The following is a 57,671-nucleotide window of genomic DNA, read 5'->3' as shown; positions in this document are numbered from 1 at the left end:
AGGTGGAGCATCCCCCAGGCGCCCAGCGCAAGGGCGAGAACCACCAGCGCCTGGAACCCCACGGTCTGGTGGAACCGCGGCCGGAGGTAGAAGGAGAAGGCCGCCCCCGCCTGGTTCCACACCCCGTCGTTGTTGCAGGCGATGACCCGGAAGGTGTACCGGCCCGGCGGCAGGTTGGTGTAGTAGGCGTCCCGGCGGGCCCCCGGGTCGACCCACCCGGCGTCGTACCCCTCGAGGCGGTACTTGAAGCGCACCTGGTGAGGCCACAGCAGGCTCAGGGCGGTGTAGTGGAACTCGAGGGACCCCACGCCGGGGGGGTACTCCGGCGTGCCCTCCGCCGGGTGGTGCTCCCCGTCCACGGTGACGGTCTCGATGGAGACGGGCGGCGGCACCGGGTTGCGCTTCATGAAGCGCTCGTCCACGATCACCACGCCCGAAACCGAGGGGAACCAGAGCCGGCCCAGGCGGTACCGGCAGGCCGGGGGGTGGGACAGGCCGTTGCACTCGCGGTTACGCATCCCGTCCGCGGGGCCGAAGACCCGGCAGGGGAGTCGGGAGAGCAGCCCCGCGTCGAGGGCGTCGAGGTCTTTCCGCAGCACCGCATGAATCCCGTTGAAGGTGGACACCCAGAGCGTATCCCCCGCCGCGTTGTCGATGATGGCCGTGACCGGGTCCTCGGTGAAGCCCTGGGCGGCGCCGTAGACGCGCGCCTGGCCGTCGCGGATGCCCACCAGGCCGTACTGGTTCGTCCCGGCCCACAGGGTGCCCTCCCGGTCGAGGAAGAGGCTCCGCAGGTGCAGTTTCCAGGGTTCCTGACCGACCGGTCGGACCTGGCCGTCGGCCAAGCGGTCGAACCCGTCGTCGGTGGCGACCCAGAGGGTCCCGTCCCGGTCCTCCGCCACCGCCAGGACATCGTTGGAGGAGAGGCCGTTTCGGGTCGTCCAGGCCTGTATGACCCCGTCCCGCAGGCGCTTGAGTCCCCCGCCGCGCGTGCCGATCCATAGGGAGCCGTCCCGGGAGGGCACGATGCACGAGAGGATCTCGCCGGAGGACAGGCCGGGAAGCACCACCGGGGTGATTCTCCCCCCCGTTTCCATCCGGTTGAGCCCACCGCTCCAGGTGCCGATCCAGAGTGTCCTGGCGGGGTCCTCGTACAGGCAGTGGACGCTGTTGTTGGACAGGCCCCGCGAAAGGTCGAAGGTCTCGCACCGGCTGCCGTCGAACCGGGTGAGCCCGCCCTCGGAGCCGACCCAGAGGTGACCGGAACGGCTTTCCAGGGCGCACCAGGTCATTTCGTCCGGCAGCCCCTCCGGGCGGCCCAGGACCGAGAGCTTCCCGTCCTTGAGGCGGGTCAGGCCCCCGCCGTGGGTCCCGATCCAGAGGCTCCCCTCCCGGTCCTCGTACAGGCAGCGAATGAAGTTGTCGTTGAGCCCCTCCTGCCCGGTCAGGCGGGCCAGGGCCCCCCCGTGGATCCGCCGGATCCCGTCCCGGGCCGTGCCCACCCAGAGGTTGGCGTCCCGGTCCTCCACCACGGCGCTGATGAAGGAGCCGGGCGACAGGCCCTCGCCGCCGGGGCGGACCACGGGCTCGAAACCGCCCCTGGCGACCCGGTGCCAGTTGCCGCCGCCCGACACCATCCAGAGGGTCCCCGACCGGTCGCGGAAGGCCATGCGCACCGGAGTCGTCTCGAAGCCGGGTTCCGGCCGGAACCGCCCGCCCTCCAGGCGGAAAAGCCCCGTGTTGGTGCCCGCGAAGAGCACTCCCCCGTCGTTCTCGAAAAGGACGTTGACCGCCTGCCGCTGGTGGAGGGAGGTCGACGTCAACCGCATGGGGACGGGGAAGGCCTGGGCCGACAGCGAGCGGAGACGGTAGACCGCGTGCCGCCCCACCGCCCACAGGGTGCCCGTCGCGTCCTCGAAAAAGGACGTGACGGGCTTGTCCCGGAGCTGCACCGTGGCGGGCGTGTCGAAAAAACGCCCCGCGGCGTAACAGCAGGCGCCGCCGTCGTTGCCGACCCACAAGGTCCCCTTGCGGTCCTCGTACAGGCCCTGGATGCTGTTGCGGCTCAGGGCGGGCGTGTTGGCCCGGTTGAAGAGCCTGAACTCGATCCCGTCGAAGCGGACCAGCCCGCTCTCGGTGCCGATCCAGAGGAAGCCGTCCCGGGTCTGCAGGATCCGGTGCACGGTGTTCTGGGGCAGGCCGTTCTCGCTGGTCCAGGTCTCCAGGATGTACTGGGTGACCGCCCGGTGGGGGTCGAGGGCGAGGAGGGCGCAGGGCCCCGCCAGGGTCGACAACAGGCAGAGTACGGCCATCCTCAACATATTCAGGGTGCAAGGCGGGCGCCCCGGCTTTTTCATGTGTCTCCCCGACAGGGTCGCTTTCGGGCCGGCGGACGACGTACGATGGAGCCAAACACCGCCTTACAATACCCGACGGGAAGGGGCAATTCAAGAGAAAAGCCCGGCGGGAGTCGGTCCTCGCCCGCCTCCCCGCCCTCAACCACGCCCGCGCCGCCGCCCACGGACAAAGACCTTCGACGGACGCGTAAAAAATTAACAGAGCGCCGTCATCCCTGCCGGCAACCCCTTTGGGTTCAATGGACAAATTCCGGCAGGATGCCGGCGTCCCCGCTCTCAACCGCCCGCTGCGCAAGCCCCGGAAACATATATCCGCAACAGGAAGATAACATGAGAACGATTTATCCTTGACAGAAGGACAAATAATAGGTATTTTATCTTCAGGTAAAGGATAAATGCGCAACATCGTCCGACAAAAGATCATCGATTTCCAGGAGGCGCCTTTCCCGGGGATCACCCGACGGGACGTCCATCTCCCGGTCGTCCCGGGCAAGGCGATCGCGGTCATCGGAATGCGGCGCACGGGAAAGACCTGCTTTCTCTGGCAAGTCATCGCCGATCGCGCCCGGCAGGGCGCCGGCCGGGAGCGGACACTCCTCTTCAACTTCGAGGACGACCGCCTGGCGGGGATGACGGCCGACGATCTCCACTGGGTGGCGGATGAATTCTTCCGGTTGTATCCCGAGGGAAGGGACCGGGACCGGACCCTCTTCTGTCTCGACGAGGTCCAGGCGGTGCCGGGCTGGGAGACCTTCGTCCGTCGGCTCCTGGACACCGAGAACATCGAACTGTTCCTCTCCGGCTCCTCGGCGCGCCTCCTCAGTCGCGAGGTGGCGACGAGCATGCGGGGGCGGTCCATGGAGGCCCTCGTTCACCCCTTCAGCTTCCGCGAGTACCTGCGCCATCACGGGAAAGAGCCCGAGGCCGGGACGGAACGTCTGTCCAAGGCCGTGCTGTCGTCGCTGAACCACAAGCTTCCGGCCTATCTCGCTTCGGGAGGGTTCCCCGAAGCGCAGGGCCTGACGGGGCGGGACCGTTTCGAGCTCCTCCGGGGGTACGTGGACGTGGCCCTGTTCCGGGACGTGGTGGAGCGCCACGCCGTTTCACAACCCACCGCGCTTCGCTGGTTGACGCGGCAACTCCTGGGCAACGCCGCGGGACTTTTCAGCATCAACAAGTACGCCAACGACATGCGTTCGCAGGGCATCTCCGTTGGGAAAGACACGCTGCACGCGTTTTTAGCCCATTTGGAGGACGCCTTCCTGGTCCGGACGATCGGCATCGCCTCCACGTCCGAACGCCAGCGCAGGGTGAACCCGCGCAAGGTGTATCCCATCGACCCGGGGCTCATCCCTGTTTTCGACCGGTCCGGACGCGCGAACATCGGGCACGCCCTCGAGACGGCCGTACTGTTGTCGCTCGATCGACGAGGCGCCGAACTGGCGTACGCCAAATCGCCCGAAGGGTACGAAGTCGATTTCCTGGCCCGGTTTCCCGACGGACGCCAGGAACTGATCCAGGTCTGCGCCGACCCGGACGACCCCGGGACGGTTGACAGAGAGCTGCGGGCCCTTTCGGCCGGTGCGCGGGAATTGCCCGCTGCCGGTCTCCGCCTCGTGACCCTCTTTCCCGAAGCGGTGAAGGAGACCCCGGCCGGGGTGAAGGTCCATTCCGCCGTCGACTGGCTCCTGTCGGAATGACGGGAACCGGGGCGTCGGGTGTCGGGGTCGCCTTCGTTGGTTTTCTCTGGCCAACAGGCAGCGGATTCAGGTACAACAGGCCGCGAGTCCCGGAGAAGCCGGGACCCGGCGGAGGAACCCATGCACTGCCCGATCTGCCGGTCGGAGATGGAGCGGCGGGAGATGGCGCCCTGCTTCGTCTGCGGCCATGCGCCGCGCGAGCTGGACGAGTTCCGCCAGGGTGCGCACACCTACGCCGAGTACGAGGTTTTCCCCGGCGAGCGGATGGTGCTCTGCGACTTCTGTGACGCCGACTTTGGCTCTTTCTTCCCGGATTACTGGGGATTTCCGCCCTCCCGGGAGATGGATCTCACCGAGGAGCAGCTGATCGGGCCAGCCGAAAATCCCACCCTCGCGCTCGACTGGTTCTGCCCGGTCTGTCGTTACCGCCTGAAGTTCCTGGCCGTTCGAAAACGAGTGCTGCAACGGAACGGGGTCCCGGGCGAAGCGCCTGCCCCGCCGCCTCTCTCGCCCCCGGCCCCCCCCCTGCCCGGGCTCGCACCGCCGCCGGCGGGCGGCATCCCCGAACCGCCCTCCGGCGGGACGGCCGCTCAATCCCGGCCGGTCCGAGCGGGCCGGCGGCGGCGTTCCCGGATGCTTGCCGACCCCACCGTTCAATTGCTCGGGGTTCTGATCCTCGCGCCGCTCTGCGCAATTTTCGGCATGTCCCTGAGCAGCGGCGCCCGTGGGAAAACCCCCGCCCTCCTGGGGTGGCTGGCCACCTTCGTGCTGTGGTCCCTGGCCGCCTGGCGCAGCGTCCGGCACCAGTGGCAGGCCCTTCCCCGCCTTCCCGGCCGTCGCGTTCCGGTCCTCCCGCACTCCCTCACCCGCTTGCGGCTCCTCACCGGCGTCACCTTCTTCGCCCTGATCTCCACGCTGTGCACCCTCGTCCTCCTCGCCGTGCTCGTGACGAAGGCGTTCCGTGCTTAGACCCCGGGCGCTTCGGGGTCGAAAAACCGCCGCTGGATCGCCTCCACCTCGGGGAGGCACGAGCAGAGGGCTTCCACGCAGTCCGTGTCCAGGCGGTTCGGGGTGGCCCGCTGTCTGGGGGGACCGGACCGCGCCGCTCCGGCAGCCTGCGCGGCGCGTTCAAAGCGGCGCTCCGGCAGCCTGCGCGCCGCACTCCGCAGAGGAAAAAAGGGTTCACGTCGCGTTCTTCGGGAAAGAGGGGGAGGGAATATGAGCGGCTCAGTAAAAAACCGTTGCTTTCAAGGTGCCGAGCGGGTAGAATCCGGCGTTCTTGGGCCGATGGTTCTTTCGATTTTTCCCGGAGAGGTGTCCGAGCGGTTTAAGGAGCACGCTTGGAAAGCGTGTGTAGGGGCAACTCTACCGCGGGTTCGAATCCCGCCCTCTCCGCCACCCCGGGCCGGCGCCGCGTGCGCCGGCCCCGTTTTTTAGGGGGCCTCGAAGAGGGCGGCCGTGAAAAAAGTCTGTTTACACCCGCGAATCTTCGCGAATCGGAATATCACAAGTCCTTTCATTTAGTTGTATTCGTTATTCGCGTCAATTGGCGTTTTTCGCGGGAAATATCCAGTTGGCGACTGATTGCGGGAGCATCAAACGTGAGCAGCACCTGGAACCGTATCGCCCGCAAAACCGGCCTGCGCTTCCTGTCGAAAGCGGACCTCCGCCTCCTGGACACCCTCCGGTCCGAACTGATCCCCCCCGGGTTCCGGGAGGAGGACGGCCTGGCCCCCCGGTACCGGTCGGGCGACGAGGGCCTCCTCCTCGACGCGGAGAAGATGGCGGCCTTTCTCGGCCCGCTCGGGGACGACGACTGCCGCCGCCTCTTCGCGCGGCTGCGGGGCGACCCCGGCATCAACCCCGGCTTCCGGGGGGTCGACTACGCCGCCCGCGGCCTGATTCACAACGGGTTCTACCCCACCCCCGACGCCGAGCTCTACGCTGCCATGATCCGGTGGTTCCGGCCGACGGCCGTCACCGAGGTGGGGTCGGGCTACAGCACCGCCGTCGCCCGGGCGGCCGTTGACCACCTGGGGCTCCCGTCGAAGATCCGGGTCATCGACCCCGCCCCCCGTCGCGCCGTCGAAAACCTCGCCCACGCCGTCGAGTACCGGCGGGTGGAGGACAGCTCGCTCCTGGCCGACCTCCCTGGCCCGGGGACCCTGCTGTTCATCGACTCCAGCCACGTCTGCCGCCGGGGCGGGGACCTGCCTTTCCTCTACTGCCGGGTCCTCCCGTCCCTTCCCCCCGGCGTGCTGGTGCACGTTCACGACGTGTTCATCCCCTTCGACTACCCCGACGTCTACGTGCGGATGTTCTACACCGAGCAGTACCTCCTCCACGCCTTCCTGGCCGGCAACCCGCGGTGCGAGGTGGTCTTCGCCACCCACTTCATGTCGCGCACCCGCGCGGCCGCCATGCAGGCGGTCTTCGGGGAGGCCGTCGGGAGGGAGCCGATCTTCAACGGGGCTTCTTTCTGGTTTCAGACGCGTTAATCAACGATGACGCGGTCGCAAAAAGTCGGGAAACGAAGAGGAAAGTGTATGTAAAGCCTTATCTTTCTTTGTGTTCTCTGCGTTCTTTGCGGCTGGGTGGAGTCGAACGCTTGAGCGTCGGGGGAAAGGGTTTGCCGGCCGGGCATGACCCCGGGGGCGGAGATTCCCCCGCTCCCGCAGCCGCCGGTTTCGACCCGGGTCAGGCCGGCGGCTTGCCGAAGACCCAGGCGGCCCACTCCCCCTCCTGGGCGCGCTCCCGCAACACCCAGCCAAGCTCCATGACGGGCGGCAGGAAACCGGGCTCCTCGGAAGCCAGCACCCCGGTGAGCAGGATCCGCCCGCCCGGCTTCAGGAGGGTGTCCAGCTGCTTCCGGTTGGCCAGGATCACCCCGGAGAGGATGTTGGCGAAAACCCAGTCGAAGGGGGGCGCCGAGAAGTGCTCCAGGTCGCAGAGCCGGATGTCGGCGGGGACCTCCACCCCGTTCAGGGCGAGGTTCTTCCGGCTGACCTCCACGCTGGGCTCCTCGATGTCGATGCCGGCGAAGAAGTACTCGCCCGGCCGGCCCGCCCGCCCATCGGCCCGGAGCTTTTCCAGCCACCGGGCGGCGGCGATGAGCAGGATCCCGCTCCCGCAGCCGGCGTCCAGCACGCGCCGGAAGCCGCCGTCGAAGTGCTTTTCCAGGAGGGTGAGGCAGAGGCGGGTGGTCTCGTGCGAGCCCGTGCCGAACGCCTCCCCCGGATCGACCTGGATGGGGAGGCGCCCCCGGAGGTCGTCCGGCCGGTTCCACGAGGCGTGAATCAGGAAGTGCTCCCCCGCGGGGATGGGCACGAAGTTGTGCCGGGTCTCGGCCACCCAGTCGTGACGGGGCACCCGGGACCACCGGGGTGAGAAGGAGGCGCCGGGGATGTACGCCGACAGTCGGGAAACCGCTTCGGCCACCAGCGGTTGGGGTTCGAGGGCGGCGTCGAACCAGGCCTGCAGGACCGTGCCGCCGCTCGGCCCCGCCAGGGGTTGGACCCCCCGGGTGCCCAGGTCGAGGAACACGCAGGACGCGAGGTCCTCGGCGTCGGCCGGGACGGTGACTTCCAACAGCAGGTCTTCCGCGGGCAGGTCCGCCATGCCGTCCCCCCGCCCCTCAGTTGCCTTTCCGGGGCCGCTGGACGCTGTCCCGGATCCGGCCGAGGAACTGCTTCTGGCTCGACTGCATCTCCTTGTCCGAGACTGCGGCGAAATCCTCGAGTATCTTCCGCTGTTCCCGCGAGAGCTTTCGTGGGACGTCCACCTTGACCCGGACGTAGAGATCGCCCCGGCGGCCACCGCCGATCTCGGGCATCCCCCGCCCTTTCAAAGTGATGACCGCGTCGGGCTGGGTGCCGGCGGGGACTTTCAGCCGCTCGTCCCCGTAGAGGGTGGGGACCGTCAGGTCGGTGCCGAGGGCCGCCTGGGCCAGAGAGACGGGCATCTCCAGCAGGAGGTCGGACCCTTCGCGGTTGAAGAAGGGGTGCTCCTCCACGTAGACGAGAATGTAGAGGTCGCCGGGGGGGCCCCCGTGCACCCCGGCCTCACCCTGGCCCTGGAGCCGGAGGCGGGTGTCGGTGGAGATCCCGGGGGGAATCTTCGCCTCGATGGTCTTCTCCTTCCGGACACGGGTCTTGCCGTGGCACTCGGGACAGGGGTTGCGGATGATCTTGCCCGCCCCGTTGCAGTGGGAACAGGTGCGCGCGATGGTGAAGAAACCCTGCTGGTAGCGGACCTGGCCGCCGCCGTTGCAGGTGGGGCAGGTGACCGGCCCCGTCCCCTTGGCGGCCCCCGAGCCGCCGCACTCCGCGCAGGTCTCCATCACCGGGATTCGCAGCTTGGTTTCGGTGCCGAAGGCGCTGTCGAGGAAGGAGATCTTGATCTCGTACTGGAGGTCGTTCCCGCGCTGGGCCCGGGTGCGGCCGCGGGACGAACCGCGGCCGAAGAGGTCGCCGAAGCCGAAGACGCTCTCGAAGATGTCCGAGAAGTCGCCGAAGACGGACGGGTCGAAATTGCCGTTGAACCCCCCGCCCGAGACGCCGGCGTGGCCGAAACGGTCGTACTGGGCCCGCTTGTCGGGATTCCCCAGGATACTGTAGGCCTCGGCGGCTTCCTTGAACTTCTCCTCGGCCTCCTTGTTCCCCGGGTTCTTGTCCGGGTGGTACTGGAGGGCCATCTGTCGGTAAGCTTTCTTGATCTCGTCCGCCGAGGCGCCTTTCGACACCCCGAGGACCTCGTAGTAGTCTCGCTTGCTCAACCTTCGCCTCCTGCGGGGCTCACGTCCCCCGGGACTTGCCGCCGGGGTGACGGCACCCCGCGCGCAAACGGTGGATTTTCCTCTCGGGACCGGGTGAAGTCAAGCCTTTCGTGATGCCTTGCCCCGAGAGAGCGGGGAGACAAACGACGGATGAATGCATCCGTGTCCATCCGTGTCCATCCGTGGTTAAAGGTGGAGTTCCACCACGTCGCCGTCTTCCAGGACGTAGTCCCGGTTGACGCGCTGGCCCTCGTACTTGTGGGTCCCCCAGATGCGGGCGAAGGAGAGCTTCTCCGAAAAATCCTTGTGGACCATGGCGCAAAGGTCCATCAGGTCGCTCCCCCGCCGAAGGGCGTAGGGCTTTTCCTTCACGAAGGGCTTCCCGGGGATCTTCGTGTAGACCCGGACGATGTTCAGCTCCCGGACGATGGCCGCCCGGAGTTCCCCCACGCCGTCTCCGCCTTCGGCGGACACCGCAAGGACGGGGTACCGGTCCCCGAAGAACTCGCCCACCACCTGGGCGCTCTCGGGGCCGGCCAGGTCGATCTTGTTGACCACCAGGAGGGCCCTCACCACGATGCCGCCCCGGGGGAGTTCCCCATCGCACCGGCTCAACCAGACCTTGTGCTCCCGGAGGATCGTCTCCACTTCCTCGATCTCCTCCAGGACGCCGGGGCTGGACGGGTCGGCCACCAGGAGGGCCAGGTCGCCGGTCCGGATGACGGCGGGGACCCAGTTCTCCATGAATTCCCGACTGACGGCCGGCAGGTCGAGCACCTGGACCTGGATGTCCTCCCACGGCGCCATCCCCTGCTCGGGCAAGCGGGTGGTGAAGGCGTAGGGCGCCACCTCGGGCTCCGCCGAACTCAGGGCCCGCAGCAGGGCGCTCTTTCCCGCGTTGGGCGGGCCGACCAGCACCACGCGCCCCGCCCCCTCCCGGGGGATCGCGGTGGGGTCGTGCCGCTGGGGCCCCTTGGCGCTCTCCTGGTCCTTCTTGAGCTGGGAGAGCTTCTTCTTGATCTCCGCCTGGAGTTTCTCCGTCCCCTTGTGCTTGGGCAGGAGGGCGTACATCTCCTCGAGGGCCGCCCGTTTTTCCTCGGCGGTGGCGGCCCGCTTGTACTGTTCCTCGGCGTCCAGGTACTGGGGGGTCAGGTTGGCGGGCATGCATCGCTCCCGAAAAGATTGACGGATGGAAATATAGCCTAAACCGTCGATCAAGACAACGAGAATGGTGCCAGATGCTACCTAAATCCTACTCTATCAACAAGACATAGCGAGCAAAAACACATCTCTTTTCTTTTCAGTGAGACATAGCTACGATCATTTCGCCTGGCGCCTTGACAGGTGAAGATACACCCATTCCGGGCGCCGCTGGATAGGATCGGTGTGAAAGGCCTCACGCAAAGGCGCAGGCCGGCTGATTCCACTCGTGCGCGGCCCGGAGCGCCGCGCTGCGTCCCCTGTACCATCGCCCTCCGGGCGATGGACGATCTCGCCGCGGCGGGACCGTGCGCGGGACGGAGCCCCGCGCTACGTCACCGTCGCAGGCCGGAGGGCCGCACTACTGGAGGGTCTTGCGGAAGCGGAGCACAGCGGCGCCCAGGGTGGCGAAACCCATCCCGGCCAGGACGGCGATGTAAGGCCAGAGGAGGTCCGCACCGACCCCCTTCAGGAAGATGAAACGCACGATCACCAGGTAGTAGCGCATGGGGTTGGCGTAGGTGATCCACTGGACGGCCTCCGGCATGTTGGCGATGGGGAACATGAAACCACTCAACATGATGGCGGGCAGGAAGAAGAAGAAGGTGCTCATGAGGGCCTGCTGCTGGGTCCCGCTGATGGTGGAGATGAAGAGGCCGATCCCCAGGGTGGAGAGGAGGTAGATCACCGTGGCCCCGGCGAGGAGGAGAAGATTTCCGCGGATCGGGACGCCGAACCACGCGACGCCCACGACGGTCACCAGGATGATGTCCACGAAACCGATGACGGCGAAGGGGACCGTCTTTCCGATGATGATCTCCTTGGGCCGGATAGGGGTCACCATGAGCTGTTCCATGGTCCCCGCCTCCTTCTCCCGGACCACGGCCAGGCTGGTGAGGATCAGGGTCACCAGGGTGATCATGAGGGCGATCACGCCGGGGATGAAGAAGTTGCGGCTGTCCAGGTTCTCGTTGAAGAAAGCCCGCGCGCGTAACTCCACCCCGCCGGCGGGCGCTTCGCCGGTCAGGCGGCGGATGCGGAGTTTCAGTTGCTCGGAGTTGTAGACGCCGAGAATCCCGATGGCGTACTGCTGGATGATGCCCGAGGTGTTGGAGTCCGACCCGTCGAGCAGGAACTGGACTTCCGCCGTGCGTCCGCCCTCCAGTTCGGCGCCGAACCCGCGGGGGATGTCCAGCGTGGCCTGGACCCAGCCGTGGTCCATGGCGTGCTGGATGTCCCGCTCGTCGGCGGCATCGAAGACCCGGTCGAAGTAGCCCGAACCGGTGAATCGCGTGACGAGGGCTCGACTGGCGGCGGTCCCGTCGGCGTCCCGCACCGCCAGGGCGATGTGGGTCACGTCCGTGTTCACGGCGTAGCTGAAGACCAGGAGCTGGACGATGGGGAGGACGAAGATGACGCCTCGCGTGCGCGGGTCCCGAAGGACCTGGATGAACTCCTTGCGGATCATGTGCCGGATGCGCTCCCACACGGGTCACCTCACGCGATGCGCTTGCGGAAGCGCAGGATGCAAAGCAGGACCATGGCCGTCGCGAACACGAGGAGCAAAACCACCTCGCCCCCCATCTCCTCGAGTCCGAGCCCCTTCAGATAGATCCCCTTGATCACCGACATGAAATAACGGGCAGGGAAGAGGTAGGTGAGGTACTGGACGAACGCCGGCATGTTCTTGATGGCGAAGACGAGGCCCGACAGCAGGATGGCGGGAAGGTACGTCACCATCATGGAGAGCTGGCTGGCCAGGAGCTGGGACTTCAGGAGGATGCTGATGAGCATCCCCATGGCCAGGGCCCCCACGAGGAAGACGAAGGCCAGGGCCAGGAGGAGGAGGGCGTTCCCCCGCATGGTGACCTCGAAAACATAGCGCGTGGCGAGCATGGCGATCCCCACGTCCGCCAGGCCGATGATCACGTAAGGGAGGAGTTTCCCCATCACGAGTTCCGCTCCCGTGACGGGCGTCGAGACCAGTTGTTCCATCGTCCCGTTCTCCCATTCCCGGGCGAAGGTGAGGGAGGTGAGCAGGGAGGCCAGCACCACCATGATGACGGCGATCTGCCCGGGAATAATCAGGTTTCGCGATTCCAGGTCAGGGTTGTACCAGACCCGGGGGCGCGGCTCCAGGGGGGGGCGCGGCGGCTGGGGGGCCTTGCGGCGGGCCTCCTTCACCATGACGCTTTCCGACTGGGACGACACGACGGACTCCGCGTAGCCCAGGGCCAGCGACCCGGTGTTGGCATCGCTCCCGTCCAGGAGGAACTGGACCGTGGCGCTCCGCCGGTTCACGAGGTTCCGGGCGTAATCCCGGGGGATGATCAGGGCGCACAGGGCCTGGCCCGTGTCCAGGTCGTGCTCGATCTCCTTGTAGCGGTCCACCTGCTTCGTCAGGGTGAAATAGCGCGACCCCGCGAAGCGGGCCACGAGTTCCCGGCTCGCGGCCGTGTGGGATTGGTCCCACACGACGATGGGGACGTGGTCCACGTCCAGGGTGAGCGCAAACCCGAAGAGAATCAGAAGGAGCATGGGGATCAGGAAGGCGAAACCCAGACTCCGGGGGTCGCGGAGCACGTGGAGAGCTTCCTTGCGGGCCACGGCGACCAGGCGGCGGAGGTTCACGATCTCACCTCCCCCAGCGGGCGTTCCCGCCGGTCCCGGCTCTCGATGAGGGATACGAAGACATCCTCCATGGAGGGGATGATGCGCCGGACGCACTTGGTCTCCAGGCCGGCGGTCGACAGCACCGCCGGGATGGACGCGAGCGCCTCCTCCACGTCGGAGGCCACCGCGTGCAGCCCGCGGCCGAAGAGGGCCGCCTCCCGCACCCCCGGCGCGCGCTCCACGAGGTCCAGCGCGTCCTGGGGCCGGTCGCACTCCACTTCCACCACGGCGTCGGACATGATGTCGGTTTTGAGGCCCCCCGGCGTGCCCAGGGCGATGATCTCGCCCCGGTAGATCAGGGCGACCCGGTCGCAGTACTCCGCCTCGTCCATGTAGTGCGTGGTGACGAAGACGGTGACGCCCTGCAGGGCCAGTTCGTGGATGAGGTCCCAGAACTTCCGGCGGCTGTTGGGGTCCACGCCCGAGGTGGGCTCGTCGAGGAAGAGGATGGGCGGCTCGTGCATCACGGCGCACCCCAGGGCCAGGCGCTGCTTCCACCCCCCGGACAGGGTGTAGGTCCGCCGGTTCCGGTGCTCCAGGAGATCGGACATGGCGAGCGCCCACTCCTTCCGCTCCCGCCGTTTGCTGCGCGGGATCCGGTAGATCCCGGCGAAGAAGTCGAGGTTCTCCTCCACGGTGAGGTCGTCGTAGAGGGAGAACTTCTGGCTCATGTACCCGATGCGGGTCTTGATGCGCTCGGTTTCCGTGCGGATGTCGAACCCGGCCACACACCCCTCGCCGGCGGAGGGGACCAGGAGGCCGCAGAGCATCCGGATGGTGGTGGACTTCCCGGCGCCGTTGGGCCCGAGAAAGCCGAAGATCTCCCCCGCGGGGACCTCCAGGTCGATCCGGTTGACGGCGACGAAATCGCCGAAACGCTTCTCGAGGCCGCGGACCGAGACGGCGATGGCAGCCGGGTTCATTTGGGCCTCCCGTCGGCCTCTCCGGGTGCCGGGGCGCCGGTGGAAAGGCCCTCCCGCGCGAGGACCGAGACGAAAACGTCCTCGAGGGAGGGGGCTACCGCGGTGATCTCGACATTGCCCGGCCGGGCGCCCAGGGCCCGTCGGATGGCACGCTCGCCCTCCGCGGCGTCGTCGGCCGTCACGTGCAGCCGGTCACCGAAGACGTTGACGCTGCCGGGCGGAAGGGCCGCGCGAAGCGATTCCGCCGCCTGCCGGGGCGCGTCCAGGCGCACTTCCAGGATGGAACCCCGCACCAGGCCCTTCACCTCGTCCGGCGAACCGTGACCCACCCGGCGTCCCTTGTGGAGCAGTACCAGGCGGGAACAGCGCTCGGCCTCGTCGAGGTAGGCGGTGGAGACGAACACCGTGACCCCCTCCCGGAGGAGCTGGTAGAGAATGCGCCAGAAGTCCCGCCGGGAGACGGGGTCCACGCCGTTGGTGGGCTCGTCCAGGAGGAGCACTTCCGGCGAGTGGATCAGGGAACAGACCAGCGCCAGTTTCTGCTTCATCCCCCCCGAGAGGTTCCCTGCGCGGCGGCGCTTGAAAGGCTCCATCCCGGCCATGGTCAGGAGGCGGTCCGTCCGCTCCCCGCGCCCTTTCCGGGAGACGCCGTAAAGATCGCCGTAGAAGGCGATGTTCTCGGCCACGGTGAGGTCCACGTAGAGCCCGAACCGCTGGGCCATGTAGGCGATCCTCCCCTTGACCCCCTCCGGGTCCCGGACGATGTCGTGGCCCGCCACTTTGGCCGTGCCGGAGGTGGGGCGCAGGATCCCCGCCAGCATGCGCATGGTGGTGGTCTTCCCGGCGCCGTCGGGCCCGACCAGGCCGAACAGCTCCCCCTTCTCCACGGAAAGGTCCAGCCCGTCCACCGCGGTGACATCGCGGAACCGCCGCGTCAGCCCTTCACACCGGATCATCTCACCCACCTTCCAACCGCAGGAAAGCGAAGAAAAAGGAACAAGAGATTAACCACGAAATACACGAAATACACGAACGAATCAGGTGCATGGAATCAATTCTCGGAAAAGACGAAGAAGAGGCATGCGTCTTGTCGACTACTTCGGCCTCTGTAATTCGATAAGGCAAGCCAGCAGGGTGTGAAGGGTTTTCCCGATCAGGTCTCTCAGGTTTTGTGTATTCCGTGAATTTCGTGGTTGAAAATCCGTCCTTCATTTTTTCGGCTCGTCCGTGGTGATTTCCGCGTCCACCGGCATGCCGGGCTTGAGCTCCAGGGCGGGGTTGTCGATGTCCACCTTGATCCGGTAGACCAGCTTCACCCGCTCCTTTTTCGTCTGGACGCTCTTGGGCGTGAACTCGGCCTCGCCCGAGATGAAGACGACCTTCCCGGCGTAGACTTTCCCCGGGTAGCTGTCGCAGGTCACGCGGACCGACTGCCCCAGCTTGACCCGGCCCAGGTCGGTCTCCTCCACGTAGGCACGAACCCACGGGTGGGCGAGGTCGCCCACGGTCACCACGGGCGTCCCGGCGGAAACGAACTCCCCCGGTTCGACATTCTTGGACAGGACCAACCCCGCCATCGGGCTCGAGAGGATGGCGTAGGAGAGTTTCGTCTCCGAGAGGGCCAGGGCCTCCTTCGCCTGCTGCAGCCGTGCGCGGCCCTGCTCGATCTCCTCCACCCGCGGGCCCTTCTTCACCAGGGTGTAGTTGGCCTCCGCCTGCTGGAGGGCCTGCCGGGCCTGCTCCACCTGGTCCTTCCGGTAGCCTTCCTCGGCGATCGCCAGCTTCTCCCGCGCGTCCTTGAGTCTCGCCCGGGCCATCTCGTCCGCCGTCCGGGCAACGTCGAAATCGTTCCGGGAAACCACGTTGCTCTTCTCGTAAAGGTCCTTCATCCGGCTGAAGTCGAGGGCCGCCTTCTCCGCGTCCGCTTCCGCGCTTTTCACGACGGCGCGGGCGGACTCGATCTCCTGGGGGCGGGGGCCGGCGCTCAGGTCGGCGACGGCCGAGCGGGCCTGGGCGGCCGCGGCGGCGGCCTGGGCGATCTCCTCGGGGCGCGAGCCCGCCTCCAGCTCCGCCAGGGCCGCGGCGGCCAGGGCCACGTCGGCCTTCTTGGCCGCCACCTCGCGCTCGATGTCGGCGCTCTCCAGACGGGCGATCAACTGCCCCGCCTTCACGAGTTCGCCCTCGTCCACGGGCCGTTCCAGGACCCGCCCCGCAAGCTTGAAGCCGAGTTCGGCGTCGGTGATCTCGATGTTCCCCGAGACCCGGATCGCCCCCGTGCGGCCCCCGTCGGAAAAGAGCCCGCACCCCGCCGCCGGGAGCAGCAGGAGAGCTGCCCAGGCCCCGATCACATGTCGTTTACTTGGCTTGACTGCCATGATTACCCTCACCTCGCGCAAGAAGTGAAATCAAACTCACATCGTTTAAAGGACAAAAGGACCAAAACGACCAAAGGGACCAAAAGGACGGCAGGCCCCTTGCCGGAACGACCGACACCTCTGCCGGGTAGAACCGCTCCCGTACCCGCGCGAGGCATAGCAGCCTCGGGGATGCCGGCATGTCCGCAACTCCCGCCTTCTTTCATCGCAGATTCGCCTCTCCCATATTCCCATACGTCCTTTGAGTCGTTTAGGTCTTTTAAGTCCTTTAGATCATTTGTCTTTTGTCGTTGCCTGCCTCGCCGCCCGGCGGTTCCAGGGCGGCGGTGAAGACCCGCCACGACTGCTCGGTCTGCCGAACCACGTCAAATTCGCCGCCGCTCAGGTGCCACAGGAACATCGACGGCTGGAAAAGCCCCAGGAACATCACCGCCAGGCTGCCGGCCGGGAGGTCGGCGCGGATTTCCCCCCGGGCCTGCCCCTCCTCGAAGATGGCCCGCAGGGCGTCGAGCAGACCGCTCACCAGGCGGTGGAGCTGGTCCTTCCGCTCGGGGTTCCCGCTGTAGACGTCCTCCGAGAACAGGATCCGGGGGATGGCCTGGAACTCCATCACCAACCCCATGTGCTTCCGGAGAAGGCGCCGGAGGGCCTCCAGGACCGAGGGTGACGCTTTCCTCGCCTCGTGGACGTTGGCGGCAAACCGTGCCTCCACCAGTTCCAGGACGGCCTTGAGGATGTCGTCCTTGCCGCGGAAGTGGCGGTAGATGGCCGAGGGGACCAGCCCCACGAGGCCGGCCAGCCGGTCCAGCGTCAGGGCGCGCATGCCCTGGCTTGCCACGAGCCGCAGCGCCGCCGTGGCGATCTGTTCCTTCCGGACCTCCGTCTTTCGCTTTTCCGCCCGCACGCTTAGCCTTCCTGAAAGTGAACAAACAATCACATTATTGGGCATCCCCTCCGTCCTGTCAAGCAAAATCCCCCTCCGGCTTTCGAAAAACCGGGCCATCGCGACAGGGGCCGGAAGACATGAATCACCTTTCCCGGGAAGGCCTCTCCGATGTATCATGGGGGGAATTCCGAAGGGCGTGCGGCCGGCTTCCATGGCCGGGAGGAGGTCTCGTGAGAATCTTGATGTCGTGGGTGCTTGCGGTTCTGTTGTGTGCGGGGTGCTCCGGTCCCGCCGGGGAGGCGGAGAAGGCTTCGGGGAAACCGGCGGGAGCGGCGCCGGGCGCGCCCGCGGCTTCCGCCCCGGCGGGCGAAAATCGCTTCGGCGTGGCGGTCTACCCCGGGGCGACGTACGACGCCGAGGCTTCAAAGGCCTTCAGCAGGACCTTCGGCGGGGAGTTCCACTGCTACCGCACCGGGGACGGCCTGGGCAAAGTGACCGAGTTCTTCAAGGCGAACACCAGCCTGACCCCGGACGGGATCGGCGACAAGGACGCCCGGTTTTTGCACCGGACCGACCCCTTCGTCCGGGTCATGGTGCGCAGCCCCTGGCAGGACACGTCCGGGGGGAAGCACGACGACACCCTGGTCCAGATCTGCCGCGAGGGCCCGGAGGAGGGGATGTGAGCGTCATCTCGTTGTAATGCAAGAAGGAAGGAGGTGGCCGACATGAGTGTAACTGTGGTTCGAACCGGGCGTTCGGTTCTTGTGTTCATCCTGTTCTCCGGCCTGATGCCCTGTCTCCGGGCGGGGGAAGGTCTCAAGTTCGACCGCCGGATGTCCGATTGCGAAAACCGATGGGTTGTGATGAAACCCGACGCGGGGGAATCGACTTTCCACTTCGGGTTTGTCTATATCGATCCCCAGGCGGGTTTCACCTTCAACTATGAAGGGTGCCTTGCCCTGGGCCCCGAAGGCCGGGTTATCCGGGTCAAAAGCCCTCTCGAGAAAGAGAAAGTATCGTTCAAGCTCCGGCTCGACGCGCAACACAACGGAGTTGTGGCGCTGCTGCCCGACGAGGCGATCGCAACCCTTGGCCTGGAGAAAGTCCCTTCTTGGCTGGACATTTACAAAGACGGTTCCGACCCGGTCACCCACAAGGTACGCTGGGGCTTTCAATACAACCACATGGGGGCCTCCGACCGGGCCCTGGAATACCTGGAGAGCGCCTGGAAGGCAAAGCCTGACGCCAAGGGGCTGGCCTTTGAGTTGGCGTTCGCCTACAACGCCACCAAGAGGTACGACCAGGCCCTCGGCGTTCTCCAGGCTGCCGGCAAGCAGGTTGAGAACGACCTTCTCCTCCAGAAGGAACTGGCGTACGCCTACATGTGCAGCGGCCGGCACGCGGAAGCGGTCAAGGTGTACCAGCGCTGCCTGACCGCTCTGGACACCAATGACGACGAGGTCCGGACCGAACTGGCCATGAACATCTCCCAACTTTACGGGGCGATGGGGGATGAGGAGCAACGGAAGCAGTGGTGGGAAAAGGCGCGTTCCTGGGTCCCCAAGGATTCACCCCTGGCGAAATATTTCAAGGAAAAGCAATAAGGCCGACGTCCCGGGCACGGTCTCCCGCGGATGATTTCATGCTCCCGGCAGAGCACTTCGTGGTAGAAAGAGATTGTCCGCGGACATGCCCCTGTCGCCGCGGAGACCGATTTTCCCGGATGAGGAGTTTCCATGAAGACCAAGCGGCTGTTTGTTGGCATTGTTCTTCTGTGTGCCGGTCTGTCGGCCCCGGCGGCGGCCGGGGAGACGGCGCCCGACGACCCTGCCGGCGTGGAAGCGGTCCTCAAGACGGACTACGGCGACCTCGTCGTGCGCTTTCACGCCGCGGAGGCGCCGGCGCACGCGGCCCACTTCCTGAAGCTGGCCCGGGAGGGCTCCTACGACGGCACCACCTTCTTCCGGCTCTACAAGAACGGGGTCATCATGGGCGGCGACCCGAACACCAAGGACCCGGCGAAGGCCGAGACCTACGGGGAAGGGGGCTTCGGGGACCTCAAGGCCGAAATCGGCGCGCTCCGGTGCATCCGCGGGTCGGTGGTGGCCATGACCCTACCCGACCAGCCCGACACCGGCGGCAGCCAGTTCTTCATCTGCCTGGGCCCCCAGCCCCAGATGGACGGCAAGTACACCGTCTTCGGCCAGGTGGCGGCGGGGATGCGCGTCGCGGACCGGATCGGCGCCGCCCCGGTGGACGAGCGCAAGCGGGCCACGGAGCGGATCGTCCTTCGGAAGATCGAGGTCCGGCCCGTCAGCCGGCCGGCCTTCGCGAAAGCCGCCGTGGAGGAGATGAAGTCCTGGCACGCCGTGGTGGAGACCTCCCTGGGCGATTTCGAGATCGCGTTCTGGCCCGACAAGGCCCCCGAGCACGTGCGGGCCCTCCTCAGCTACATGAAGGCGGGGCTTTACGACGGGTGCGACTTCCACCGGGTCGTGCCGGGCTTCTGCGTCCAGGGCGGGCTGCTGCCCCGGCGCTCCACCCCGCCCGACGAGATCGCCGAGAGCTGGGTCCACCCGCTCAAGCGGGAGTTCAACGACACCGTTCACGAAAAGGGGATCGTCTCCATGGCCCGCACGCCGGACCCCGACAGCGCCCTGACCTCCTTCTTCGTCTGCCTGGGCCCTCAGCCGCACCTGGACGGCCAGTACACCGCCTTCGGCAGGGTGGTGTCCGGCATGGAGACAGTGGAGAAGATCGCCGCCGTGGCGTGCGAAGGCTCCGAGCCCAAAACCCGCGTCGAGATCAAGTCCATCAAGCTGAAGAAAGTCCCCGAAGACGGCAAATAATTGATGACCTCGTAAAAAGTCCTGGTTGTGATCTCACAGAGGCACGGAGAAGAATCATAAGGATTGTTGATTCTATTAAATACGATTTGCATTTCTCTGTGCCTCCGTGCCTCTGTGAGAGAAAAGGGCTTTTTGCGAGGGTATCAAATGTCAGGGACATTGGGCTGAAGCCGCCGCCACTTCGGGGGCAGCGCGTCAAAAGTGCTTGGCGGCCCGGCGGCTTTGTGGTGAAATAGGCCGCACGTCTGCGCTTCCTTTCGAGGCACACGGAGGTCATTCATGAAGTTCATACGAGTGCGGTGGATACTGGCGCTTTCCATCCTTTTCCTTGCCCTCGCGCCGCTGGCGGCGCAGGAGGCCGCGCCCGCCGCGAAGCCGCGCCCCGCCGCACGGCCCGCGGTGACGGTCCTAACCGCCGCCCACGTGGTAACCCTGGACGGCCAGTGCCGGATCTTCGAGCCCGGCGCCGTGGTGGTGAAGGGCGACACCCTCATCGAGGTCGGCCCCGCGGCCGAGGTCCTCCGGCGGTACCCGCGGAACCGCCCGGTCCGCCTCGGGGAGCGCTGGGTCCTGCCGGGCCTGGTCAACGCCCACACCCACCTCGCCATGAACCCCATGCGGGGCATGGGCGACGACCTGGAGTTGATGGACTGGCTCCAGAAGTACATCTTCCCCCTGGAAGCGGCGGTGGTGAACCCCGAGTACGTCTACGAGGCCACCCTCACGGCCTGCGCCGAGAACATCCGGCGCGGGGTGACCACGGTGGTGGACATGTACTACTTCGAGGACGACGTGGCCCGGGCCGTCAAGGAAGCGGGCCTGCGCGGCTGGCTCGGCGAGACCATCCTGGACTTCCCGGCCCCCGACCACAAGACCCCCGAGGAGGCCCTGGCCTACACCGAGCGCTGCCTGGCCAAGTGGAAGGACGACCCCATGGTGAGGGTGATCCCGGCCCCCCACTCCCTCTACACCTGCTCGGGCAAGCACGTCCAGGCCGCGAAGGCGCTGGCGGACAAGTACGGCGTCCTCATGACGATGCACCTTTCGGAGAGCGAGGGGGAGGTCAAGACCGTCAGGGAGAAGTACGACAAGTCGCCGGTGAAGGCCGCCGAGGAGCTGGGGGTCCTGGGGCCCACCGTCCTGGCGGCCCACTGCGTCAAGCTGTCCGACAAGGACCTGGACATCCTGGCCCGCACCAACACCGCCGTGGCCCACAACCCCGACAGCAACCTCAAGCTGGCCTCCGGGATCGCCCGGGTCCCCGCCATGCTGGAGCACAGGATCCGCGTGTCCCTCGGCACCGACAGCTCCGTCAGCAACAACCGCCAGGACCTCTTCCACGCCATGGACCTGGCGGCCAAGATGCACAAGGCCGAACGGAACGACGCCACCGTGCTCAAGGCCTTCGAGGTGGTGCGCATGGCCACCCTGGGCGGGGCCGAGGCCATCGGCGCCGCGGACCGGATCGGCTCCCTCGAGGCCGGGAAAAAGGCGGACCTGATCGTCGTGGACCTGAGCCGCCCGGAGTATGCGCCCGTCTACAACGTGTTCTCGCACCTGGTGTACGTGGCCCACGGCGAGGCAGTGGAGTCGGTCATGGCGGGGGGAAAGTGGCTCATGCGCGACCACCGGCTCCTGACGCTCCCCGAGGAGCGGATTCGGGCTCTCAACGAAAAGTGGCGGGGCATCCTCGCCCGGAAGTTATCTTCACGCTGAAGGGAGACAGGACATGTCGCAGAAAAGCATCGACCTGGTGGGACAGATCAAGACCCTCATCAACGAGGAGGACCTCCTGGCCTACTACGATTTCCACTTCCTTCTGCCGGGCGGCCGGGACATCACGGGCCTCTGCAAGATCTCCGCCCAGGAGCGGCGGGGGATGCGCCTGGAGGGCCTGACGATCCTCTTCATCCTGGACCTGCCGGACAAGAACGCCCAGCGCGAGGTGGACGACCACTTCATCCACGCGCCCTGGGAAAGCCTGGTGGACCGCCTCCCCGGCCTGAAGGTGGCGGTGCCCATGCCCCTGATGGTGCTTTCGCCCACGGGGGTGATCAAGCAGATCGACCTGGCCGTCCACCTGGACTACTACACCGAGGCCTACGTCACCGACAAGCTCTTCCCCCTCGTCAACAGGGTGGCGGGCCTCACCCCAGGCGAACTGACCTTCTGGAAGGAGACCGGCCCGGGCGGGAGCGCGCCCGTTCCGGAGCCGCCCACCCACGAGGGGGGGTCCCTGGTGCACTGGCTCAAGGGCCTCTTCGGCCGGCGGGGTGATTGAGCCTCCACCGCCCCTGCTGGGCGGACGTCGATCAAGTTTCGGTTGCCAGCCCCTCGAAACGCTGGTAAAATACCCGGTTGTTTTCGGGAACGGTCAGGTCCGGCGGGGGCTCGCCCCGGCCCGGCCGAAGGGTTTCCCCATCCTGTGACGAACCTGGAGAATCGGATGTTCAAGATGGACGAGGACACGGCATCGCGGGACATTTTCAAGCGGTGCTTCGAGTACACCCGGCCGGACGAGTTCCAGGCCATGGGCCTGTACCCCTACTTCACGCCCTTCGAAGCTGTGGAGGGGGACAACAGTCCGGTGGTGAAGCTCCGCGGCCGCGACGTCCTGATGTTCGGCTCCAACAACTACCTGGGGCTCACCACCCACCCCAGGGTCAAGGAGGCGGCCAAAGCGGCCATCGACCGTTACGGGTCCGGCTGCAGCGGTTCCCGCATGCTCAACGGGACCCTGAACATCCACCTGGAGCTGGAGGAGGAGCTGGCGGACTTCACCGGCAAGGAAGCGGCACTGCTCTACAGCACCGGCTTCATGACCAACGGCTGCCTCTCCACCCTGGTGGGTCGCGACGAGTACGCCCTCCTGGACAAGAGCGTGCACGCCAGCATCGTCTACGGCACCATGGCGGCGCACAGCAAGAGCTACAAGCGCTTCAAGCACAACGACGTCGAGGACCTGGAGTCCATCCTCTCCGCCCTGGACCCCTGCAAGGGGAAGCTGGTGGTGGTGGACGGCGTGTTCAGCATGGAGGGGGACCTGGCGCCCGTGCCCGCCCTGGCGGACCTCTGCCGGCGCCACGGCGCGCGGCTCTACGTGGACGAGGCGCACGGGGTCGGCGTCCTGGGGCCCCGGGGCATCGGGGCGGCCGAACACCTGGGCGCCCAGGGCGAGGTGGACGTCTACATGGCCACCTTCAGCAAGTCCTTCGCGTCCACCGGAGGGTTCATCGCCGCCGAGAGAGCGGTCATCACCTACCTCAAGCACCACTCCCCCCCTTTCATTTACTCGGCCAGCATGCCGGCGCCCTCGGTGGCCGCCGCCAGGGCTTCCCTGGAGATCATCCGGACGGAACCGGAGCGCCGGGCGCACCTGCTGAAGATCGCGGCGCGGGCCCGCGCGGGCCTGAAAGCGGCGGGTTTCGAGGTCTACGACGGCATCACCCCCGTCATCCCCGTCATCATCAACGACGAACTGGTCCTCTGCCAGTTCTTCAAGGCGCTGCTCGACGCGGGGATCTACACCAACCCCATCTTCAAACCCGCGGCGGAGAAGTGCATGATCCGCATCAGCTGCATGGCCATCCACGAGAACGCCCACATCGACCGGCTCGTGGAAACCATGACGGAGATCGGGCGGCACTTCCACCTCCTCGGATGAGCGGTCCCACCGCCTTCGTCACCGGCGGGACCGGCTTCATCGGCCGGCTCGTCGTGGGGGAGCTTCGGCAGCGGGGGTACCACGTCCGGGTGCTCGCCCGGGACCCGCGCAAATTCGACGGGCTTTTCGGCGGACTGGAGGCCGTGGAGGCCGTTCCCGGCGACGCCCTGGACCGCCGCGCCCTCTTCCAGGGCCTCCGGGACGTTTCCCTGGTCTTCCACCTGGCCGGTGTCACCAAGGCGGTCCGCGGCGCCGACTTCCGGGCCGGGAACCAGGAAGCCTGCCGGGCCCTCCGGGAAACGATCCAGCTCAACGACCTGCGGGTGGAGCGGGTGCTGCACGTGAGCAGCCTGGCCGCCATGGGGCCTTCGCCGACCGCCGAGCCGCCCGAGGACTTCGACCCGCCCGCCCCCCTGTCCCGGTACGGGTGTTCGAAACTGGCCGGGGAACTGGAGATGCAGATCCTCCGGGACTCGGCCCCCGTGACGGTGGTCCGCCCCCCCGTGGTCTTCGGCCCCGCCGACACCGACGTCTTCCTCTTCATGCGGACCGTGTGGCGCTCCTTCATCCCCATCCTCGGCCACGACGACAAGTGGGTGTCCCTCGTCTTCGCCCCCGACCTGGCCCGGGGGATGGTGGACGCCGCCCTCTGCCCCGCCGCAGCCGGCAAGGCGTACTACCTGTGTTACCCCGAGCCCCTGCGGTGGTCCGAGTTCGGCGCCCTCGTCGCGGACGCCCTCGGGGTGAAGCGGCGGGCCCGGCGCGTGCCCCACGCCCTTCTCGCGGCGGCGGCCGTCTTTGCGGAAGGGTGGGCCCGGCTGTCCCGCCGGCCCACCATCCTGAACCTCGACAAGTACCGGGAGGGGGTGCAACCGTACTGGGTCTGCTCCCCCCGCGCCGCCCGGGCCGATTTCGGCTTCGAACCCGCCTGCCCCCCCGCCGAGGCCGTCCGGCGGACCGTGGCCTGGTACCGCGAACACGGCTGGCTCCCGCCGCCTTCGCGATAATGGGGCCCGAACTCGGGTCAACCGGAAGAGAACCACGGATGAACACGGATCGACACGGACAACCGTGGATCCATGCGCTCTGCACCGGCTCGGTTGGGCAATTCCCATTGTAACGTCCGGCTTTCAGCCGGGGAGACCCACCCAATTCTCCATTGAACCCTCCCGCCGGATGCGGTAACGTGGTCCACCGGCGTTCCCCCGGGGAGGTCCTGCCCGGGGTCCGGAGGCCTTTGAAAAGGAGCATGCCGTGAATCTCGTGAATTACCTGATTTCGATCCTGATTTCCCTGGGGGTGGGTTTGGTGGGCTTCGTGGCGGCCTACAAGATCTTCGACTGGCTCACACCGGGGGTGAATTTTTCCGACCAACTGAAGGAGAACAACCTGTCGGTGGCCATCTTCCTGGCGGGCCTCTTCGTCGGGATCGGTCTCCTGGTGGGGAGCGCCGTCAAGTGAGACGAGCCCTTCCGCTGCTTCTCCTTGCCCTGGCCTGCCTGTCGGCGAAGGAGCCTCCCCCGGCGGCCGCCGCCCCGGGGAAACCGGACCCCGCGAAGGTCCGGGCCTCCATCGCCGCCCACCTGGGCAGGCCCTACGTGCGGGGCGCCGTCGGCACGAAGAGCTTCGACTGTTCCGGGTTCGTCTGGCGGGTCATGACGGATGCCGGGATCCTCATCAAGCGGACCTCCGCCCGGAAATTGTTCATCTGTCTTCCGGAAACGCCCGAGAGCGGGCGGTACGACTTCGGGACCGTCGTCTTCTTCGACGACCTTGGCCACTGCGGGATCGTGCGGGATGCCGGCGGCTTCTACCACGCGGCCACGTCCCACGGGACGATCCTCTCCCCCTTCAACGATTACTGGAAACCCAAAGTCTGCGGGTTCCGGCGGATGCCGGCGCCCTGAACCTGGACACCCACTTTTCCGAAGGCAGCCCCGCCCGCTTGTCTCTTGACTTTCAGGCCCCTCCGGCATAGTCTCCCTCCCAGCAACCGGCAGAGAACCCTCACCGGGACCTTGCCCGTGACCCCCGTGAAAAGGAGGAGCCATCCCATGATTCGACGCCACGCCCTTACCCTGTGCGCACTCGTCGCCCTTGCCGTCGTGCTCCCACCTGCCGCGCTCGCCCAGGAGAGCCACGCCCTCATCGTCTACACGGCCTTTTTCGACAAGCACGCCTCGTCCGTCACCGCCGACGACGTGAAGGTGCTCGGGATGCTGGCCCGCCTCACCAGGGACGACCCCACCTACCGGATCCGGGTGGTCGCCTACACCGACCCCACCGAGGAAGACAAAAAGGACGAGGCCCTGGCCCGCCGCCGCGCCGAGGCCGTGCTCAACTTCATGGTGGGCAGCGGGGTTGGCGCGGACCAGATCGAGATCCGCGGGGTCGGCGACGAGGAGAGCTTCGGCAAGGACAAGGCGGAAACGGACAAGGCCCTCCGCCGCCGCGCCGAGATCCGCATCCGGCAGGAGGGGCGGGACCGGCGGGCCATCGACTCCGACCTCGAGAAGGACGCCGACACCAAGATCCAGACCACGGTGTTCTTCGACTTCGACAAGGCGGAGATCCGGCCCGAGTTCCGGGAACTCCTGGCGCGGTTCGGCCGCATGCTCTCCCACAACCACAGCTACAAGTTGCGCCTCTTCGGCCACACCGACGGGGTGGGCAGCCGGAGCTACAACCTCGATCTCGGGGAGCGGCGCTGCAAGGCCGTCCTGGAGGAACTCCGCGCCGCGGGGGCGATGGAAACCGACGTGGAGATCGCGTCGCTGGGCGAACAGGAAACCATCGGCTCGCAGGCCATGAAGGCCACCACCTCCCGGGCCCTGTCCCGCTCCGTGGAGATCAAGGTGATCAAGGTCCCCGGCGGCGGCGGCCCGGTGGCCGAATCCGACGAACCCGCCCCGCCGGACGAATCCTCCGGGAAAGGCAAGGGCAAGGGCAAAGGCAAGAGCGGCAAAGACAAGAAGAAGTGAGGCTCCGGCAGCCTCCGCGCCGCCCTCGTACCGCGACGCCCTTGCACCGCGCCGGTCGGGCCCCCGATTCAGGGCTTGACATTCCCCTTCTTCTCTGCGATAGTCGCGTCGGCGCCGATTTGACACACAGCTTGCAGGCGCCTTAGAAATTTTGCTAAAGCGTGGGCCCGGTGAACCCGCCCATCCAAGCTTGTGTGGCGGGTTTTTCGTTTCTGCGCGAAGAGAGTTCCCATGACAACGCATCGACGAGCCCCGACCGGCCGGCGCCTGGCGGCCCGGCAGACGGATTCGTGCGCCCTCCGGGGGCCGCGGATTCACACGACTTGCACGGGGGTGGGCCATGCCTGAGCGCCTTTCCACCGTGTCCGTCCGGGGCGGCGAGGACCACTGGAAACCCTGCGGGGCCCTCACCGTGCCCGTCGTCCCCTCCTCCACCTTCGTCTTCCGCGACTCCGCCGAGGTCCGGGACTTCGTCCGGGAAAAGGAGGGCGGGGGCAGTCCCTCCCGCTTCGAGTACGCCCGCTACGGGCACCCCACCCAGGCCGCGGTGGAGCACAAGGCGGCGGCCCTGGAGGGGGGGGAGGCCGCCCTGCTCTTCGGCAGCGGGATGGCGGCCCTCACCACCACCCTCCTGGCCCACCTCCGGGCCGGAGACCACCTGGTGGCCACGCGGGGGGTCTACCGCCGCACGGCGGACTTTTTCCGTCTCGTCCTGCCGCGGTACGGGATCGAGGCGACCCTCGCCCCCCCGGACGAGCCGGCGGCCCTCGAAACCGCCATCCGGCCCGAGACCCGCCTGCTCTTCACCGAGTGCCCCTCCAACCCCTACCTCCGGGTACCGGACCTGGACCGCCTCTCGGACATCGCTCGCCGTCACGGGCTCCCGAGCGTGGTGGACGCCACCTTCGCGACCCCCGTCAACCTCCGCCCGCTCGAACACGGTTTCGACGTGGTGGTGCACAGCGCCACCAAGTACCTCGGGGGCCACAATGACCTGGTGGCCGGGCTGGCGATCGGGCGCCGCGAACGCCTCTTGCCGGTGGAGGAGCTGCGGGGGACCCTGGGCCCCTGCGCCGGGGCCCGCGACGCCGGGCTGCTGCTGCGGGGCCTGAAAACCCTCGATCTCCGCGTCCGCCGGCAGAACGAGACCGCACTGCGGGTCGCCCGCTTCCTCGAGGCGTGCCCGGCCGTGGAGCGGGTTCACTACCCCGGTCTGCCGTCCCACCCCGACCACGGGACCGCCTGCCGGTTGATGTCCGGCTTCGGCGGGGTGGTCAGCTTCGAGGTCCGCGGGGGCCTGGACGCGGCGAGCCGCCTGGTCGACCGCTTGCGCCTGCCCTTCATCGGTCCCACCCTGGGCGGGGTCGAGAGCATCGTCCAGCAGCCGGCCCTCTTCGTCTCCACGGACCCCCGGAAGCGGGAGGAAGCCGGGATGGCGGACAACCTGGTGCGCTACGCGATGGGGATCGAGGACGCCGATGACATCCTGGCCGACCTGGAACAGGCCCTGGCCGTGTTCTGACAACGAGATACGGGAGGAACCCATGATCGTGCACAAGTTCGGAGGAACGTCCGTCGGCAGCGCCGGGGCCTTTGCCCGGGTGGCCGACATCGTCGTTGAACTCGCCGGGAGGGCGCCGGAGGAGGGGCGCACCGGGACGGTGGTGGTGGTCTCCGCCATGAGCGGGGTGACCAGCCGGCTCATCGCGGGGGCCCGGGCCGCCGCCGAGGGCGAGATGGACGTGTTCCAGGCCGTGAAGGCCGAATTGCTTCGCCGCCACCTGGAGACGGCCCGGGACCTGCTGGAGGGCCCCGAGCGCCTGGAAGCGTCGGGGTTCGTCGAGGATCGCCTGCACGAACTGGAGCGCCTGTACCGTTCCATCGCCGTCCTGGGGGAGATGACCCGCCGGGGCTGCGACGCCGTGTCCGCCTTCGGGGAACAGCTGTCCTCGCACCTGCTGGCGGCGGTCCTCCGCGCGCGGGGACTGCGCGCCCGGGCCTTCAGCGCCACCGGCCTCGTGGTGACCGACGACCACTTCGGCGGGGCCTCCCCGCTCCCGGAACCCACCCGGTCACGCCTTCGGGAGCAGGTCCTCCCGGCGGTGGAGCAGGGGGTCGTCCCCGTCATCACCGGCTTCATCGGCGCCACCCCCGCGGGCGTCACCACCACCCTCGGCCGGGGCGGGAGCGACTACTCGGCCGCCCTGATCGGCGCCGGGCTCGGGGCGGACGAGGTGTGGATCTGGAGCGACGTGAACGGCATCCTCACCGCCGACCCCAACCTCGTGCCCGAGGCCCGGACCCTGGAGGAGCTGTCCTACGGGGAGGCGGCCAGCCTGGCCCGATTCGGAGCGGAGGTGCTCCACCCCAAGACCATCGGCCCCATCGTCGCCTCCGCCATCCCGCTCCGCCTCCTCAACACCTTTCACCCGGAACACGCGGGGACCCGGATCGTGCCAGTCCCCCGCACCGACCGCCGCCGGCACCCGGCCATCCTCTCCGCGAGGGGCTTCAGCCGGGTCGCCCTGGGTTGCGACGACGACGCCTGGTCGCTGCGCTGGGCCGCCGAGGCCCTGCAACGACTCGGCGACGCCGGAATCGATGTCGCGATGTTCTCCCGCTCCTTCTCCGAGCGCAGCCTGACCCTGGTGGTGCGGCAGCCCGACCAGGCCCACTGCCTCAAGGCGCTGGGGCGCGCTCACGCCGGCGGGGTCGACGTGGAGGAGGAGGTGGCCACCGTCTCCGTCGTGGGGATGGCGGACCCGGAGGATGCCGGCTTGGTGGGGCGGGCCCTCGAGGCGGTGGGTCGCCACGGGATCCGGGTGATCGCCGTCACCCAGGCCTCGGCCCAGGAGGCGGTGTCGTTCTGCATCCCGGAGGACCGCATGGAGGACATGGTGCGCTTCCTCCACGCCGAACTGGGCCTGGGGGGGAACGGCCATGGCCGATAAGCTCCCCGTGGGCATCCTGGGCGCCACCGGCATGGTGGGGCAGCGTTTCGTCGAACGCCTGGCGGACCACCCCTGGTTCGAGCCCGCCTGGCTGGCTTCCTCGGGGCGTTCCGCCGGCCGGACGTACGGCGAGGCCTGCCGCTGGCGCCTGCCGTCCCCTCTGCCGGACCGGGTCCGTCACCTCCCGTTGCGGGCGGCGGGGGAAGAGACCGATGTCCCGCTGCTCTTTTCCGCGCTTCCGGGGGACGTGGCGGGCCCCCTGGAGGAGCGCTACGCCCGGGCCGGTCACGCTGTCTGCTCCAACGCGTCGGCCCACCGGATGGACGAGGACGTCCCCCTTGTCATCCCGGAGGTCAACGCGGACCACACGGCCCTCGTCGGCGAACAGCGCCGGGTGCGGGGCTGGGGAGGCTTTCTCGCCGCGCACGCCAACTGCGTCACCGCCGGGCTGGTGCTGGCGCTCAAGCCGCTCCGGGACGCCTTCGGACTGTGCCGGGTGAACGTGGTGACCTTCCAGGCCGTCTCGGGGGCGGGCTACCCCGGCGTGGCCTCCTGGGACATCCTGGGGAACGTCATCCCCTGGATCGCCGGCGAGGAGGAGAAGGTGGAGGGGGAACCCCTCAAGCTGCTGGGCACCCTGGAGGGGGGGCGGGTCCGCCCTTCCCCGGCCGTCGTCAGCGCCCAGTGCAACCGCGTCCCCGTGCGGGACGGCCACTGCGCCTGCGTCTCCGTGGAGCTGGGGCGCCGGGTGTCCCTCCCGGACGTGACGGCGGCCCTGGAGGGGTTCCGGCCCCCCGAGGCGGTCGCCGCCCTGCCCGGGACCCCTTCCCGCCCCGTCGTCGTCCACCGCGACGAGGACCGACCCCAACCGGTCCTGGACCGGGACGCCCTCGACGGGATGGCGGTCCACGTGGGCCGGGTGCGGCCCTGTGCCCTCTTGCACTGGAAGTTCTTCCTGGTGAGCCACAACACGCAGCGGGGGGCCGCCGGCGGGGCCGTCCACCTCGCCGAGTTGCTCTCCGCCCAGGGTTGGCTGGGAGCTTGGGCCCCGGGCCCGGGCGGTGAACCGTGAAATACCGCTGTTTCGGACTCGACACGCTGCATTCTGTGGTGGGGGACCGCATCCTCTGCCGGAACCTGGTCCCGCCCGACCCCGGGTTGCCGTCCTATCCCCGGCTTCGGGGGGAACCGGGTTTTACCGGCCGGTATCCCCCCCGCAAGTCGGACCCGGACTACGGCCGGGCCGTGGCCGGGATCCTGCAGCGTACCAGCGCGGCAGACCGCCCGGGAACGGCTCTTCGAAACCTGCTCTACCTCGGGGACACCCTCATGAACGACGGCACGGCCTTTGAGAACCTTCGAGCCGCCGGCGGGTGGCGCGGGGCCCTCTTCATCGGGAGCGACGAGCCCGGGGAAGCGTCCCGGGCGGAAGGGATGGGCGACCGAATGGCCGCCGGCCGCTGGGCGGCCCTCCCGCTTTTCCTGGATCGACTGGAGGCAAGGGGTTTCCCGTTGGGGGAGGATACGGTCGTGGTGGTGGACATCGACAAGACGGCGATCGCGGCCCGGGGACGAAACGACAGGGTTATCGAGGCCGTGCGCCTGGAAGCCCTTCGGGGAACGGTGACGGCCCTGGGGGGACCCTGCCGGGACGAGGGGCGGTTCCGGGAAGTCTACGCGGTCCTGAAAGGCCCGGCTTTCCACGCCTTCACCCGCGACAACCAGGACACGCTGGCCTACGTCTGCCTCGTCGTGGGCGCCGGTCTCGCGGACCTCGGGACCCTGGTGGAAGCGGTTCGCAACGGGAGGTTGAAGCGCCTCGAAGACTTCACGGAGGACCTCGAACACCGTCGCGGCGACGTGGAAGCGGCCGGCCTGGGGACTCTCCACGGGCGCTTTCGGGCGGCGCTCCGGGACGGGAACCCGACCCCCTTCCCGGCGTTCCGCGCCATGGAGTACCGCTGCACCGCCGCCCGGTTCGGTGCTGCGGACGGGAAATCGGTGAAAGCGCTCCTCGCGGAACGCATCGTCCTGACCCGGGAGGTGATCGAGACCGCCCGGCGGCTCCGGGCCCGGGGGGCACTGGTTTTCGGCCTGTCCGACAAGCCCGACGAAGCCTTCTTCCCCGACGCCGCGGCCGCGGCAGCAGGCCTGAAACCCCTCCACCGCCTGGAGACGGAAGTCGTGGGGGAGGCGACCTGATAGCCGGTCAAGGGATCAAGGGACAAAGGACCAAAAGGACATAAAAGACATAAAGGACGGCAGGCCCGGGAGAGGCTTACGAAGCGTGACGCGGTCGCAATAAGTACCATCACCCTCCGGGTGATGGCTCAAACAAACGTCTTACAGACCTTTTCCCGTTCCTTTTCCGACTTTTTACGAGACCATCAAGCGTAACGGGTGTGGAGAACCCGGCTGCCGCGGGGAACCCGGCTGCTGCGGAGAAACCCAACCCGTGACAAAACCTGACCCGTGAGGAGAACTCAACCCGTGCGGGGAACCCGAAGGGTGCCGAGAACGCCGTCCGGGTCCCGGAACACGATGCCCCTTCACTCCCCGCCGTCCTTTATGTCCTTTGGGTCCTTTTGGTCCTTTGTCCCTTGTCCCTTCTCAGCCCGCCTCAACCGAAAAGCACTTCAATGCGCGGGTGTCCGGCGCTTCCGGGTGGGCGGGGCGGCACCGGCTTCCTGGCTGATCATCGCCACGATGGGCTCCAGGCCTTCCCGGTCCACCGCGTCGAAGGCAGCGAGGCGGTCGCTGTCCACGTCCAGGACCCCCACGACCTGGCCGGCGGCGTCCCGCAGCGGGACCACGATCTCGGACTTCGAGCGGGCGTCGCAGGCGATGTGCCCGGGAAACTTCTCGACGTCGGGCACCACCACGCTCTCCCCGCGCTGGACACCCGCCCAGCACACCCCCTTTCCCCGGGCCAGGACCTGACAGGCCAGGGGCCCCTGGTAGGGCCCGACCACCAGGTCGCCGTCCAGGAGGCGGTAGAAACCGGTCCAGAAGAAGTGGGGCATCTTGTGGTGGAGCAGGGCCACCACGGTGGCCATGCGGGCGACGGGGTCCGGCGTCTTCGTCAGCAATTCCTCCAGTTGGGCCCGTATGCGCGTGTAGCGGCCTCTTCGTGCCTTTTCGTCCATGGGTGACCTCCGTGGGTGTCCCGGCCTGGTTGCAGGGCCGGCCGGGCGGGGCGACGGGAAGCCGCCCGAGGTGCGAGACGCCCCCGGGCCACCCGGCCGGGGGTGTTATACCACAACCGAAATCCCGGGTCTCGAACTTCTTGGAAGACCGGGCGCAAAGCCCGCATAGGGGAGCGGGGGGATGTGGGGCCGAAGGCGTGCCGGGTTTTCAGCGAATCCCGGCACCCGATCGAAAGAGGCCGAGGGGGTTTGCACCCCCTCGGCGAGCGTTGCGCCTTCGCGGGACCGGATTCGGTCCCGCGAGACGAACAGACGGAGTACGCGCTCCGTCCGCCCTCCGGCGGGAGGCCGGATCCCTCACTCCACCCACCGGCCGGTGACGACGAGGAGAAGGGCGTTCCGGGTCCCGTCCATGGAGGCCTTCCCCACGATCACCCGGGCGTTCTCCCGGAGATTCACGGAGGTGTTGAAGCCGGAATTCCGGTCCTGGTAGACCGTTCGGGGCGGGTTTCCCCCCCTCCCCACGGCCACGGGAATGCGCACCCCCAGGGAGATCTTGTCGAGGGTGATCACCTTCCCCTTCAGGTCGCTGGAGACCCGCGGCTCGCACGAGAACTGGTACTCCAGGTGCAGGGGCTGCTCCTCGTCGCGGACGGCGCCGTAGGGGACCACACCGTTCGCGCGCATCAGTTCGTCCGTGTGCCCCCGGAGCACCATGGACTCCAGCACGCGGAACCCGTGGTATGGGAATGCGTTTCGGACCTGGGCGAGGGCCTCCCCGAGGCCGTCGGTCTCCTCGGCGGCAGGGGTCGCCGGTTTCTCGGTGGCCTCCACCAGGTAGACCGTCAACTCCACGTCCGGCCGGAGCGGGGGCGGGACGTCCAGGGTCTCCAGGGTCTCGGCGATGGCGTCCAGGGTCTGGGGGGAGGCTTTCGCCATCAGGACCCCGGTGTCGTTGTCGGTGAGGAGGTGCGCCCGGAAAACGCCGAGCAGGCGCTTGATGTCGTTCAGGTCAGCCTGACGGACCTTGAAGACCCGCGTTTTCCAGTCTGGGCCTTCGTCGGGGACGACGGGGGCCGCCGCCGGCTGGACTGGGGGGACAGGGGCCGGGGCGGCTGCCGGCGGGGCGGGCGGGGCGGCGGCGGCGGCGGGCGGGGCGGCGGCGGGCGGGGGCGCCGGCGGGGTCGGGGGCGCCGGCCGGGCCTTCCCAGCGGGTTTCGCCGGGGGCGGCGGCGCGGCGTTCTGCGCCGACAGGAACGTTGACAGGAGAGAACCCGCCAGGACGGCGGCGAAGAGGATTCGGATCGCTTTGGTTTTCATGGATGTCCTCCATTGTTGGTTTTACGTTTCACCGGGTGCCGGGACCGGCGACGTCAAGCCGCTCCCTCGCCCGCTCACCGAAGATCGTCATGACGGATACCTTCCGATTTTGGTTCCTTCCCGGGCCCTCACCTGCCCGGCCCTGCGTCAGGACCCCGCCGGCGAGCCCGTCACCCAGACGATGGTCACGTCCGGGCGATCCGTGGCCAGCAGGATGTGCGTGTCCTCCTCCCGGGCGGTCCGGGCGAGGTCCGGCGGCTGAATCGTCTCGGGAACGATAAGGGGCGGTGTGATGGCGCTTCCGCCCTCTCCCGGCGATCCCGGCGACCGGGAGGCTGAACGTGATGGAGCCGTCGGGGGGCGGGTGTCCACCCGGACCGGCCGGGACCCGGTCGGGCCCGGTTCCCCGCGTCGGTCGGCCCCTCGCTCTGCGGGGGTGGGCCGCCCCGCCATCGGGACCGGGCCGGCCACGTCCGGTGCGGGCTTCGGCAATGGTACCCCGGGAGCGGCGGCCACCGGGGCCGGCGTCCTCCCGCCCCGTGACGGCGCCAGGGCTCCCCCGCCAGGCCGGAAAACCAGCCAGGCGCCGAAAGCCGCGAAGGCGAACACCGCGGCGGCAGTCAGCCACCACCGGGCCCGGGAAGCCGGTCGGTTTCTCTCGAACACGGCAACCTTCGGGTCAAGCGCCCGGTGCACGCCCACGCGGAGCGCTTCGAGGTCGGCGTCGGAGATCTCCGGGGCCCCCAAGGCGCGCAGCGCGTGAACATCGAGTTCGTATTCCGCCCGCTGAGCGGCGCAGGCCGCGCATCCCGCCGCGTGCCGCTCGAATGCCGCCATGCGGTCGGGCTCGAGGTCTCCCGTAACGAATCCGGCGATTTCCCCCTCGTGGACTCCACAGTTCATGATCGCCTCCCGAAAACGCGCTGAACGTATTCGCGCAACCGCTGCCGCCCGTGGCTCGAGTGGGAGCGGACGGTCGCCTCGCTGGTTCCCAGGGCCCGCGCCGCCTCGGCGGTGGTCAGGCCCTCCACGTCCCGAAGGATCACCGCCGCCCGCTCCCGTTCCGGGAGGGTCAGGAGGGCGCGGGCCAGGATGTCCCGGCGCTCCCGCTCCAGCAGCCCGCTCTCCGGGCACGACCCCTCCCCGGGGGGCGTGCGCAGCTGCTCCCGCTCGCTCTCCGCCAGCGGGCGTTCCGCCCGCCGCCGGCGGAGGCCCAGCGTCTCGTTGCACACGTTCACGGTGATGCGGTAAAGCCAGGGACCGGGGTCCAGCCGGGGGTCCCGCGACGCGCCGTAGCGGTGGGCCCGGAGGAAAACCTCCTGGGCGGCGTTCCGGGCCTCGTCCAGGCAGCCGAGCATCCGGAGCGCCACCCGGATCACCGCCTTCCCGTGGTTGGAAATGAGGTCGTCCAGGGTCCCCGGCGTCGCACCCGCCCGGCCAGGCTCCCCGGGACCGCCGTCGCCGGGGACCTGGCGTCCGGCATCAAGGGGCTCCGCCCGCAGCTTGGCACAGGTTTCGAGCAATTCGGTCTCCCCTTCGCGACGTATTGCGGGGAGGTCACCGTCGGCTCTCCCCCGACAACTTCTTATACCGGGAGATGGCCCGAACCGTGGAAAGTCTTTCCGAAAAAAAAGAGGACACCGGCCCGATCGGGTCATGGGGCCGGTGTCCTGGTTGAGGGTTTTCGGGCTGGGAGGAACGGTCGGCGGTCAGCGGGGGGGGTACCGCCCCTCGCACTTGAAGCTGACCGAGTTGTCCGTCTCTTTTGACTCGATCACTTTCTTGGTTTGGTCCACCGTCATCGTAATCTCGAACGGGACGTTGGCATCCTTGGTGATCTGGACCTTGTGGCCCGCGAGAACCACCACGGACCCTCCCTTCGGAATGCCCGCGATCTCCTTGGTCTCGTATTTGATCACCTTGCCGCCCGCCTTGAAGACATAGGAGACGGTGGAGGCCTGCGTGCAGTCCGCGGCGCCCTTGTTGACCACTTTCAGCGTCACCAGTGCGTAGTCCCCGAGGAAAGAGGTGCCGTTGGCGACCGGCGCGCCGCCGTTGGGGCAGACCTCCACGACCGGCACGTAATTCGGCATCGGTTTGCTCAGGTCTTGCGATGGGGGCTTGATGGCGGCCTTGGATTGTTTGGACTCCTTCTGGATCGGCTTGTCGTCGGCCGGGAGCGCCAGGCAAACCAGAAACACCGCCAGGACGACGATCAGGATCCTCGCACACTGTTTCATAATTCCCTCCATTCGTGATGAATCTGTCTGCGTTTTATATCCGGACCCCCGTTTTGTCAACGATGAACTCGAAAAAATATTTTGAAAGCGTGCCATGTCCGCCGGCACCACCCCGGCCGGGCGTCTGAGAAAACCGGATATAAAGCGGTGGGCGCCCTGACGTTCCGCAAGGCGCCCACCGTTTGATGTCTGCACTCTTTGGGGCAAACCAGGGATTACGCTTGGAGCGACAGATCGGCCCGGAGGCTTCAGCCATCCACCGATGCCCGGGACCTCTCTTCAAAACCCGGCCCAGCGCGCCCTCTCGAAGACTCCCAGGGGCGGCCCCCCCACCCCTGGCGCGACGAATGCGTTATTTTGTACGGATCAACATCGGGACCACCGCCTTGATTTTTCCGGCCAGGGCCACGTGTATCCCCAGTTTCTTTCGCAGTTTTTCCAGGAAAAAGTGTTCCGGACCCACCTGCTTGCGGTCAACCGCCACCATGTATACCGCCCAGGCATAGGCCGTCTCCCGGAGACTCGGCGAGAGCAGGGCCGTCACCGCGTCCAGGACGTCGTCGTACTCTTTTTCGATGAGGCTGGAGGCGATGTGTCGAATGTACTCCCCGGGGTCTTCCACTTTCCTGAAAAGCTCACTGGAAACCAGAATGCTCTTCAAGCCGTCCATCTCCCGCTTGGCCAATTTGCCGTCCGAGGAAACGGCAAGGATGGCCACGGCCATCATCGCATCCGCCGGTGTTGAAAGACATTCATTCTGAACGTCACACTTTTTGCCTTGTTTCATGGCTCCTCCCCGAATATGGATAGGTTATCGGTCTTTCGCTGCCCCTGAAAAGGGCGAAAATAGGCGAAACGCTTCAGGGAGTCAAGCGAATTCGTGAATCCCGGCTCCCCGAACGTTGACACCCCCGCAAAAAGTCGCATTTTGCCCGCGAATCACGCGAATAAACGCGAATCAGAATTCAAAAACTACTAGATATTATTCGTGTTATTCGCGGGAAATCTCCCTTTCGCGACTTTTTGCGGCCCCGTCAGTTGTTGATTCGCGTTCATTCGCGTGATTCGCGGGCAAAAAAGACTTGTTGCGGGCCCATCAACGCCGGCTTGCGCTCGGGGCCTCCGCTCACTCCGCGGGTGGACACTGCGCTTCCCCGCCCGGCGGTGCGGGGACCGGATTCCCCGGTTCCGCCGGAGGCGCGGGGGCCTTCCCCCTCCGGTGCGCCAAAGACTCCACCAGGACGAAGAGGACGGGAACGACGAAGATGCCGATGAGGGTGGAGGCCAGCATCCCCGCGATGACCACCGTCCCCAGGATCTGGCGGGAGATGGCCCCGGAGCCCTGGGCCACCCAGAGCGGGACGCAGCCCAGGACGAAGGCGAAGGAGGTCATGAGGATGGGCCGCAGCCTGGCCCGGGCGCCGGCCAGGGCGGCGTCGACGAGGGGACGCCCCTTCTCCAGCTCCGCCTTGCAGAACTCCACCATGAGGATGGCGTTCTTGGCGGCGAGCCCCACCAGCATGACGAGCCCGACCTGGGCGAAGACGTCGTTCTCGAGCCGCCGGGACAGCAGGCCGACGAAGGCGCCCAGCACGGCGACGGGCGTGCCGAGAAGCACGCTGAAGGGCAGCGACCAGCTCTCGTACTGGGCTGCCAGGATCAGGAAAACGAAGGCGAGGGAGAGGGCGAAGACGCCGGCCGAGGCGGGGGCCTTCCGCTCCTGGTAGGACATGCCGCTCCAGTCGTAGCCCATCTCGCGGGGGAGGACCGTGTTCGCCACCTCCTCCAGGGCGTTCATCGCCTGCCCGGAACTGTAGCCGGGCGCGGCGGACCCGTTGATCTCCGCGGCGCGGAAGAGGTTGAAACGGTTGGTGAACTCGGGCCCGTTGGTCTCCCGGATGGTGACCACCGACGAGAGCGGCACGGTGGTCCCGTCGCCCGCCCGGACGAAGAACTTCCCGATGTCCTCCCGCCGCACACGGTCGTCGGGCGCCCCCTGGAGGTAGACCTTCCACTGCCGCCCGAAACGGTTGAAGTCGTTCACGTAGCACCCGCCCAGGAAGGTCTGGAGGGTCAGGTAGACGCTCCCCACGTCCACGCCCAGCTTGGCGCACTTGGGCCGGTCCACGTCCGCGTAGAGCTGCGGGACCTCGGCCCGGAACATGGTGCTGACGTTGGCCAGCTCCGGCCGCTTCCGGGCGGCGTCGAGGAACTTGTCCACGTTGTCCGCCAGGAACTTGACGTCGCCCCCGCTCCGGTCCTGGAGCATGAAGCTGAAACCGCCGGACTTGCCGACGCCGGGGATGGCCGCGGGGAGGAAGCCGAACACCATCGCCTCCGGGAGGGACGACAGCTTGCGGTTGAGGCCGTTGAGGATCGACTTGGCGTCCTCCCCCGGCCCCCTCCGATCGTCCCAGGGCTTGAGGGTGACGAAGGCGAAACCGGTGAAGGTGCTGCTGACCCCGCTCAGGAGGCTGAACCCGCTGATGGTGGTGTACCCCTCGATGCCGGGGGTCTTCTCCAGCACCTGCTCCACCTTCCGCATGAGGGCGTCGGTGCGCTGCAGCGAGGCCGCCTCGGGAAGGGAGACGTTGAGGAAGAAGTAGCCCTGGTCCTCGTCCGGCACGAAGCCGCCGGGGAGCTTCGCCCCGATGAAGAGCATGCCGCCCGTCATGGCCAGCAGGAGGAGGAAGGTCCGCACGGTGCGGCGGACGAGGAAGCGGGAGATCCCCACGTAGCCATCGACCGCCCGGTCGAAGACCCGGTTGAAGCCGCCGAAGAACCGGCCCAGGAGGCTCTTTTTCCCCTTGTCGCCCCGGTGCTTGAGGAGGAGGGAGCAGAGGGCGGGGCTCAGGGTCAGGGCGTTGAAGGCGGAGATGAGCACCGAGATGGCGATGGTGAGGGCGAACTGCTGGTAGAGCCGCCCCGTGATCCCGCCCATGAAGGCCACCGGGACGAAGACAGCCGCCAGGATCAGCGCCACGGCCACGACGGGGGAGGTGACCTCCTCCATGGCCTTGAGCGTGGCGGCCTTCCGGTCGAGGCCCCGCTCCATGTGGGCTTCCACCGCCTCCACCACCACGATGGCGTCGTCCACCACCAACCCCACGGCCAGGACCATCCCGAAGAGGGTGAGGGTGTTGATGGAGAAACCCAGCAGGGGGAAGACCATGAAGGTCCCCACCAGGGAGACGGGCACCGTGAGCAGGGGGATCAGGGTGGCGCGCCAGCTCTGGAGGAACAGGTAGACCACCAGGATCACCAGCACCATGGCTTCCAGCAGCGTGACGACGATCTCCTCGATACCCGAGCTGACCGCCAGGGTGGTGTCCAGGGACAGGACGGCCTTCAGCCCGGGGGGAAAGCGTTTTTCGAGGTCCGCCATGGCCTGCTTGACCCCCGCGGCCACCTCCAGGGCGTTGGAGCCCGGCGCCTGGTAGACGGCGACGAGGGCGGCGGGCGCTCCGTTGTAGCGGCCCACCGTGTTGTAGAACTGGGCCCCGAGTTCGAGCCTCGCCACGTCCTTGAGCCGGACCATGGAGCCGTCGGGGTTGGCCCGGATCACGACCTCGCCGAACTCCTCCGCCTGCACCAGCCGGCCCTGCGCCCGCACGCTGTAGGTGAACTGCTGGCCGGGCGGGGCGGGCTCGGTGCCGATCTGCCCGGCGGGGTTGGCGTTGTTCTGTTCCTTGACGGCGGAGACGACGTCTTCGATGGTGAGGTTCAGCCGGGCCAGCTTCCCCGGGTCGAGCCAGCCGCGCATGGCGTAGGGGGAAGCCCCCAGGACGGACACCTGGCTCACCCCCGGCACCCGCAGGAGGGCGTCGTTGAGGTTGATGTAGGCGTAGTTGGAGAGGAAGAGGCGGTCGTAGACGTTGTCCGGCGAGTAGAGGGAGTAAATGAACAGGAGGGTGGACGTGGACTTCTGCACGGTCACCCCGTAGGCCTTGACGTCCTCGGGGAGGGAGGCGGTGGCCTGGGACGCCCGGTTCTGCGTCAGCACCTGGTCGGTGTTGACGTCGGTGCCCACCGCGAAGTCCACGGTGAGGGCCATGGACCCGTCGTTGCCATTGGTGGACCGCACGTAGAGCATGTTGTCCACGCCGTTGATCTGCTGCTCGAGCGGGGTTGCCACCGCCTGCTCCAGCGTCTGGCAGTCGGCGCCGGTGAAGAAGGCCGACACGAGGATCTCGGGCGGCACGATGTCCGGGTACTGGGCCACGGGGAGCCCGCCGAGGGAGACGACCCCCGCGAGAACGATCACGATGGAGATCACCATGGCGACGATGGGGCGGTTAATGAAAAACTTGGCCATTCCTCTTCCTCGGTCGACGGCGTTGGCGGACGGTCAGGGGCCCGGCGACGGGGCGGGCGCCCCGGCCGGGGAAGCGGCGGCCTTCCACCCGCCGCCCAGGACCTTGTAGAGATAGACCAGCGCCCCGAACTCGTCGCGGACGGCCTGGGCCAGGGTCAGCTGGGCGCTGAAGTACTGCCGCTCGGAATCCAGGACCTCCAGGTAGCTGGTGACGCCCCCCGAGTACCGCAGGTTCGACAGGCGGGCCTGGTCCGCGAGGGTGGCGGTGGCCGACTCCTGGAGCCGGCGGTACTCCCGCTGCTTGGCGTAGCCCACTAGGGCGTCAGCCACTTCCCGGAACGCCTGCAGGACGGTCTGCTCGTACGTGATGAGCGCCTGCCGGTACCGCGACCGCGCCTGCCTCACGCCGGCCTTCACCTTCCCCGCGTTGAAGACCGGAACGGTGAGCTGCGGCATGACGCTCCACGTCAGGCTGGAGCGGGAGAAGAGGTGGTTGAAGTCCTCGCTGAGGGTGCCGGCGGAACCCGTCAGGGTGAACTTCGGGAAGTACTCGGCCCGGGCCACCGCGACCCCGGCGTTGGCGGCGATCAGGTTCTGCTCTGCCCGCCGGATGTCCGGCCGCCGCTCCAGCAGCCCGGAGGGGAGGCCCGGCGGGACCTCCGGGGCGTCCATCTGCTCCGTGACGGGTTTTCCCCGCGGGATGTCCCCGGGGTTCGACCCCAGGAGGACGCAGAGGTAGTTTTCCTGCTGGGCGGCCTGCCGCTCGAGTCCGGCGATGGTGGTGCGGGCCTGGTCCACGAGCCCCTGGGCCTGGTCCACGTCCAGCAGGGTGGCGACCCCGCCTTCCTGGCGTGCCTTCACCAGCTTGAGCGACTCCAGGCGCGATGCCAGGGTCTTCCGGGAGATCTCCAGCTCCAGGTCCATCTCCCGCAGGCTGAGGTAGGCCGTGGCCACCTCGGCCGTCAACCCGAGCGCCACGGTCCGCCGCGCCTCCTCCGTGGCCAGGAGCTGGGCCCGGGCGGCCTCGGTGGAGCGTCTCAGGCGGCCCCAGAAGTCCAGCTCGAACACGGCCTGGACGTACGACTCGAAGGAGGAGGTGGTCCGCTCCGCGCCGGGATAGGCGCCGCTGGTGGCGCCGGAGTCCCGCCAGGCCTGGAAATCCGCGGCGCCGGACGCCGTCGGGTACTGCGCGGACCGCGTGATACGGAGGGAGGCCCTCGCCTCCTCGATCCGCTCGGCCGCCAGCCGGGCGTCGGGGTTGTGCTCCAGCGCCCGGCGGATCAGGCCCCGCAGGGTCTCGTCCTTGAAGATCTCCTCCCAGCCCAGGTCGCCGTAGGTCTTCCCCGACGCTTCAACCGGGGCGGTCTCCGCCCCGCGGAAGGCGTCCGGGACGGGCACGGTGGGCCGGACGTACTTCGGCCCGAGGCAGGCGGCCTGCAGCATCCCCAGCAGCACCCCCAGGACGGGTACCGCGAGGGAGGGGAGCCGGGTGCGCCGTCCCATCACCGGTCCTCCCCGCCCGCCGGCATGGGCTGCGCCTGGGGTTTCACGGTCATCCCCGGCTGGGCCTTGACCTGGCCTTCCACGATCACGTTCTCCCCCGCCTTGAGCCCCTCGAGGACCACGACCCGTTCGCCCCACGCCGGGCCGAGCCTGACGGTCCGGAGCGAGACCTTGCCGTCGGTCCCCACCACCAGGACCGTCTTCGCCCCCTGGAGGTCCCCCACCGCCTTCAGGGGAATGACCAGGGCGTTTTCCATCCGGAAGCTCCGGAAGCGGACCCGCCCGTACATGCCGGGACGGAGAAGCCGGTCCGGGTTGGGGAATTCCCCGATGATGGACAGGGTCCCGGTCCGGGCGTCGACGGCCCGGTCGGCGACGAGGATCCGACCCTTGTGCGGGTAGCTCTTCCCGTCCGAGAGAAGGAGTTCCAGTTCCAGGCTGCCGGTGTCCTGCCCCTGGCGCTTCACGATCTCCATGTGCCGGAGGTAGTCGGTCTCGGAGATGCTGAAGGTCACCCGCACGGGGTCCAGGGCGGAGACGGAGGTCAGCAGGGTCGCCTCCCCGTGGCCCACCAGGTTCCCGGGCGCCACCTGGCGGCGGCCCGCCAGGCCGGCGATGGGGGAACAGACGGTGCAGTACTCCAGGTTGATCTCCGCCCGCCGGATGTCGGCCTCGGCGGAGAGGACCGCGGCCTCGGCCTGCTCGATGGACACTTTCCGGTTGAGCGCCACGGTGTCGAGGTTGGCTTTCTTGGCGTTCACGGCGGCCGATGCGGTGAGCAGCGCGGTGGCCGCGTCGTCGTAATCCTGCTGGGGGACCGCCTTCTGTTCCGCCAGGGGTTTGAGCCGCGCCTCGTTGACCCGGGCGAGGGCGAGCTGGGCCTGGGCGGACTCGAGGTCGGCCTTCGCCTGCTCCACCAGCACCTGGTTCCGGGCGTACTCGAGGTCGGCCTTCGCCTTGCTCAAACCGGCCCGGGCGGTCTTCAGGTCCGCCTCGTAGGTGCGACTGTCGAGGGTGAAAAGGACCTGCCCCTTCCGCACCGGCTGCCCCTCTGAGAAATGCTGCTGCACCAGGACCGCCTCCACCCGGGCGCGGATCTCCACCGTCTCCCCGCTGGTGCCGGCGTCCAGGGACGTCACGAACTCGCTGAAGTAGGGTACGTTGCACGTCTGGGCTGCCGTGACCATCACGGTCATGGGCGGGGCGGTGCCCACCCCGCCGGGCGGGGTTCCTCCCCCCCTGCCGCAACCGGAAGGCAGCCAAAGCAGCAGGGGCGTCAGGACCGGCAACAGCCGGCAGCGAAACGGGGTGCGGGGAATCCGGGACGGCTGGTTCATGCTTGTCTCCACGGAAAGCTGTCTGATGAGAAGCAACGGTATGTTATCGGGAAACCGGGGGATGCGTCAATGACTTTTGACGTCCCCCGCAAAAAGTCCCTTGCAGCCCGCGAATCACGCGAATCGTCGCGAATCGGAATGTGAAAAGTCATTTTATTTCTTTGTTTTCTGTATTCGGGTCAATCGGCGTTATTCGCGGGAAATCTCCAATTGGCGACTTTTTGACGGGTTCGCGGGGCTCGCATCCGTCTTGCCCGGGAGCGGCCCGCGGGGTACAATGCCTTCACCCCTCGAAGGAGCGTGCCCTTGAGTTTCCGCCGCGTCGTGCTCACCGTCTCCATGGCCATCTTCATGGCCAACCTGGACGCCACCATCGTCTACATCGCCCTCCCCACGCTCTCGCGCGTCTTCGGGGTCGAGACCGGCGCCGTGAGCTGGGCCGTCCTGCTCTACCTCCTCGCGTTGTGCGCCTTCCTGCCAACCTTCGGGAAGCTGGCCGACCGCTGGGGGAGCCGGACGGTCCTTGGGTCGGGGTACGTCCTGTTCACCCTGGGGTCCCTGGCGTGCGGCTTCGCCCCCGGCCTCCCGGCCCTCTGCGCCTTCCGCTTCCTGCAGGGCGTGGGCGGCGCCATGATCTTCGCCACCGCCAACGCCGTGGTGGTTCAGCACCTGCCGGAGGCGGTGCGGGGGCGGGCGTTCGGCATCCTGGCCGTCTTCGGCAGCGTCGGGGTCGCCCTGGGGGCCCCCGTGGGCGGGTTCCTTCTTCACTACCTCGACTGGCGCTGGGTCTTCTTCGTCAATGTCCCCGCCGGCGTGGCGGGCGCCCTGCTGGCCTGGCTGGGCCTCCCCCGGGACCGGGCCGGCGACGGCGAACGGAAAAGCTTCGATCTCGCCGGGGCGGCGCTCAGCTTCGTCGCCCTCGGGGCCTTCATTTACTGCATCAACACCGCCCAGGACTACGGGTGGGTCGGGCACGGCGCCTTGGGGTCCGCGGCCGTCGCCCTCCTGGCCGGGGTCCTCTTCGTGGTCCGCGAGCGCAGGGCGCCGTCGCCGGTCCTGAACCTGCGGATCTTCTCCGATCGCAACCTGACGGCCGCCCTGCTCGGGACCCTGACCTCGACCCTGCTCCTGGACGGCTACAGCTTCCTGTTTCCCTTCTATTTCGACGGCGTCCGCGGCCTGACGCCCGACCGCATCGGGTTGCTCCTCATCGTCTTCCCCGCTGTCTCGGCCGTCCTGGGGCCCTTCCTCGGGGCCTGGGTGGACCGGGTGGGGCCCCGCCGGGTCTGCATCCTGTCCGCCGCCGCCATGGTGGCTTCGACGGCCCTTTTCCTCCTGTTCGGATCCGGAACGGGCTACGGGGTCGTCATCGCGGCGCTGGCCCTCTACGGGGCCGCCCTGGGGGCGTTCTTCGCCGCGGTGTCCACCCTGGTCATGAACCTCGCGCCCCCCGGCGAGGAGGGGATCGTGTCGGCCGCCAACGCTCTCTTCACCTTCCTCGGGTCCACGCTGGGGGTCTGCCTCTTCGAGGCCGTCTTCTCCTCCCCCTTCCCGGCGGGGGCGGCAAACACCGCGGCCCCGGCGGCCCTCGTCCTCACCGGTTACCACCGGGCGGCCCTGGCCGGGGTCCTCTTCGGCCTCGCCGTCCTGGCCACCGCCCTGGTCGCCCGGCCGGCTTCCCGTCCGGGCGCGCACCGCGCCCACTAGGAGGTCAACGTGTCCGAAACCGAGAAAGCCTTCGCCCTGTCTCACGCCCAACGCCAGATCTGGCGGGTGGAGCGCTCCCGGCCCGGTTCGGCCGTCAACCACGTCGCCGTCCTGGCCCGCCACCCCGGCGGGGCGGACGTCGAGCACCTCCGGGAAGCCGCCCGGGCGGTCTTCACCCGCCACGACGCCCTCCGGCTTCGGCTTCACCACTTCGGGTCGGAGGACCCCTCGGGCGTCCGGCAGTCCGTCGCCGCCCCCGGGGACGTCCGGATCGAGGAACGGTATTTCGGCACGAACCGCGGCGAGGAGGAGATGGAGCAGTGGGCCCGCCAGCGGGCGCGAACGCCCTTCGACCTCGAGGGCGGGCCCCTGGCGGAAATCGTGCTCCTCCGCTCCGACGAGGGGCGGCCGGCCTGGTTCTTCAAGGCCCATTTCCTGGCGTGCGACCCGTACAGCGCGCGGGCCGTGTTCAGCCAGGTCCTTCGGGACGCCGAGGCGCTCTCCCGCGGTGGGCCCGCGGGAGCCCCCGAGGCCGCGCCGTTCGAGTCCCGGGTGCAAAAGGAGCTGGATTACCTGGCCGGGCCGGAGGGGAAAGCCGACGCGGCCTGGTGGGAAGACCGTTTCCGAACCCCGCCCGAGGCGGTGAGCCCGACCTTCTCCACCGAGCGGGCGCCGACGCCCCGGGCCGGCGCCCTCCGCCGGCCGGCGCCCCCCGGGCTGTCGGCGCTTTTTCGGGAGCAGGCCCCCACCGATGCGGCCCTGGAGGACCTGGTGCTCGCGGCCTCGGCGGCCTATTGCCGACGGGCCCTCGGCGTCGAGGACTTCGTCCTGGGGCTTTTCCTGGACGGCCGGGTCGGTCCCCGGGCGGAGGAGACGGTCGGGTGTCACCTGAATGCCGTGCCGGTCCGCCTCCAGGTCCGGGACGGCGAACCCTTCGGGGCTTTCGTGGAGCGGGTGGGCGCCGCTCGCGCGGATGCGCGCCGCCATGGCCGGCTGCCCTTCGACGTGCTGTCCGACTCGCTCCAGTCCGCCTGGAACCAGAGCCCCGCCTTCCTGCTCAACTGGTGTGTCACCGTCGTTTCTTCGGAACAGCCGACGGAGGTCGAAATCGAGATCCTCGGCTCCGCGGAGAAAGCCCAGCCCCTGACCCTGTTCGTCCGACGGGAGCGGGATGGGCAGGTGATCTTCGACTGGCAGTTCCAGGAGGATCTGTACACCATAGGCCACGTGGAGGCCCTGCACTGGGCCGTGACCCTCCTGCTGGAGGGGGGGCTGCGGTCGCCCGGGACGCCCTTCGACGCCCTCCCCTTCGTCTCGCCGGAGGACCGGGCCCTGCTGGACCGCTTCAATTCAACCGAGGTCCCCTACGACGTGGAGCGGACGTTCGTCTCCCTCTTCGCGGAGACCGCCGCCCGTCACCCGGATCGGCCGGCGGTCCGGTTCCGGGAGAAGATCCTGACTTACCGGGAACTGGACGAAAAGTCCAACGCCCTGGCCCGGCGGCTGCGGGAGCTGGGCGCCGCGCGGAACGGCTGCGTGGGCATCCTGCTGGACCCCTGCCTGGAAATGCCGCTGGGCCTGCTCGCCATCCAGAAGGCGGGGGCGGCCTACCTGCCCGTCGACCCGGCCTACCCCCCCGACCGTGTCCGCTACATGCTGGAAGACGGGGCGGTACCGGCGCTCCTCACCCAGCGGCACCTGGCGGGGAAGGCCGGTTTCGAGGGGCCGGTCCTCCTCCTCGACGCGGACGAGACCTTCACCGGGGACCCCTCGCCGCTCCCGCCGGTGAACGACCCCGGGGACGCCGCTTACGTCATCTACACCTCCGGGACCACGGGCAAGCCGAAGGGCGTGGAGATCAGCCACCGCTCCCTCGTCCACCTCTGCCGCTACCAGGCGGATTTCGAGGGCATGACGCCGGAGGACCGCCAGTCCAAGTTCGCCGGTTTCGCCTTCGACGCCAGCGTTATCGAGTTCTTCCCGATCCTCTCGGCCGGCGGGTGCCTGGTGGTGGTCCCCGCGGAAAGCCGCCTGTCGCCCCGGGACGTCAACGCCTGTTTCGAGGAGAACGGCGTCACGCTCAGCATCCTCCCCACCCAGTTCGCCGAGCAGTTCATGGAACTGTGCGACAACCGGACCCTGCGCTGCCTGGAGATGGGCGGCGACAAGCTCCGGTCCGTTCGGAAACGGCCCTACCGGATCGTCAACGCCTACGGCCCCACCGAGTACACGGTGGAGGCCACCAGGTTCGAGGTGACCCGGCCCTGGGCCAACATCCCCATCGGCCGCCCCGTCCCCAACACGCGGGTGTACATCCTGGACCCCGCGGGGCGGGAGCAGCCGCCCGGCGCCGCCGGCGAACTGTGCGTCTCGGGCCTCGGGACCGCCCGCGGATATCGGAACCGGCCCGAGCTGACGGCGGAGAAGTTCATCCCCGACCCGTTCCGCCACGGTTTCCGCGCCTACCGGACGGGGGACCTCGCCCGCTGGCTCCCCGACGGCAACCTCGAGTTCCTGGGCCGGATCGACTTCCAGGTCAAGGTGCGGGGTTTCCGGGTGGAGCTGGGGGAGATCGAGGCCCAGCTGCTCCTGGTCCCCGGCGTGAAGGACGCCGTGGTCACGGCTCGCGGCGAGGGAGGCGACCATTGGCTGTGCGCCTACGTCGTGACGGAGACCGACCTCTCCGACGACGCGGTCCGGGAGGCCCTGGCGAAACCGCTGCCGGCCTACATGATCCCGGCCCGGATCGTGCGGCTGCCCGTGCTGCCCCTCACCCCCAACGGCAAGGTGGACCGCCGGGCCCTGCCGGACCCCGGCCCCCCCGTCGACCGGGACCGCCCCGTCAAGGCCCCGTCCACACCCACGGAGGCGAAGCTCGTCGAACTCTGGCAGGGGGTGCTGGGGGTTTCCCGCTTCGGGGTGGACGAGAACTTTTTCTCCCTCGGCGGCCACTCCCTCCGGGCCGTCATGCTCCAGGCGGCCATGGAGAAGGCCTTCGGGGTCCAGCTGCCCCTGCAGGCCCTCTTTGACACGCCCACCGTGGAAGGGCAGGCCGCCCGGGTCGAGTCCGGGAGCACCTCCCCCCACGCCCGGCTGGTCCCGGTCCCCGAGCGGGAGTTCTACCCCGCGTCCTCGGCCCAGAAGCGGCTCTACGCCGTGGAGAGCATGGGGCGTTCGGGCCTGTCCTACAACCTCCCCATGGTCCTCCGCATCGACGGCCCCCTCGACGCCGGCCGGCTGGCCGCGGCCGTAGAGGCCCTCACCGAGCGCCACGCGTCCTTCCGCACGGGCTTCGAGCTGCACGAGGGGGAGCCGGTCCAGCGCGTCCGGGCCCACGTCAAGGTGCGCATGGTCCGTTCCGAGGCCTCGCCCGACGAGGTGACCGAACGCTTCCGCGCCTTCGTGCGACCCTTCGACCTCGCCCGGCCGCCGCTGTTCCGCGTGGAACTCCTGAAACTGGGCCCGGACGCCCACGTCCTCCTCTTCGACGCTCATCACATCATCTTCGACGGGCTCTCGGTGGGGATCCTGCTGAACGAACTGCTGGACCTGTACGTCGATCGGGGCCTCCCCCCGCTGCCGCTCCAGTACCGCGACTTCGCCGTCTGGCAGGACGCGGCGCGGCGATCGGGCGCTTTTGCCGACCAGAAAGCCTACTGGACGGACCGTTTCCGGGAGGAGCCGCCCCGGCTGGAGATCCCCGTCGATTTCCCCCGGGGCGCCTTTGGCGGGGAGCAGGGGGACGTCTTCGTGCGGGCCGTGCCCGGGGGCCTTTCCGCCGCGGTCGACCGCCTGGCCGGCGAGACCGGGACCACGGCCTTCATGGTCTACCTGGCCGCTTACGCTGCGCTGCTCGGCCGCTACACCTCCCAGGAGGACGTCGTGGTGGGCGTCCCCTCCTCGGGCCGCGTCAGCGCCGCCCTGCAGGGGATCATCGGCATGTTCGTCAACAGCCTGCCCCTCCGCCTGGCCACCCCCCGGGCGGCCGCGTTCCGGGACCTCCTCTCCCGGGTGCGGGACGCCGTCCTGGGCGGGTACGACAACCAGGACTACCCGCTCGACGACCTCATCGACACCCTCGGCCTTCCCCGTGAAGCCGGCCGGAACCCGCTGTTCGAGACCATGTTCTCCATCGACGACTTCGCCGGCGAGGTGTCGTCGGGGGACCTCCGCCTGCACATGATGGTGCACGAGACCCGGGACGCCCAGTTCGATCTGGCCCTGGAACTCGCGTTGTCGTCGGCGGGGGCGTACACGCTCCGGCTGGAGTACCGTCGGGACCTCTTCCTCCCCGAGACCGCCCGTCGCTTCGCGGAACACTACCTCCGTTTCCTGGAGCGGGTCACCAGCGCGCCCGAAACCCCGCTGGGCGACATCGACATCCTCTCCGCCGAGGAGCGGCGCCTGCTGCTGGAGACCTTCAACGACACCGCCATGGACGTCCCGTCCGACAAGCTGCTCCACCAACTCGTGGAGGAACAGGCGGCCCGCCGGCCGGACCGGACGGCCCTGGTGGACGGGGACACCCACTACACCTACGCCGCCCTCAACGCCCGGGCCAACGCCCTGGCCCACCGCCTCCGCGGGGAACTTTCGGGGAAGGGTCCCCTCGTCGGCCTCCGGGTGGAACGGGGCGCCGACGGCATCGCGGCCATGCTGGCCGTCCTCAAGGCCGGCGGGGCTTACGTCCCCATCGACCCCCACTACCCGCCCGAGCGGGTCCTGACCATCCTGGAGGACGCCGGCGCGGCCCTCCTCCTCACCCAGCGGTCGCTGCGGCCGTCCGTCACCTTCGGGGGGACGGTGTGGGAGCTGGACGAGGCGTCCCTCTGGTCGGGCGGGACGGCCAACCCGTCAACGTCCGGCACCCCGGCGGACATGGCCTACGTCATCTACACCTCGGGCTCCACGGGGAAACCCAAGGGGGTGATGATCCCCCACCGGGGCGTCGTCAACCTGGTGACCTGGCACGCCCGTTTCCACGGCCTGACGCCCGACGACGTCTGCGCCGAGTACGCCTCCTTCAGCTTCGACGCCTCGGTGGTGGAGATCTTCTCCCCGCTGGCGGCCGGGGCCTGCCTCCACGTGCTGCCCGAGGGCGTCCGCCTCGACCTGGGGGCCCTCAACCGGTACCTCGAGACCCACGGCGTCACCTACACGGACCTCCCCACCCAGCTGTGCGAGGCCTTCATGGAGAACACGGACAACCGCTCGCTTCGCCGGCTCTCGACGGGGAGCGAGAAGCTGAAGAAGTTCACGCCGCGCAACTACGTCCTGGTGGACGAGTACGGCCCCACCGAGTACACGGTGGACGCCACCGCCTTCGTGGTGGAACGCCCCCACGCGAAGTCCCCCATCGGCCGGCCCGTGGCCAACACGCGGGTCTACATCCTGGACCCCGGCGGGAAACTGCTGCCCGTGGGCGTGCCGGGGGAACTGTGCATCGCCGGCGCGCAGCTGGCGCTGGGGTACCTCAACCGGCCGGAGCTGACGGCGGAAAAATTCGTGGAAGACCCCTTCCGGCCCGGCGAGCGGATGTACCGGACGGGGGATCTGGCGAGGTGGCTCCCCGACGGCAACGTGGACTTCATCGGCCGCAAGGACTTCCAGGTGAAGATCCGCGGCTTCCGCATCGAGCTGGAGGAGATCGAGAGCCGCCTCCGCCAGGTGGGGGGCGTGGAGAACGCCGTCGTCCTGGCGAAGACCGACGCCGGCGGGAACGCCTTCCTGGTGGGCTACCTGCAGTCGGCGGCCGGCCTGGACCTCGAGGCCGTGAAGCGTGAACTGGCGACGGGGCTGCCCGACTACATGGTCCCGGCGGTGTTCGTACGTCTGGCGGCGTTCCCGCTCAACGTCAGCGGGAAGGTGGACCGCAAGGCCCTCCCCGAGCCCGAGCAGGTCTGCGACGCCGCCGTGGTGCACGTGGCGCCCCGCAACCCCGTGGAAGCGGCGGTGGCGGCCGCCTGGGAGAAGGTGCTGGGCCTCTCGGACGTGGGGGTCTACGACAACTTCTTCAGCCTCGGGGGGCACTCGCTCAAGGCGGTTGCCCTGGTGGCGCTGCTTCAGAAGGAGTTCGAGGTCACGGTCAACGACGTCTTCACCGCCCAGACGGTGGCGGAGCTGGCGCTGCGGGTCAAGCCGCTGCAGGACAACATTCGCCTCCGCCTGGAAGCGCTTCGGACGCTGGGCGAGACGGCGAAAGCGGAGCCGGAGGTCCCATCCGGCCTGGAGGGGGCGATGGCGGAGTACCGCCGGCGCATCGCCGACGAGGCGGCCCTCGACCCCGGGCCGCCGCGAGGGTGGGGAGACGTCCTGGTGACGGGCGCCACGGGCTTCCTGGGAGCCTACCTGGTTCGCGACCTGGTGGAGGGGCGGGTTCCGGGGGCGAACCCCGGCAGGGTCCGGACCGTGGTCCGGGCCGACTCGGCGGAGCAGGCCGCCCGGCGGCTGGCCGACAAGCTGGACTTCTACTTCGGGAAGGGGTGGTTCGCGGCGCACCGCGACCGCCTGGATGCGCTGCCGGGGGACCTGGGCAGCCCGAACCTCGGCCTGGGTGACGCCGCCTACGCCGACCTGGCCTCGGGGGTGGAGGCGATCTTCCACCCGGCGGCGCTGGTGAAGCATTACGGCCTCCGGGAGGAGTTCGAGAAGGCCAACGTGACCGCCACGGCCAACCTCCTGGCCCTGGCGCGCACCGGCCGGCCCAAGGCCTTTCACCACATGTCCACCCTCTCGGTGGGGTGGGGGGACGTCCCCGGGGTGTCGCAGCTCCTATTCACCGAGTACACCGGGGACGTCGGCCAGCGCTCCGGCAACCTCTACCTGGAGACGAAACTGGAAGCGGAGGGCCTCGTGCGGCAGGCCATGCGGGACGGGGTCCCGGCCTCCATCTACCGGCTGGGCAACATCACCTTCGACTCGGAGACCGGGCGTTGCCAGGAGAACATCGGAGACAACGGCTTCTTCCAGCAGGTGCGGGCCTACGTCAACCTGGGGGCGGTCCCCGACCTGTACGACCGCGCCGACCTCTCCTTCGTGGACGGCACCAGCCGGGCGGTCCTCACGCTGGCCCTTCGCCCCGGGCTCACGGGACAGACCTGGCACGTCCTCAACCCCGAGGCCGTCTCCCTCTGCGACGTGCTCACCGCCGGGTACGGGCGCCGGGTCGGCTTCGGGCGCCTGAACGTGGCGCCCCTGCGCTTCCGGCACTTCGTGGACCGCCTGATCGGGCATTACGGCCAGAGCGGTTTCAGGGAGTACATCGAGAACCTGCTCCTCCACCAGGGGTGGCTCGAGACGGTCGGCGAGGGGAAAACGGCGCCGCCGGTGGACCGCGTCGACCGCACGGCGGGCATGCTGGAAAGGCTCGGGTTCACCTGGCCCGCCCTGGACCCCGCGCGGATGCGGCCCCTGCTCACGGCGGCCCTCGGGGACCGGGTCCGCTTCCTCCGGTCCTGCCCCAACCTCTCGCCGCTCGAGGCGGAGGACCTGGAGGAGATGGCGGCCCTGGCCCGCCTGGAGCACTTCCGGGACGGCGACGACCTCTACTGGGAGGGGGAGACGCTTCGCCGCGTCTTCGTCGTCCAGGAGGGTGTCGTGGAGATCGCCCGGCGCTCCCGGGAAGGGTGGCACGGGGTCCTGGGCGTGCGGGGCCCGGGCGACCTGGTGGGGCTGACGGACCTCACGGCCAACCGGCCGGTCCGGGCCATCGCCACGGCCATCCTGGGCGACGTGCGGGCGCTGGCCTTCCGCACGGACGATTTGCGGGAGACGGCCCTGAACCGGCCCCGGCTGATCCTGGCCCTGATGCGCGCCCTCGGCCGCCGCGTGGACGACCTGGAGGCCCTGCTGGTGGACATGGGCTGAGGGCGGGGAAAACCGGGCTCCCCGGCTGTCAGTCAAGCTATGCCCATCGTGGCTGTCCGACTTGTCTGACCTGTCTGACTTGTCTGACCTGTCTGACCCTTCCGAGCCTCACCTTGCCCTCCATGCTGACCCGGGCAGCCTCTGCGTTGTCATTTTTTTGCAGAAGGGCAAACAGAAATTTTCGGATTTCCCCCCGCGAAAACGTTATTAAGGGTGAGATCAAAGGAGGGGGAAATGAGCAATTCAAAGAACTCACCCAGCGCTGAAGGGTCCGACAGGTCCGACAGGTCCGACAGGTCGGACAGGTCGGACAAGTCAGACAAGTCAGACAAGTCAGACAAGTCGGACACCATTGAACAAGAAGCCTCTCACCTGAAGCCCAATGATGACTCCATGCGCCTGCTCCCGCACTACGGCGGCTACCGGAAACTGAGAAGTTTCCAGGCCGCACAGCTCATCTACGACGCGACCGCCGCCTTCTGTGAGCGCTTCGTCGACCGGCGCTCCCGGACTCACGACCAGATGGTGCAGGCGGCACGGAGCGGGTGTCAGAACATCGCCGAGGGGAGCATGGCCTCGGCAACCTCCCGGCGGACGGAACTCAAGCTGACCAACGTGGCCAAAGCCAGCCTGGAGGAGCTGCTGCTCGACTACGAAGACTTCCTGCGCCAGAGGGGGTTGGCGAAGTGGGCGAAAAACTCCGCCCAGGCGATGGAGGTGAGGGTTGCCTGTAGACCGGCTGATTCAGGCGGGTCAAACAGGCGGGGAGGGTGGGAAAGGTCCGACAGGTCCGACAGGTCCGACGAGTCCGACAAGTCCGACAAGTCCGACAGGTCCGACAGGTCCGCCAAGCCCACTCTCCCCGACGCGCCGAGCCGGTGCGATTCTCCCGATCCTTACCACCTCGCCGAGGCCCCTGCCGAGGTGGCGGCCAACACCCTGATCTGCCTGATCAACCAGGCGGTCTACCTGTTGAAGCGCCAGCTCGAGAGCTTGGAGAGAGAGTTCCTCGAGCACGGCGGCTTCACCGAAAGCCTTTATCGGAAGCGTTCGGAGTATCGGCGGAAGCAGGAGGAAACAACGATGTCAGACAGGTCGGACAAGTCTGACAGGTCTGACAGGTCTGACAAGTCGGACAAGTCAGACAAGTCGGACAAGTCTGAGAGGCCCTCAACCCCCGCCTGCCCCCGGTGCGGGCGGCTCATGCGGCTTCGAACGGCCCGGCGGGGCCCCCGTGAGGGGCAGCCGTTCTGGGGATGCCCCGCCTTTCCCGACTGCACGGGCACCCGGCCGGCAGAAGCCGGCGGAAGCGAATGACCACCGTGAGGAAAGGTCAATGAGGCTTTGAGGAGTGTTGTCAGGCCCCGGGGATCGGCAGGCCGTGCTGGCGGAGGAAGGTGAGCTTGTCCCAGTAACCGCGCTGGAAGCGGATGAGGCCGTCCGTCACGTGGAAGAAGCCGCACCCGCGCAGGCCCAGCGGGTCCCGCCACTCCAGGATGGCCCACTCGCCGTCCTCGAAGAGGTTCTCAACGATGCAGACCATTTCCGCGGCTGCGAAGGCCCCGGCGAACATCCGCCGGATCGCCTCGCGGCCTGCCACCGGTTCCTCGGCCACCTGGTGGTTGACGGCGTCGGCGTGATACATCGCCGCGAGGGCGTCGGCGTCCCGGCGGTTGAAGGCCTCCACCCAGGCTGTGACCCGGTTCTTCGGTTTCATGTGGCATCCCTGTCCTTGGGTTTCCTGCCCGGGTTGAGGGTTGCCGTGGTCTTCGCCCGGCCTCCGTCACCCGGTTCGTGAACAGCACGCGTTCGTCATGCTCTCTTCGCCAGGCATCACCGGAGGGGGCGGCCAAAAGCCGGGGCGGTCCTTCCGAAACCGCCCGCCTCCGATTGAAGGCCCGACAGGGACATTATACGCCGGAAGGGCCGCGAATCAAGGCCGGCCCGGGCCTGTCGGGGCGGGGTGGGTAACCGGTTGCAACCTTCCGGCGTCTCCCGGGTTGAACGGCTGTTGCCGCGGGCTGTTCCCCCCGCTCGTTTCCGACAGGAGAGATCGATGAAAAAAAACGCCTACCTGATCCCCCTTTTGGCCGGGTTGTTCTTCCTGCCGGCATCGCCCGCCCGGGCGGAAGAACGGTCCGGGCCGGCGGCGGCGGGGAACACCGTCGGGCTGCTGCTGCGCCTCCCCGAGTCGTGGGACGGCTACACCTTCTTTGCGCCCCTCAACGCAAAGACCACCTTCCTCGTGGACCCTTGGGGGCGCCTGGTCCGATCCTGGGAAAGCGACTACTCGCCGGGGAATGCGGCTTACCTCCTCCCGGGCGGTCACCTGCTCCGGACGGGGCGGGTCCCGGGGAACTTCACCCTGTCGGGCGGGGGGGCGGGCGGGGTGGTGGAACGGTACGACTGGGACGGCAACCGGCTCTGGCAGTACTTCTACGTCACCGACACCCACCGGCAGCACCACGATGCCTGCCCCATGCCCAACGGGAACGTCCTGCTGATCGCGTGGGAGTCGAAGACCCGGGCGGAGGCGCTCGCCGCCGGGCGCAAGCCGGACCGGGTCACCGCCGACGGGTTGTGGCCGGACACCGTGATCGAGGTTCGCCCCACCGGGCCCACCACCGGCGAGGTGGTCTGGGAGTGGCACACCTGGGACCACCTGGTCCAGGACTACAGCGCCGCCCGTCCCGATTACGGCGACCCCGCCGCCCACCCGGAGCGGGTTGACCTCAACTACACCGCCCCGGGTTTTCTGCCCGCAGCGGCCGACTGGATGCACACCAACGGCGTGCACTACAACGCGGCGCTCGACCAGGTGGTCCTCAGCGTGCGCCACTTCAGCGAGTTCTGGGTCATCGACCACGGGACCACCCCGGCGGAGGCGGCCGGTCACACCGGCGGTCGGCGCGGCCGGGGCGGCGACCTCCTCTACCGCTGGGGCAACCCCGCCGCCTACGGCCGGGGGACGACCGGCGACCAGGTGTTCTACGGCCAGCACCACGCCCACTGGATCGCCGACGGGTTGCCCGGCGCGGGGCATTTCCTGGTGTTCAACAACGGCGGGGGGCGGCCGGGCGCCGACTACTCGTCGGTGGACGAAGTCTCGCCGCCGCTGGACGCCACGGGCGGCTACCTCCTGGACAGCGGCGCGGCGTTCGGGCCGGAGGCGCTGACCTGGAGTTACGTCGCCCCCGTCCCTCCGGACTTCTACGCCTCCTACATCTCGGGCGCCGTCCGGCTACCCAACGGGAACACCCTGGTCTGCCACGGGCCGTACGGGACCTTCTTCGAGGTCACCCCGGCGGGGAAGACGGTGTGGGCCTACGTGAACCCGGTGACCGGAGACGGGGCGCTGATGCAGGGGGAAACGGTCCCCGGCACCTCGGCCAACAAGGAGAACAGCACCTTCCGGGCCTATCGCTACGCGGCGGACGGCCCGGAACTGTCGGGGATCGATCTGACGCCGGGCGGGTACATCGAAGGGTACCGGGACGGGGATGTGAACGGCGACCTGCGGACGGACAGCCGGGACCTTCAAATCCTCCTGCTGGTGGTGTCGGGGATCCTCCCTTCCGGGAATCCCCCCTGTACGTACCCCGAACGCGCCGACTTCGACGCGGGGGGGACCCTCGACGCCACCGACCTGGCCGCCCTCGCCGCCCTTCTCGCGGAATAAGCTTCACGCAAAGACGCCAGGGCGCAAAGCCTCGCAAAGAAACCCCACTGATTGTTTCATCTTATCTTTGCGAGGCTTGGCGGCTTCGCGTCCTGGCGTGAGGCCGGGACGATCTATAATCCTTGGCGGGAGAATGATCTGAAAACCGGCTCGCTTCCCATCGGAATCCTGCATGATTCAATGGAATTTCTTCCGATTTTTCCCCTTTTCGTGTAGAATCCCCGGTTTTTCGGGGCCGGCCGGCGCCGCGTCTTGGCGCACCCCGCCCACCGCCCCGCATCCGACGCGTGAAGAGAGGCAGCCATGACGACCCCCGGCGCCCACTGGGTGCGCAACGAGACGATCCGCAACGTGGCCATCATCGCCCACGTCGACCACGGCAAGACCACCCTGGTGGACCACATGTTCCGCCAGGGCGGCGTGTTCCGCGAGGGGCAGGCCGTGGACGAGCGCGTGATGGACAACCTGGACCTGGAGCGGGAACGCGGCATCACCATCGCCGCCAAGAACTGCTCCGTCCGCTGGAAGGGCGTGAAGATCAACATCCTGGACACGCCCGGGCACGCCGACTTCGGCGGCGAGGTGGAACGCGCCCTGAACATGGTGGACGGCGCCATCCTCCTGGTGGACGCCTCGGAGGGCCCGCTCCCCCAGACCCGGTTCGTCCTGCGCAAGGCCTTCGACGGCCGCAAGCGGATCGTGGTGGTCATCAACAAGATCGACCGCAAGGACGCCCGACCCCAGGAAGTCCTCAACGAGATCTTCGACCTCTTCATCGACCTGGGCGCCGACGACGAGCAGATCGAGTTCCCGGTGCTCTACGCCATCGGGCGGGAGGGGATCGCCCGGCGGGCCCCCGACGGGCCCGATACGGACCTGTCGTGCCTGATGGACACCATCCTGGAGGAAGTCCCCGCCCCGCTTCACGACCCCCGGCAGCCCTTCCAGATGCTGGTGTCGGACCTGGACTACTCCGACTACCTGGGCCGGCTGGCCGTGGGGAAGGTGGTCCACGGGACCGCCCGCCGCAACGAGGACCTGGCCTGCGTGGACAAGTACGGCAATGCCAACCCGCTGCGCGTCACCAAGCTCCAGGTCTATGACGGCGTCCTCCTCGCCGAGTCGGAGACGGCCGCGCCGGGGGACATCGTGATCCTCTCGGGGATCGAGAAGGTCGAAATCGGCGACACCATCTGCACCCGGGAAAACCCCCGCGCCCTCAAGC

The 57,671-nt window shown here is 68.2% G+C and carries 42 protein-coding genes and 1 tRNA gene (2 of these 43 cut by a window edge); 23 read left to right on the top strand and 20 right to left on the bottom strand.

Features of this window, described 5'->3' with window-relative positions:
- Nucleotides 1–2,312 carry the 5' portion of a hypothetical protein gene (locus tag KA419_02605; GenBank protein ID MBP7864813.1) on the bottom strand. The gene continues 979 nt to the left of window position 1, outside the view, so the window shows 2,312 of its 3,291 coding nt (coding positions 1–2,312); it begins with the start codon at nt 2,310–2,312; its stop codon lies beyond the left edge, outside the window.
- Between the two features lie 440 nt (nt 2,313–2,752).
- Here KA419_02605 and KA419_02600 point away from each other — a divergent pair, with 440 nt between their 5' ends.
- The 4 genes from KA419_02600 (at nt 2,753) to KA419_02585 (ending at nt 6,555) form a co-directional block, all read left to right on the top strand.
- Nucleotides 2,753–4,057, top strand: a complete 1,305-nt coding sequence (locus tag KA419_02600) for an ATP-binding protein (GenBank protein MBP7864812.1) — start codon at nt 2,753–2,755, stop codon at nt 4,055–4,057.
- Nucleotides 4,058–4,177: 120 nt separating this feature from the next.
- On the top strand, nt 4,178–5,026 hold the full coding sequence (locus KA419_02595; GenBank protein MBP7864811.1) for a hypothetical protein: 849 nt from the start codon (nt 4,178–4,180) through the stop codon (nt 5,024–5,026).
- Between the two features lie 339 nt (nt 5,027–5,365).
- Nucleotides 5,366–5,455 (top strand) — tRNA-Ser (locus KA419_02590).
- A 203-nt stretch (nt 5,456–5,658) separates the two neighbouring features.
- Nucleotides 5,659–6,555, top strand: a complete 897-nt coding sequence (locus KA419_02585; protein MBP7864810.1) for a class I SAM-dependent methyltransferase — start codon at nt 5,659–5,661, stop codon at nt 6,553–6,555.
- Nucleotides 6,556–6,754: 199 nt separating this feature from the next.
- Here the strand turns inward: KA419_02585 and KA419_02580 are convergent, their stop codons facing one another.
- From KA419_02580 to KA419_02540, 9 genes are all read right to left on the bottom strand, one after another.
- The gene (locus KA419_02580) at nt 6,755–7,675 is read right to left on the bottom strand and encodes a 50S ribosomal protein L11 methyltransferase (GenBank protein MBP7864809.1); all 921 of its coding nucleotides are present in this window, start codon (nt 7,673–7,675) and stop codon (nt 6,755–6,757) included.
- A gap of 16 nt (nt 7,676–7,691) precedes the next feature.
- Nucleotides 7,692–8,831 carry a molecular chaperone DnaJ gene (gene dnaJ / locus KA419_02575; GenBank protein MBP7864808.1) on the bottom strand — a complete coding sequence of 380 codons (1,140 nt, stop codon included), beginning with the start codon at nt 8,829–8,831 and terminating at the stop codon, nt 7,692–7,694.
- Between the two features lie 186 nt (nt 8,832–9,017).
- A complete protein-coding gene (locus KA419_02570) occupies nt 9,018–9,995 on the bottom strand; it encodes a 50S ribosome-binding GTPase (protein ID MBP7864807.1) in 978 nt (325 codons plus the stop codon).
- Between the two features lie 397 nt (nt 9,996–10,392).
- The gene (locus tag KA419_02565; GenBank protein MBP7864806.1) at nt 10,393–11,520 is read right to left on the bottom strand and encodes an ABC transporter permease; all 1,128 of its coding nucleotides are present in this window, start codon (nt 11,518–11,520) and stop codon (nt 10,393–10,395) included.
- Nucleotides 11,521–11,528: 8 nt separating this feature from the next.
- Nucleotides 11,529–12,662 carry an ABC transporter permease gene (locus KA419_02560; GenBank protein ID MBP7864805.1) on the bottom strand — a complete coding sequence of 378 codons (1,134 nt, stop codon included), beginning with the start codon at nt 12,660–12,662 and terminating at the stop codon, nt 11,529–11,531.
- Complete coding sequence (locus tag KA419_02555; protein ID MBP7864804.1) at nt 12,659–13,627, bottom strand: ABC transporter ATP-binding protein; 969 nt, start codon at nt 13,625–13,627, stop codon at nt 12,659–12,661. The genes KA419_02560 and KA419_02555 overlap by 4 nt, the downstream gene beginning before the upstream one ends.
- On the bottom strand, nt 13,624–14,583 hold the full coding sequence (locus KA419_02550) for an ABC transporter ATP-binding protein (GenBank protein MBP7864803.1): 960 nt from the start codon (nt 14,581–14,583) through the stop codon (nt 13,624–13,626). Before KA419_02550 ends, KA419_02555 begins: the two co-directional genes overlap by 4 nt.
- Before the next feature lie 252 nt (nt 14,584–14,835).
- Nucleotides 14,836–16,002, bottom strand: a complete 1,167-nt coding sequence (locus KA419_02545; protein MBP7864802.1) for an efflux RND transporter periplasmic adaptor subunit — start codon at nt 16,000–16,002, stop codon at nt 14,836–14,838.
- A 268-nt stretch (nt 16,003–16,270) separates the two neighbouring features.
- Entirely contained in the window at nt 16,271–16,906 is a 636-nt protein-coding gene (locus KA419_02540; protein MBP7864801.1) for a TetR/AcrR family transcriptional regulator, read from the bottom strand.
- Nucleotides 16,907–17,118: 212 nt separating this feature from the next.
- Between KA419_02540 and KA419_02535 the strand changes: the two genes are divergently transcribed.
- The 14 genes from KA419_02535 to KA419_02470 all read left to right on the top strand — a co-directional run bounded on the left by KA419_02535 (nt 17,119) and on the right by KA419_02470 (nt 31,535).
- Complete coding sequence (locus tag KA419_02535; protein ID MBP7864800.1) at nt 17,119–17,571, top strand: hypothetical protein; 453 nt, start codon at nt 17,119–17,121, stop codon at nt 17,569–17,571.
- Between the two features lie 42 nt (nt 17,572–17,613).
- Entirely contained in the window at nt 17,614–18,492 is an 879-nt protein-coding gene (locus KA419_02530; GenBank protein ID MBP7864799.1) for a tetratricopeptide repeat protein, read from the top strand.
- 132 nt (nt 18,493–18,624) lie between these two features.
- The gene (locus KA419_02525) at nt 18,625–19,737 is read left to right on the top strand and encodes a peptidylprolyl isomerase (GenBank protein ID MBP7864798.1); all 1,113 of its coding nucleotides are present in this window, start codon (nt 18,625–18,627) and stop codon (nt 19,735–19,737) included.
- 279 nt (nt 19,738–20,016) lie between these two features.
- Nucleotides 20,017–21,453 carry an amidohydrolase gene (locus KA419_02520; protein ID MBP7864797.1) on the top strand — a complete coding sequence of 479 codons (1,437 nt, stop codon included), beginning with the start codon at nt 20,017–20,019 and terminating at the stop codon, nt 21,451–21,453.
- Nucleotides 21,454–21,466: 13 nt separating this feature from the next.
- Nucleotides 21,467–22,018, top strand: a complete 552-nt coding sequence (locus KA419_02515; GenBank protein MBP7864796.1) for a hypothetical protein — start codon at nt 21,467–21,469, stop codon at nt 22,016–22,018.
- A 174-nt stretch (nt 22,019–22,192) separates the two neighbouring features.
- Nucleotides 22,193–23,401, top strand: a complete 1,209-nt coding sequence (locus KA419_02510; GenBank protein ID MBP7864795.1) for an aminotransferase class I/II-fold pyridoxal phosphate-dependent enzyme — start codon at nt 22,193–22,195, stop codon at nt 23,399–23,401.
- Complete coding sequence (locus KA419_02505) at nt 23,398–24,408, top strand: NAD-dependent epimerase/dehydratase family protein (protein MBP7864794.1); 1,011 nt, start codon at nt 23,398–23,400, stop codon at nt 24,406–24,408. Before KA419_02510 ends, KA419_02505 begins: the two co-directional genes overlap by 4 nt.
- 247 nt (nt 24,409–24,655) lie before the next feature.
- Nucleotides 24,656–24,862: a DUF350 domain-containing protein gene (locus KA419_02500; protein ID MBP7864793.1), complete on the top strand. Its 207-nt coding sequence runs from the start codon at nt 24,656–24,658 to the stop codon at nt 24,860–24,862.
- Complete coding sequence (locus KA419_02495; GenBank protein ID MBP7864792.1) at nt 24,859–25,308, top strand: C40 family peptidase; 450 nt, start codon at nt 24,859–24,861, stop codon at nt 25,306–25,308. The genes KA419_02500 and KA419_02495 overlap by 4 nt, the downstream gene beginning before the upstream one ends.
- Before the next feature lie 147 nt (nt 25,309–25,455).
- Nucleotides 25,456–26,382, top strand: coding sequence for an OmpA family protein (locus KA419_02490; protein MBP7864791.1), 927 nt, complete (start codon nt 25,456–25,458; stop codon nt 26,380–26,382).
- Between the two features lie 340 nt (nt 26,383–26,722).
- Nucleotides 26,723–27,904, top strand: a complete 1,182-nt coding sequence (locus KA419_02485) for an aminotransferase class I/II-fold pyridoxal phosphate-dependent enzyme (protein MBP7864790.1) — start codon at nt 26,723–26,725, stop codon at nt 27,902–27,904.
- Nucleotides 27,905–27,926: 22 nt separating this feature from the next.
- Nucleotides 27,927–29,333, top strand: a complete 1,407-nt coding sequence (locus tag KA419_02480) for an aspartate kinase (protein ID MBP7864789.1) — start codon at nt 27,927–27,929, stop codon at nt 29,331–29,333.
- Nucleotides 29,323–30,405, top strand: coding sequence for an aspartate-semialdehyde dehydrogenase (gene asd / locus KA419_02475; GenBank protein ID MBP7864788.1), 1,083 nt, complete (start codon nt 29,323–29,325; stop codon nt 30,403–30,405). Before KA419_02480 ends, asd begins: the two co-directional genes overlap by 11 nt.
- Complete coding sequence (locus KA419_02470; GenBank protein ID MBP7864787.1) at nt 30,402–31,535, top strand: hypothetical protein; 1,134 nt, start codon at nt 30,402–30,404, stop codon at nt 31,533–31,535. The genes asd and KA419_02470 overlap by 4 nt, the downstream gene beginning before the upstream one ends.
- A gap of 434 nt (nt 31,536–31,969) precedes the next feature.
- Here the strand turns inward: KA419_02470 and KA419_02465 are convergent, their stop codons facing one another.
- The 9 genes from KA419_02465 to KA419_02425 form a co-directional block, all read right to left on the bottom strand.
- Nucleotides 31,970–32,479 (bottom strand): GAF domain-containing protein, encoded by a 510-nt coding sequence (locus KA419_02465; protein ID MBP7864786.1) that lies wholly within the window; start codon nt 32,477–32,479, stop codon nt 31,970–31,972.
- A 357-nt stretch (nt 32,480–32,836) separates the two neighbouring features.
- Entirely contained in the window at nt 32,837–33,799 is a 963-nt protein-coding gene (locus KA419_02460) for a hypothetical protein (protein ID MBP7864785.1), read from the bottom strand.
- A gap of 147 nt (nt 33,800–33,946) precedes the next feature.
- On the bottom strand, nt 33,947–34,702 hold the full coding sequence (locus KA419_02455; GenBank protein MBP7864784.1) for a hypothetical protein: 756 nt from the start codon (nt 34,700–34,702) through the stop codon (nt 33,947–33,949).
- Nucleotides 34,699–35,322, bottom strand: coding sequence for a sigma-70 family RNA polymerase sigma factor (locus KA419_02450; protein MBP7864783.1), 624 nt, complete (start codon nt 35,320–35,322; stop codon nt 34,699–34,701). The genes KA419_02455 and KA419_02450 overlap by 4 nt, the downstream gene beginning before the upstream one ends.
- 186 nt (nt 35,323–35,508) lie before the next feature.
- Nucleotides 35,509–36,039, bottom strand: coding sequence for a hypothetical protein (locus tag KA419_02445; protein MBP7864782.1), 531 nt, complete (start codon nt 36,037–36,039; stop codon nt 35,509–35,511).
- A gap of 352 nt (nt 36,040–36,391) precedes the next feature.
- Nucleotides 36,392–36,763, bottom strand: a complete 372-nt coding sequence (locus KA419_02440) for a hypothetical protein (GenBank protein MBP7864781.1) — start codon at nt 36,761–36,763, stop codon at nt 36,392–36,394.
- A gap of 402 nt (nt 36,764–37,165) precedes the next feature.
- Nucleotides 37,166–40,354, bottom strand: a complete 3,189-nt coding sequence (locus tag KA419_02435; protein ID MBP7864780.1) for a multidrug efflux RND transporter permease subunit — start codon at nt 40,352–40,354, stop codon at nt 37,166–37,168.
- 33 nt (nt 40,355–40,387) lie between these two features.
- Complete coding sequence (locus tag KA419_02430; protein ID MBP7864779.1) at nt 40,388–41,857, bottom strand: efflux transporter outer membrane subunit; 1,470 nt, start codon at nt 41,855–41,857, stop codon at nt 40,388–40,390.
- A complete protein-coding gene (locus KA419_02425) occupies nt 41,857–43,194 on the bottom strand; it encodes an efflux RND transporter periplasmic adaptor subunit (GenBank protein MBP7864778.1) in 1,338 nt (445 codons plus the stop codon). The genes KA419_02430 and KA419_02425 overlap by 1 nt, the downstream gene beginning before the upstream one ends.
- Before the next feature lie 306 nt (nt 43,195–43,500).
- On the opposite strand from KA419_02425, the gene KA419_02420 reads away from it, so the two are divergent.
- The 3 genes from KA419_02420 (at nt 43,501) to KA419_02410 (ending at nt 54,084) form a co-directional block, all read left to right on the top strand.
- Nucleotides 43,501–44,901: an MFS transporter gene (locus tag KA419_02420; protein ID MBP7864777.1), complete on the top strand. Its 1,401-nt coding sequence runs from the start codon at nt 43,501–43,503 to the stop codon at nt 44,899–44,901.
- 9 nt (nt 44,902–44,910) lie between these two features.
- The gene (locus tag KA419_02415) at nt 44,911–52,767 is read left to right on the top strand and encodes an amino acid adenylation domain-containing protein (GenBank protein ID MBP7864776.1); all 7,857 of its coding nucleotides are present in this window, start codon (nt 44,911–44,913) and stop codon (nt 52,765–52,767) included.
- Nucleotides 52,768–53,160: 393 nt separating this feature from the next.
- Complete coding sequence (locus KA419_02410) at nt 53,161–54,084, top strand: four helix bundle suffix domain-containing protein (GenBank protein MBP7864775.1); 924 nt, start codon at nt 53,161–53,163, stop codon at nt 54,082–54,084.
- A 40-nt stretch (nt 54,085–54,124) separates the two neighbouring features.
- On the opposite strand, the gene KA419_02405 is transcribed toward KA419_02410, so the two are convergent.
- Nucleotides 54,125–54,484, bottom strand: coding sequence for a nuclear transport factor 2 family protein (locus tag KA419_02405; protein MBP7864774.1), 360 nt, complete (start codon nt 54,482–54,484; stop codon nt 54,125–54,127).
- A 339-nt stretch (nt 54,485–54,823) separates the two neighbouring features.
- Between KA419_02405 and KA419_02400 the strand changes: the two genes are divergently transcribed.
- Both KA419_02400 and typA read left to right on the top strand, forming a co-directional pair.
- On the top strand, nt 54,824–56,446 hold the full coding sequence (locus KA419_02400; protein MBP7864773.1) for an aryl-sulfate sulfotransferase: 1,623 nt from the start codon (nt 54,824–54,826) through the stop codon (nt 56,444–56,446).
- A 303-nt stretch (nt 56,447–56,749) separates the two neighbouring features.
- On the top strand, nt 56,750–57,671 hold the start of the coding sequence (gene typA / locus KA419_02395) for a translational GTPase TypA (protein ID MBP7864772.1). Its footprint extends 929 nt past the window's final position; only the first 922 of its 1,851 coding nucleotides appear in the window; it begins with the start codon at nt 56,750–56,752; its stop codon lies off the right edge, out of view.

The organism is Acidobacteriota bacterium, assembly GCA_018001935.1.
Taxonomy (GTDB): domain Bacteria; phylum Acidobacteriota; class JAAYUB01; order JAAYUB01; family JAAYUB01; genus JAGNHB01.
The sequence above is the reverse complement of the archived record's forward strand: the minus strand, read 5'-3'. Positions and strand labels throughout refer to the sequence as shown.

Bases quoted from the DNA above. Each gene is read 5' to 3' on its own strand.
- KA419_02600 (MBP7864812.1), top strand. From the start codon at position 2,753: ATGCGCAACATCGTCCGACAAAAGATCATCGATTTCCAGGAGGCGCCT.
- KA419_02595 (MBP7864811.1), top strand. From the start codon at position 4,178: ATGCACTGCCCGATCTGCCGGTCGGAGATGGAGCGGCGGGAGATGGCG.
- KA419_02580 (MBP7864809.1), bottom strand. From the start codon at position 7,675: ATGGCGGACCTGCCCGCGGAAGACCTGCTGTTGGAAGTCACCGTCCCG.
- KA419_02570 (MBP7864807.1), bottom strand. From the start codon at position 9,995: ATGCCCGCCAACCTGACCCCCCAGTACCTGGACGCCGAGGAACAGTAC.
- KA419_02555 (MBP7864804.1), bottom strand. From the start codon at position 13,627: ATGAACCCGGCTGCCATCGCCGTCTCGGTCCGCGGCCTCGAGAAGCGT.
- KA419_02550 (MBP7864803.1), bottom strand. From the start codon at position 14,583: ATGATCCGGTGTGAAGGGCTGACGCGGCGGTTCCGCGATGTCACCGCG.
- KA419_02545 (MBP7864802.1), bottom strand. From the start codon at position 16,002: ATGGCAGTCAAGCCAAGTAAACGACATGTGATCGGGGCCTGGGCAGCT.
- KA419_02530 (MBP7864799.1), top strand. From the start codon at position 17,614: ATGAGTGTAACTGTGGTTCGAACCGGGCGTTCGGTTCTTGTGTTCATC.
- KA419_02525 (MBP7864798.1), top strand. From the start codon at position 18,625: ATGAAGACCAAGCGGCTGTTTGTTGGCATTGTTCTTCTGTGTGCCGGT.
- KA419_02520 (MBP7864797.1), top strand. From the start codon at position 20,017: ATGAAGTTCATACGAGTGCGGTGGATACTGGCGCTTTCCATCCTTTTC.
- KA419_02515 (MBP7864796.1), top strand. From the start codon at position 21,467: ATGTCGCAGAAAAGCATCGACCTGGTGGGACAGATCAAGACCCTCATC.
- KA419_02510 (MBP7864795.1), top strand. From the start codon at position 22,193: ATGGACGAGGACACGGCATCGCGGGACATTTTCAAGCGGTGCTTCGAG.
- KA419_02505 (MBP7864794.1), top strand. From the start codon at position 23,398: ATGAGCGGTCCCACCGCCTTCGTCACCGGCGGGACCGGCTTCATCGGC.
- KA419_02490 (MBP7864791.1), top strand. From the start codon at position 25,456: ATGATTCGACGCCACGCCCTTACCCTGTGCGCACTCGTCGCCCTTGCC.
- KA419_02485 (MBP7864790.1), top strand. From the start codon at position 26,723: ATGCCTGAGCGCCTTTCCACCGTGTCCGTCCGGGGCGGCGAGGACCAC.
- KA419_02480 (MBP7864789.1), top strand. From the start codon at position 27,927: ATGATCGTGCACAAGTTCGGAGGAACGTCCGTCGGCAGCGCCGGGGCC.
- asd (MBP7864788.1), top strand. From the start codon at position 29,323: ATGGCCGATAAGCTCCCCGTGGGCATCCTGGGCGCCACCGGCATGGTG.
- KA419_02465 (MBP7864786.1), bottom strand. From the start codon at position 32,479: ATGGACGAAAAGGCACGAAGAGGCCGCTACACGCGCATACGGGCCCAA.
- KA419_02460 (MBP7864785.1), bottom strand. From the start codon at position 33,799: ATGAAAACCAAAGCGATCCGAATCCTCTTCGCCGCCGTCCTGGCGGGT.
- KA419_02455 (MBP7864784.1), bottom strand. From the start codon at position 34,702: ATGAACTGTGGAGTCCACGAGGGGGAAATCGCCGGATTCGTTACGGGA.
- KA419_02445 (MBP7864782.1), bottom strand. From the start codon at position 36,039: ATGAAACAGTGTGCGAGGATCCTGATCGTCGTCCTGGCGGTGTTTCTG.
- KA419_02440 (MBP7864781.1), bottom strand. From the start codon at position 36,763: ATGGCCGTGGCCATCCTTGCCGTTTCCTCGGACGGCAAATTGGCCAAG.
- KA419_02435 (MBP7864780.1), bottom strand. From the start codon at position 40,354: ATGGCCAAGTTTTTCATTAACCGCCCCATCGTCGCCATGGTGATCTCC.
- KA419_02430 (MBP7864779.1), bottom strand. From the start codon at position 41,857: ATGGGACGGCGCACCCGGCTCCCCTCCCTCGCGGTACCCGTCCTGGGG.
- KA419_02425 (MBP7864778.1), bottom strand. From the start codon at position 43,194: ATGAACCAGCCGTCCCGGATTCCCCGCACCCCGTTTCGCTGCCGGCTG.
- KA419_02410 (MBP7864775.1), top strand. From the start codon at position 53,161: ATGCGCCTGCTCCCGCACTACGGCGGCTACCGGAAACTGAGAAGTTTC.
- KA419_02405 (MBP7864774.1), bottom strand. From the start codon at position 54,484: ATGAAACCGAAGAACCGGGTCACAGCCTGGGTGGAGGCCTTCAACCGC.
- KA419_02400 (MBP7864773.1), top strand. From the start codon at position 54,824: ATGAAAAAAAACGCCTACCTGATCCCCCTTTTGGCCGGGTTGTTCTTC.